The organism is Cyanobium sp. T1B-Tous (genome assembly GCF_024345475.1).
Classification (GTDB): Bacteria; Cyanobacteriota; Cyanobacteriia; order PCC-6307; family Cyanobiaceae; genus Cyanobium_A.
On record NZ_JAGQBE010000005.1, the window covers coordinates 1 to 55,235 of the forward strand.

General features: G+C 65.7%; 53 protein-coding genes (1 of these 53 running past the window's edge). 28 read left to right on the forward strand and 25 right to left on the reverse strand.

Translation table 11 applies throughout. From position 1 onward, the window contains the following. Positions 1-142: 142 nt before the first annotated feature. The gene (locus KBY71_RS02020) at positions 143-1,507 is read right to left on the reverse strand and encodes a TrkH family potassium uptake protein (protein ID WP_254927326.1); all 1,365 of its coding nucleotides are present in this window, start codon (positions 1,505-1,507) and stop codon (positions 143-145) included. A gap of 88 nt (positions 1,508-1,595) precedes the next feature. Here KBY71_RS02020 and KBY71_RS02025 point away from each other — a divergent pair, with 88 nt between their 5' ends. The 6 genes from KBY71_RS02025 (at position 1,596) to KBY71_RS02050 (ending at position 9,100) form a co-directional block, all read left to right on the forward strand. Next, on the forward strand, positions 1,596-2,264 hold the full coding sequence (locus KBY71_RS02025; protein ID WP_254927327.1) for a DedA family protein: 669 nt from the start codon (positions 1,596-1,598) through the stop codon (positions 2,262-2,264). Positions 2,265-2,759: 495 nt separating this feature from the next. Further along, positions 2,760-4,667: an NAD(P)H-quinone oxidoreductase subunit F gene (locus KBY71_RS02030; protein ID WP_254927328.1), complete on the forward strand. Its 1,908-nt coding sequence runs from the start codon at positions 2,760-2,762 to the stop codon at positions 4,665-4,667. Positions 4,668-4,677: 10 nt separating this feature from the next. Then, a complete protein-coding gene (locus KBY71_RS02035; protein ID WP_254927329.1) occupies positions 4,678-6,198 on the forward strand; it encodes an NADH-quinone oxidoreductase subunit M in 1,521 nt (506 codons plus the stop codon). After that, positions 6,195-7,499, forward strand: coding sequence for a CO2 hydration protein (locus KBY71_RS02040; RefSeq protein WP_254927330.1), 1,305 nt, complete (start codon positions 6,195-6,197; stop codon positions 7,497-7,499). The genes KBY71_RS02035 and KBY71_RS02040 overlap by 4 nt, the downstream gene beginning before the upstream one ends. Continuing rightward, positions 7,499-7,900 carry a fasciclin domain-containing protein gene (locus KBY71_RS02045; protein WP_254927331.1) on the forward strand — a complete coding sequence of 134 codons (402 nt, stop codon included), beginning with the start codon at positions 7,499-7,501 and terminating at the stop codon, positions 7,898-7,900. Before KBY71_RS02040 ends, KBY71_RS02045 begins: the two co-directional genes overlap by 1 nt. Positions 7,901-7,921: 21 nt before the next feature. Next, the gene (locus KBY71_RS02050; protein ID WP_254927332.1) at positions 7,922-9,100 is read left to right on the forward strand and encodes a cation:proton antiporter; all 1,179 of its coding nucleotides are present in this window, start codon (positions 7,922-7,924) and stop codon (positions 9,098-9,100) included. 4 nt (positions 9,101-9,104) lie between these two features. On the opposite strand, the gene bioA is transcribed toward KBY71_RS02050, so the two are convergent. The 5 genes from bioA to KBY71_RS02075 all read right to left on the reverse strand — a co-directional run bounded on the left by bioA (position 9,105) and on the right by KBY71_RS02075 (position 15,363). Then, positions 9,105-10,379, reverse strand: coding sequence for an adenosylmethionine--8-amino-7-oxononanoate transaminase (gene bioA, locus KBY71_RS02055; protein ID WP_254927333.1), 1,275 nt, complete (start codon positions 10,377-10,379; stop codon positions 9,105-9,107). Between the two features lie 4 nt (positions 10,380-10,383). Then, positions 10,384-11,355 (reverse strand): sigma-70 family RNA polymerase sigma factor, encoded by a 972-nt coding sequence (locus KBY71_RS02060; RefSeq protein ID WP_254927334.1) that lies wholly within the window; start codon positions 11,353-11,355, stop codon positions 10,384-10,386. Positions 11,356-11,518: 163 nt separating this feature from the next. Next, positions 11,519-11,959 (reverse strand): phosphate-starvation-inducible PsiE family protein, encoded by a 441-nt coding sequence (locus tag KBY71_RS02065; protein ID WP_254927335.1) that lies wholly within the window; start codon positions 11,957-11,959, stop codon positions 11,519-11,521. Between the two features lie 70 nt (positions 11,960-12,029). Continuing rightward, positions 12,030-13,721: a SulP family inorganic anion transporter gene (locus KBY71_RS02070; protein ID WP_254927336.1), complete on the reverse strand. Its 1,692-nt coding sequence runs from the start codon at positions 13,719-13,721 to the stop codon at positions 12,030-12,032. Positions 13,722-13,812: 91 nt separating this feature from the next. Further along, the gene (locus KBY71_RS02075; protein WP_254927337.1) at positions 13,813-15,363 is read right to left on the reverse strand and encodes a SulP family inorganic anion transporter; all 1,551 of its coding nucleotides are present in this window, start codon (positions 15,361-15,363) and stop codon (positions 13,813-13,815) included. A 123-nt stretch (positions 15,364-15,486) separates the two neighbouring features. Here KBY71_RS02075 and KBY71_RS02080 point away from each other — a divergent pair, with 123 nt between their 5' ends. The 7 genes from KBY71_RS02080 to KBY71_RS02110 all read left to right on the forward strand — a co-directional run bounded on the left by KBY71_RS02080 (position 15,487) and on the right by KBY71_RS02110 (position 24,236). Continuing rightward, entirely contained in the window at positions 15,487-16,587 is a 1,101-nt protein-coding gene (locus KBY71_RS02080; RefSeq protein WP_254927338.1) for a calcium/sodium antiporter, read from the forward strand. Between the two features lie 90 nt (positions 16,588-16,677). Beyond that, positions 16,678-18,033 carry a cation:proton antiporter gene (locus KBY71_RS02085; RefSeq protein WP_254927339.1) on the forward strand — a complete coding sequence of 452 codons (1,356 nt, stop codon included), beginning with the start codon at positions 16,678-16,680 and terminating at the stop codon, positions 18,031-18,033. Between the two features lie 4 nt (positions 18,034-18,037). After that, the gene (locus KBY71_RS02090) at positions 18,038-18,892 is read left to right on the forward strand and encodes a DUF6671 family protein (RefSeq protein ID WP_254927340.1); all 855 of its coding nucleotides are present in this window, start codon (positions 18,038-18,040) and stop codon (positions 18,890-18,892) included. 202 nt (positions 18,893-19,094) lie between these two features. Then, the gene (locus KBY71_RS02095; protein ID WP_254927341.1) at positions 19,095-19,508 is read left to right on the forward strand and encodes a hypothetical protein; all 414 of its coding nucleotides are present in this window, start codon (positions 19,095-19,097) and stop codon (positions 19,506-19,508) included. Between the two features lie 90 nt (positions 19,509-19,598). After that, on the forward strand, positions 19,599-21,044 hold the full coding sequence (locus KBY71_RS02100; RefSeq protein WP_254927342.1) for a DUF3365 domain-containing protein: 1,446 nt from the start codon (positions 19,599-19,601) through the stop codon (positions 21,042-21,044). Between the two features lie 13 nt (positions 21,045-21,057). Further along, positions 21,058-22,263: a diguanylate cyclase gene (locus KBY71_RS02105; RefSeq protein WP_254927343.1), complete on the forward strand. Its 1,206-nt coding sequence runs from the start codon at positions 21,058-21,060 to the stop codon at positions 22,261-22,263. A gap of 5 nt (positions 22,264-22,268) precedes the next feature. Next, positions 22,269-24,236, forward strand: a complete 1,968-nt coding sequence (locus KBY71_RS02110) for a sensor domain-containing phosphodiesterase (protein WP_254927344.1) — start codon at positions 22,269-22,271, stop codon at positions 24,234-24,236. 83 nt (positions 24,237-24,319) lie between these two features. Here the strand turns inward: KBY71_RS02110 and KBY71_RS02115 are convergent, their stop codons facing one another. From KBY71_RS02115 to KBY71_RS02125, 3 genes are all read right to left on the reverse strand, one after another. Next, positions 24,320-24,478 (reverse strand): hypothetical protein, encoded by a 159-nt coding sequence (locus KBY71_RS02115; protein WP_254927345.1) that lies wholly within the window; start codon positions 24,476-24,478, stop codon positions 24,320-24,322. Positions 24,479-24,550: 72 nt separating this feature from the next. Beyond that, positions 24,551-24,919 (reverse strand): hypothetical protein, encoded by a 369-nt coding sequence (locus tag KBY71_RS02120; RefSeq protein ID WP_254927346.1) that lies wholly within the window; start codon positions 24,917-24,919, stop codon positions 24,551-24,553. Positions 24,920-24,942: 23 nt separating this feature from the next. Continuing rightward, positions 24,943-25,362 (reverse strand): DCC1-like thiol-disulfide oxidoreductase family protein, encoded by a 420-nt coding sequence (locus KBY71_RS02125; protein WP_254927347.1) that lies wholly within the window; start codon positions 25,360-25,362, stop codon positions 24,943-24,945. Positions 25,363-25,421: 59 nt separating this feature from the next. Here KBY71_RS02125 and KBY71_RS02130 point away from each other — a divergent pair, with 59 nt between their 5' ends. The 5 genes from KBY71_RS02130 (at position 25,422) to KBY71_RS02150 (ending at position 29,676) form a co-directional block, all read left to right on the forward strand. Beyond that, positions 25,422-26,624 carry an NAD(P)-binding protein gene (locus tag KBY71_RS02130; RefSeq protein WP_254927348.1) on the forward strand — a complete coding sequence of 401 codons (1,203 nt, stop codon included), beginning with the start codon at positions 25,422-25,424 and terminating at the stop codon, positions 26,622-26,624. A gap of 122 nt (positions 26,625-26,746) precedes the next feature. Further along, positions 26,747-27,271 (forward strand): hypothetical protein, encoded by a 525-nt coding sequence (locus KBY71_RS02135; protein ID WP_254927349.1) that lies wholly within the window; start codon positions 26,747-26,749, stop codon positions 27,269-27,271. A gap of 63 nt (positions 27,272-27,334) precedes the next feature. After that, positions 27,335-28,477, forward strand: a complete 1,143-nt coding sequence (locus KBY71_RS02140) for a glycosyltransferase (RefSeq protein WP_254927350.1) — start codon at positions 27,335-27,337, stop codon at positions 28,475-28,477. Positions 28,478-28,520: 43 nt separating this feature from the next. Next, positions 28,521-28,799 (forward strand): cell division protein SepF, encoded by a 279-nt coding sequence (locus tag KBY71_RS02145; protein ID WP_254927351.1) that lies wholly within the window; start codon positions 28,521-28,523, stop codon positions 28,797-28,799. A 19-nt stretch (positions 28,800-28,818) separates the two neighbouring features. Beyond that, a complete protein-coding gene (locus tag KBY71_RS02150; RefSeq protein ID WP_396095055.1) occupies positions 28,819-29,676 on the forward strand; it encodes an acyl-CoA desaturase in 858 nt (285 codons plus the stop codon). A gap of 33 nt (positions 29,677-29,709) precedes the next feature. Here the strand turns inward: KBY71_RS02150 and KBY71_RS02155 are convergent, their stop codons facing one another. The 4 genes from KBY71_RS02155 to KBY71_RS02170 all read right to left on the reverse strand — a co-directional run bounded on the left by KBY71_RS02155 (position 29,710) and on the right by KBY71_RS02170 (position 32,144). After that, entirely contained in the window at positions 29,710-29,925 is a 216-nt protein-coding gene (locus KBY71_RS02155; RefSeq protein WP_254927353.1) for a hypothetical protein, read from the reverse strand. 74 nt (positions 29,926-29,999) lie between these two features. Next, entirely contained in the window at positions 30,000-31,091 is a 1,092-nt protein-coding gene (locus KBY71_RS02160) for a glycosyltransferase family 2 protein (protein ID WP_254927354.1), read from the reverse strand. 19 nt (positions 31,092-31,110) lie between these two features. After that, positions 31,111-31,707, reverse strand: coding sequence for a triacylglycerol lipase (locus KBY71_RS02165; RefSeq protein WP_254927355.1), 597 nt, complete (start codon positions 31,705-31,707; stop codon positions 31,111-31,113). Between the two features lie 83 nt (positions 31,708-31,790). Then, positions 31,791-32,144: an RNA-binding protein gene (locus KBY71_RS02170; RefSeq protein WP_254927356.1), complete on the reverse strand. Its 354-nt coding sequence runs from the start codon at positions 32,142-32,144 to the stop codon at positions 31,791-31,793. Between the two features lie 159 nt (positions 32,145-32,303). Here KBY71_RS02170 and KBY71_RS02175 point away from each other — a divergent pair, with 159 nt between their 5' ends. Next, positions 32,304-32,468, forward strand: coding sequence for a Nif11-like leader peptide family natural product precursor (locus tag KBY71_RS02175; protein ID WP_254927357.1), 165 nt, complete (start codon positions 32,304-32,306; stop codon positions 32,466-32,468). 7 nt (positions 32,469-32,475) lie between these two features. On the opposite strand, the gene KBY71_RS02180 is transcribed toward KBY71_RS02175, so the two are convergent. Further along, entirely contained in the window at positions 32,476-32,877 is a 402-nt protein-coding gene (locus tag KBY71_RS02180) for a hypothetical protein (RefSeq protein ID WP_254927358.1), read from the reverse strand. Positions 32,878-33,079: 202 nt separating this feature from the next. Between KBY71_RS02180 and KBY71_RS02185 the strand changes: the two genes are divergently transcribed. Next, entirely contained in the window at positions 33,080-33,298 is a 219-nt protein-coding gene (locus KBY71_RS02185; RefSeq protein ID WP_254927359.1) for a CP12 domain-containing protein, read from the forward strand. A gap of 44 nt (positions 33,299-33,342) precedes the next feature. Here KBY71_RS02185 and KBY71_RS02190 read toward each other — a convergent pair whose 3' ends face one another. Beyond that, positions 33,343-34,476 carry a TrkA family potassium uptake protein gene (locus KBY71_RS02190; RefSeq protein WP_254927360.1) on the reverse strand — a complete coding sequence of 378 codons (1,134 nt, stop codon included), beginning with the start codon at positions 34,474-34,476 and terminating at the stop codon, positions 33,343-33,345. Between the two features lie 137 nt (positions 34,477-34,613). Here KBY71_RS02190 and KBY71_RS02195 point away from each other — a divergent pair, with 137 nt between their 5' ends. From KBY71_RS02195 to KBY71_RS02210, 4 genes are all read left to right on the forward strand, one after another. Beyond that, positions 34,614-35,879: a ferredoxin:protochlorophyllide reductase (ATP-dependent) subunit N gene (locus tag KBY71_RS02195; protein WP_254927361.1), complete on the forward strand. Its 1,266-nt coding sequence runs from the start codon at positions 34,614-34,616 to the stop codon at positions 35,877-35,879. A 57-nt stretch (positions 35,880-35,936) separates the two neighbouring features. Beyond that, positions 35,937-37,550 carry a ferredoxin:protochlorophyllide reductase (ATP-dependent) subunit B gene (locus KBY71_RS02200; protein ID WP_254927362.1) on the forward strand — a complete coding sequence of 538 codons (1,614 nt, stop codon included), beginning with the start codon at positions 35,937-35,939 and terminating at the stop codon, positions 37,548-37,550. Positions 37,551-37,773: 223 nt separating this feature from the next. Further along, entirely contained in the window at positions 37,774-38,673 is a 900-nt protein-coding gene (bchL, locus tag KBY71_RS02205; RefSeq protein ID WP_254927363.1) for a ferredoxin:protochlorophyllide reductase (ATP-dependent) iron-sulfur ATP-binding protein, read from the forward strand. An 18-nt stretch (positions 38,674-38,691) separates the two neighbouring features. Next, positions 38,692-39,381 carry a potassium channel family protein gene (locus KBY71_RS02210; protein ID WP_254927402.1) on the forward strand — a complete coding sequence of 230 codons (690 nt, stop codon included), beginning with the start codon at positions 38,692-38,694 and terminating at the stop codon, positions 39,379-39,381. Here the strand turns inward: KBY71_RS02210 and KBY71_RS02215 are convergent. From KBY71_RS02215 to KBY71_RS02250, 8 genes are all read right to left on the reverse strand, one after another. Then, the gene (locus tag KBY71_RS02215) at positions 39,353-42,487 is read right to left on the reverse strand and encodes an efflux RND transporter permease subunit (RefSeq protein WP_254927364.1); all 3,135 of its coding nucleotides are present in this window, start codon (positions 42,485-42,487) and stop codon (positions 39,353-39,355) included. The genes KBY71_RS02210 and KBY71_RS02215 overlap by 29 nt on opposite strands. A gap of 38 nt (positions 42,488-42,525) precedes the next feature. After that, positions 42,526-42,741, reverse strand: coding sequence for a DUF3136 domain-containing protein (locus tag KBY71_RS02220; RefSeq protein WP_094561403.1), 216 nt, complete (start codon positions 42,739-42,741; stop codon positions 42,526-42,528). Between the two features lie 57 nt (positions 42,742-42,798). Beyond that, positions 42,799-44,136 (reverse strand): cation:proton antiporter, encoded by a 1,338-nt coding sequence (locus KBY71_RS02225; protein WP_254927365.1) that lies wholly within the window; start codon positions 44,134-44,136, stop codon positions 42,799-42,801. Beyond that, on the reverse strand, positions 44,136-45,626 hold the full coding sequence (locus KBY71_RS02230) for a bifunctional orotidine-5'-phosphate decarboxylase/orotate phosphoribosyltransferase (RefSeq protein WP_254927366.1): 1,491 nt from the start codon (positions 45,624-45,626) through the stop codon (positions 44,136-44,138). The genes KBY71_RS02225 and KBY71_RS02230 overlap by 1 nt, the downstream gene beginning before the upstream one ends. A gap of 95 nt (positions 45,627-45,721) precedes the next feature. Further along, on the reverse strand, positions 45,722-47,839 hold the full coding sequence (locus KBY71_RS02235) for a PhoX family phosphatase (RefSeq protein WP_254927367.1): 2,118 nt from the start codon (positions 47,837-47,839) through the stop codon (positions 45,722-45,724). Further along, a complete protein-coding gene (locus tag KBY71_RS02240; protein WP_254927368.1) occupies positions 47,836-48,831 on the reverse strand; it encodes an esterase-like activity of phytase family protein in 996 nt (331 codons plus the stop codon). The genes KBY71_RS02235 and KBY71_RS02240 overlap by 4 nt, the downstream gene beginning before the upstream one ends. A gap of 12 nt (positions 48,832-48,843) precedes the next feature. Continuing rightward, positions 48,844-49,020: a hypothetical protein gene (locus tag KBY71_RS02245; RefSeq protein WP_254927369.1), complete on the reverse strand. Its 177-nt coding sequence runs from the start codon at positions 49,018-49,020 to the stop codon at positions 48,844-48,846. 17 nt (positions 49,021-49,037) lie between these two features. Continuing rightward, on the reverse strand, positions 49,038-49,433 hold the full coding sequence (locus tag KBY71_RS02250; RefSeq protein WP_254927370.1) for a Crp/Fnr family transcriptional regulator: 396 nt from the start codon (positions 49,431-49,433) through the stop codon (positions 49,038-49,040). Positions 49,434-49,593: 160 nt separating this feature from the next. On the opposite strand from KBY71_RS02250, the gene speD reads away from it, so the two are divergent. Beyond that, positions 49,594-50,070 carry an adenosylmethionine decarboxylase gene (speD, locus tag KBY71_RS02255; protein WP_254927371.1) on the forward strand — a complete coding sequence of 159 codons (477 nt, stop codon included), beginning with the start codon at positions 49,594-49,596 and terminating at the stop codon, positions 50,068-50,070. Between the two features lie 24 nt (positions 50,071-50,094). After that, on the forward strand, positions 50,095-51,699 hold the full coding sequence (locus KBY71_RS02260; protein ID WP_254927372.1) for a Na/Pi cotransporter family protein: 1,605 nt from the start codon (positions 50,095-50,097) through the stop codon (positions 51,697-51,699). Positions 51,700-51,750: 51 nt separating this feature from the next. On the opposite strand, the gene pyrC is transcribed toward KBY71_RS02260, so the two are convergent. Then, the gene (gene pyrC, locus KBY71_RS02265; RefSeq protein WP_254927373.1) at positions 51,751-52,803 is read right to left on the reverse strand and encodes a dihydroorotase; all 1,053 of its coding nucleotides are present in this window, start codon (positions 52,801-52,803) and stop codon (positions 51,751-51,753) included. A gap of 129 nt (positions 52,804-52,932) precedes the next feature. Here pyrC and KBY71_RS02270 point away from each other — a divergent pair, with 129 nt between their 5' ends. Both KBY71_RS02270 and KBY71_RS02275 read left to right on the forward strand, forming a co-directional pair. After that, on the forward strand, positions 52,933-53,157 hold the full coding sequence (locus KBY71_RS02270; RefSeq protein WP_254927374.1) for a DUF3136 domain-containing protein: 225 nt from the start codon (positions 52,933-52,935) through the stop codon (positions 53,155-53,157). Between the two features lie 107 nt (positions 53,158-53,264). Further along, positions 53,265-54,497, forward strand: coding sequence for an FAD/NAD(P)-binding oxidoreductase (locus KBY71_RS02275; RefSeq protein ID WP_254927375.1), 1,233 nt, complete (start codon positions 53,265-53,267; stop codon positions 54,495-54,497). On the opposite strand, the gene KBY71_RS02280 is transcribed toward KBY71_RS02275, so the two are convergent. Next, a protein-coding gene (locus tag KBY71_RS02280; RefSeq protein WP_254927376.1) for an acetate/propionate family kinase crosses the window boundary here: on the reverse strand, positions 54,494-55,235 show its 3' portion. It continues 335 nt past the right edge of the window; the window shows 742 of its 1,077 coding nt (coding positions 336-1,077); the start codon falls outside the window, past its right edge; its stop codon occupies positions 54,494-54,496. The genes KBY71_RS02275 and KBY71_RS02280 overlap by 4 nt on opposite strands.

The following is a 55,235-nucleotide window of genomic DNA, read 5'->3' on the forward strand; positions in this document are numbered from 1 at the left end:
TTCAGCCCCGGCCTTGATCAATTCGCTACACACGGCGGAGCCAAATCGCCCCACTCCGATTACAGCGAAGCCACCTTTGATGGCGCCTTCAGACGGATTCCAATGCCACCAGTTCGTCATGGAGTGAGCCTGTTTAGGGAATTCAGATGTAGATCTCTTCGCGGGGGTAGCCCACGCGGGGTTGGGGCCGGTTGCCGTAGATCGCTGAGAGCAGTAGCAGGATGCCCAGTCTGCCGACAAACATTCCCACCATGAGCACAAGCTGGCCCCAGCGGTTGAGTTGGGCGGTCACGCCCAGATCCAGGCCCACGGTGCCGAAGGCAGACATGCAGGTGAACAGCTTTTCGAGGAAGTTGAAGCTGGTGCGGGTCGGCTCCCCGGAGGTGGTGGGGCCAATCCCCAGCAGCAAGGCCATCAGAATCACGAAGATTGCTGATGCCAGGGCCACCCCCACGGCTCGCAGCACAACAGTGTCGGGAATCTGACGCCGGTGAATCACCACCTCTTCCCTCCCCTGCAGGGTGGAGCGAGTAGCTCCCATCAAGGTGGCGAAGGTGGTGGTTTTGATGCCGCCGCCGGTGCCGCCTGGGCTGGCACCAATGAACATCAGCACGACCAGCAGCAGCAGGCCCGCATCCGAGAAGGTCTGAATCGAGAGCGGCACGGTGTTGAACCCGGCCGTGCGCGCCGAGATTGACTGGAACAGAGTGACTTGAATATCCTGCCACCACTGCAGATTATCGATTACGCCACCGGCGGCGAATTGTTCGGTGAAAAGCAGGCCCAGGGCTCCGAACACGATTAACAAGGCCGTGCTGCGCAGCACCAGCCGGGTATGCAGGCTGAGCCGGCGTAGCCGTTGCAGTCGGGAGCGGTTGCTCCACAGGTCGTTGATCACCCGCCAGCCGATGCCGCCCACCACGATCATCGAGGCGATCACGCCATTCACCACCGGGGTATCCCGGTAGCGCACCAGGTTGTCGCTCCAGAGGCCGAAGCCGGCGTTGTTGTATGCGCTAATGCAGTGAAACAGCGAGGCCCAGAAGCGCTCAAGCGGGTTGGCGATGTCGGTGAAGCCGAAGCCGTAAAGCACCACCGTGCCGATTCCCATCACACAGAAGCCCGTGATCAGGATGCTGTTGAAGGTGGGGCCGATGCCGCCTACCCCGAATTCATCCAGGGCGCGGCCCCTATCAAGCCTGTGGCGCAGACCCGAATGTCCCTGCACGAAGCCCTGCAAAAAGGTGGTGATCGCCATCAGCCCCAGGCCGCCGGTGACGATCAGCCCAGCCAACGTCACCTGGCCGAAGGCAGTCAGATCGCGGCTCACATCGATGATCGAAAGGCCAGTCACCGTGATTGCCGAGGTCACGGTGAACAGGGCTTGCCATAGCCCCACGTCATCGGTGGAGCAAAGCGGGCTGGCCAGCACCAATGTGCCGATGGCGATCACCAGGGCGCCGGTGACCAGCGTGAATTGGGGCACCGTGAGGCGCTGGCGCCACAACTTAAGAGCGGTCCAGGGTGGGCTGGTCAGGCTGATGTTGCGTTTGTGATGCCTACCCTAATCACAGTTCTGTGCCTGGATTTTCCCTTTGATTCAGCAGTTGATCGACGGGCTGCCAGACCTGATCAGCGCCGCTGTGGAGACCAACCCCCTGCTCGGTTATGGAGCGGTTGCTTTTGTGATGCTGCTTGAAAATCTCATCCCGCCCATTCCCTCAGAAGTTTTGATGCCTTACGCGGGCTATCTGGTGCATGCGGGCCGGCTGCAATTTCTCCCCACGGTGGTTGCCGGACTGGTGGGCACCGTGCTGGGGGCCTGGTTTTGGTATGGCATCGGCCGCTGGATAAATGAGGAGCGGATCGCTGGCTGGCTGGCTAGCCGGGGCCGCTGGCTGGGCATCCAGCCAGATGACCTAGCCAATAGCCGCCGCTGGTTCAACCGCCATGGCTCGGCGGTGGTGTTCTGGGGACGACTGATCCCAGGGGTGCGGACCCTGGTGTCCGTGCCGGCTGGCATTGAATTGATGCCCCAGGCGAAGTTTCTTGCCTGGACCACTGCGGGCAGCCTGATCTGGACCGCTTTGCTCACCCTGGCGGGGAGGGAGATGGGCCAGGCCTACGGCCAGTTCGAGGCTCTGCTGGCCCCCTGGGCCGAAGGGATCAAGCTGGTTTTGGAGATTGCCCTCATCTGCGGAGTGCTTGCGCTGCTGAGGCTGTGGCAGCTACGCAGCCGGGCCGCTGGCAGTGATGGCCAATAACCCGGTTGACCCGGCTAGTTGATCTTTTCTATTTGAGATTTCCTATCTAATGGTGTGGACATGGAGCTGACTATGTCTGAAACCAGGGTGTGAAACACAGCCCCTCTAGCCACCATCAACACAAACATCAATGTGGATAGCTGGCTCCACTGGAAGGCCAGTTGATCAAAGGAAAGGTCGCGTGGGTGGCTGCAACCGCTGCAGATCAGCATCTGCTTAGAGCGCCCCCCTTGGTGAGTAGGCGGCAGCTGCATTTTGGGCAGGCCATGGTTTTTACACATTCGAGAAGTTTTTACAGAGTGGAGAAGTATGGAGCTGAGAGGGAATCCAATCGGTCTCGACGCTTGATAAGCACTTCTACTGACGCCGATTGGCTTTGCCCTACTTTTGCCGCCCCAAGCCGTTTCAGCTGTTTCTATCGTCACCAACCCGAAGGCATTTCCACGGTTTTTCCAATGTATGAAATGTTGAGATTTTTGTTGCCTGGTTGACACAATGACCGTCTTTCTGCTTCAGGCGGCCTGGCTGATTCCTGCCTACCCCCTGCTGGCGGCCGTGGCCTCGCTGGCCTGGTCCCCGGGGTTGATCTCCCGCACCGGCCCTCGGCCCTGCGGTTACCTGAATCTCTTGATGGTGGCTGTGGCCTTCGGCCACAGCCTGGTGGCGCTTACCGCTCTGCACACCAACGCCCGTGCCGGAGCCGAGGCCCTCTATCGGCCGATCAGCTTCGGCTGGACCTGGCTTGACACCGCCGGCCTGCGGGTGGGTTTTGACGGGTTGGTGACCGAGCCGGCCCTGATCGCCATGGCGGTGATCACGGGCCTGCACCTGCTGGTGCAGATCTATGCGATCGGCTACCTGGAAATGGACTGGGGCTGGCCCCGCTTCTTCGGCTCCCTGAGCTTCTTCGAGGCTGGCCTCTGCGCCCTGGTACTCACCGATTCGGTGTTCTTCAGCTACGTGATCCTTGAGTTACTCACCCTGGGCACCTACCTGATTGTGGGCACCTGGTACAACCAGCCCCTGGTGGTGAAGGGGGCCCGCGATGCCTTTCTCACTAAGCGGATTGGCGACCTGATCCTCCTGGCCGGGGTGATCGCCCTGTTGCCGATGACCGGCACCTGGAATTTCCATGGTCTGCAGGGTTGGGCCGCCGACCTCACCAACAACGGCACGCCCTTGCCCATGGGCTTCCAGCTGATCCTGCTGGCCCTGATTGCTGGCCCCATGGGCAAGTGCGCCCAGATCCCCCTGCATCTCTGGCTCGATGAGGCGATGGAGAGCCCCCTGCCTTCCACCGTGCTGCGCAATTCGGTGGTGGTGGTGGGCGGCGCTTGGGTGCTGCTGCGGTTGGAGCCCCTGCTGGAGCTCAGTCCCTTTGTGCAGGCGGTGCTCGTGGTGGTGGGTGGCTCCACCGCCGTGGTGGCCTCGCTGATCGCCCTGGCCCAGGTGGATGTGAAGCGGGCCCTTTCCTTTCTGGTGAGCAGCTGGCTGGGGCTGCTGATCGTGGCCGTGGGCCTGGGCGGCACCGCCGTGGCCGACCACCTGCTGCTGGTGTATCCGCTGCCGATGGCCCTGCTGCTGATGGCGATCGGCACGATCGTGATCAGCAATGTGACCCAGGACCTCACCCAATTGGGGGGGCTCTGGAGCAAGCGGCCCCTGATCGGCATCGCCTTCCTCGCCGGCGCGGCCGGCCTGATGGGCTTGCCGCCATTCGCCAGCTTTGCGGCCCTGCGCGAATTGCTGGCCCTCACGGCGGCGAGTGGCCATCCCCTGCTGCTGGGGGGCGTGGTGCTGGTCACCAACGCCCTGATCAGCGCCGGCCTGATCCGGGTGTTCGGCCAGATCTGGGGAGGCCGACCCACCCCCTTCACCACCCGTTCTCCGGAGGTGCTCTGGCTGATGGTGCTGCCCACCATGGTGCTGGCGGGCCTGGTGCTGCATCTCCCCATGCTCCTGGTGGCCAATGGGGTCTATTCCCTCACCCCCCTTGCCGGTTGGGGACCTCTGGCCTGGCCCCTGATCGCCTCCACCCTGGTGGGCGGAAGCCTCTCGGCCGCCTTTTACCTGCGTCCCCACGGCCTGGCCCAGCTGCCGGCCTTCCTCGGAGGCCTGCAGGATTGGCTCGCCCACGACATGCAGACCGAGCGCTTCTACCACCGCACCGTGGTGGCCCTGGTGCTGGCCCTGGCCCGCTTCGGAGCCTGGAGTGACAGTCGCCTGGTGGATGGCTTCAGCGGCGGCACCGGTGCCGTGGCCCTGGAGGGAGCCCGGCGCCTCAGCCTCACGACCTCCGGTCGGTCCCAGGCCTACGCCCTCACCCTGGTGCTCGGGGTGTTGCTGATGGCGGCCTGGCTGATTGCCGTGGATCTACCGCCCGTGTCCATCGCTCTGCCCTGAGGCCGCCGCCATGACCCTGCTGCTGTTGCTCCTGCTTCCCCTGCTGGTGGGCCTGCTGCTCCCCCTGCTGCCGCCTGGCCGCCCCGGGCTGGTGCGCGGGCTGGCCGCCGCCGCCGCCCTGGCCCAGCTGGTGGTGGGCCTGCTGGCCTGGCGCCAGCCGCCCGCTCCTTTGACCCTCGAATGGCTGCCCCGCCTGGGTTTGGGCCTGGATCTGGGCCTCGATGGGCTGTCGCTGCCGCTGGTGCTGCTCACGGGCCTGATCACCGCCATGGCGGTGCTGGCCTCCCCCGCAGACCAGGGCCGCCCTCGCCTCTATTTCGCCCTGATGCTGGCCACCAACCTGGGGGTGGTGGGGGCGTTCCTGGCCCGCAACGCCCTGCTGTTCGTGCTCGCCTTTGAGCTGGTGCTGATCCCCACCACCCTGCTGGTGGCGATCTGGGGTGGCGAGCGCCGGGCCGGGGCCGCCGTGCGCTTCCTGCTCTATGGGGCGGTGTCTGGACTGAGCCTGCTGGGTGGTGTGCTGGCCTTCGGCTGGTTTGGCCAGGGCGCTGCTGGCGCCGATACCGCCGTGAGCTTCAGCTTCGAGGCCCTGGCTGCCACGCCCCTGCCCGCCTCGGCCCAGCGCTGGGTGCTGGCCCTGCTGGTGCTCGGTTTCGGCATCAAGCTGCCGGTGGTGCCCCTGCATGGCTGGCAGCCGATCAGCTACGCCGAAGCGCCGCCGCCGGTGGTGATGCTGCTGGGGGGTGTGGTGTCGAAGCTGGGGGCCTACGGCCTGCTGCGCTTCGGGGTGGGCCTGCTGCCCGATGCCTGGAGTGCCTTTTCGCCCTGGATTGCCGCCGCCGGTGCCGTGAGCGCGGTGTACGGCGCCCTCAATGCCGTGGCCGCCACCGACATCCGCCGCCTGATGGCCTACAGCTCCCTGGGCCACATGGGCCTGCTGGTGCTGGCCCTGGCGGCCGCCACACCGATGAGCCTGCAGGGCGCCATGGCCCAGGTGCTGGCCCACGGCCTGATCGTGGCCCTGCTGTTCGACTGCGTGGGGCTGATCCAGCGCAAGACCGGCACCACCGTGATCGCCGAGCTCTCTGGCTTGATGAATCCGATCCGGGGCCTGCCCTTCACCATGGGCCTGATGCTGCTCGCCCTGATGGCCGCCGCCGGCATTCCCGGCCTGGCTGGCTTCCCGGCCGAACTGCTGGTGTTCGAGGGCAGCTGGACCGTGTTCCCCCGGGCCACCCTGATCTGCCTGGTGGCCTCGGGCTTCACCGCCGTCTACGCGGTGCGGCTGTTCAACCGGGTGGGCTTCGGCCGGCTCGATAACAGCCGCGCCGACTGGCAGAGCACCCGACTGGCCGAACGGCTGCCGGCCGTGGTGCTCACCACCCTGGTGGTGCTCGCCGGCATCTGGCCAGTGGGGCTCACCGCCTGGAGCGAGGCCAGCACGGCCGCTATCGCCCTGCGACACAGCGACCCGGTGGTGCAAACCCTGGCCCTGGCGCCCCGTTCCCCGTCGTCGACCCTGCCCGCATGACCTCATCCACTGCTGCAGCGGGCACCAAAACGCCCCTGATCCCCCCTTCCACCCACCGCTACGCCGAGGTGATCCATCGGCTCGAGGCGGGGGGCTCGATGCTGCCCGATACGCCGGAGAACCTCCAGCAGATCATCGGTATCTACAAGGCCTACGCCGTGCCGATGGATTTCTATTGGCGTGACCTGCTCTACATCGCTGAGCAGGTGTTTCTCAATCCGTTGCCGGCCTTCAAATACTTCATCTCCCAGGAGTATCTGGACCGGCCCAACAGCTACGCCGGCGACCATTCCCAGCTGCGCATCTGGCGTGGCACCGAGAAGGTCCACCCGGAGCTGCTGGAGTTCATGGAGCGGGGTGAAACCCGCCGCATGCCCAAGCTCCTGCATCACCTCTGGCATGACCGGGTGAACATGGAGTTCGCCGAGGCCTGCATGCAGGCCATGTATTGGCACCAGGGCATGGGTGGTCGCTTCAACGACTACCTCGACAGCGATGCCTACAGGGCCAACGCCGACCGCGCCATCAAGGCCTACTTCCGCGGCAATCCGCTGATGCTGGGCCTCTACAAGTTGTTCCCGGACATGGTCCTGGAGCAGGTGAAGCAGCTCAGTTATTACAGCAACCTGGGCCTGTTCTGGGAGGTGATGGCGCCGGTGTTCTTCGAGATGAGCGACCTCTACGACGAGGGCAAGCTCACTTCGGTGCCCCAGGCGATGGACTTCCTGGTGAACGGCATCTTCGCGGTGGCGGGCCGGCCGATTTATCACCACGTGTTCATCCGCGGTGAATGCTTCGAGATCATCCCCAAGAGCGAGGGTTTCACCTGGCTCTACGAGGCAGCCCTGCCCTATGTGGAGGCGGTGTTCTACCGCACCTCCCCCTTCCGTGGCACCAAGAGCTACAACGCCCAGGCCGGACAGGTGCCAGCCAACCAGGCGGATTTCCACTACGGCATCCTCTACGCCGATGTGTTTCCGGTGGGATCCGCCGGCATTCCGCCCACCCTGCTGATGCAGGACATGCTCCATTTCCTGCCGCCCTATCTGCAGGAGATGTACAAGACCCACAGGCGCGGCGAGGAGGACCAACTGATTCAGCTGGGCATCACCTTCCAGCGCTCGATGTACAACGTGACCTCGGCGGTGATCCAGGCCCTGCGCTGCGCCCTGCTCTATCCCCTCGATGACACCGATCCGGAGCATCTGGAGGCCAACCGCCGCTTCTTCGAGGCCCAGATGGACCGCTTCCTACGGCCGGAGGCCCGCCTGCCCGACATCCAGACCCAGGACTACCGCTAATGGCCACGATTCTGGAAACCGCCCTCGCCGCCGGCTGCTTCAACACCCTGTTGGCTGCCGTGGATGCCGCCGGCCTGCGCGGCGCCCTGGAGGGGCCCGGCCCCTTCACCGTCTTCGCGCCGGTGGATGACGCCTTTGCCGCCCTGCCCCCCGGCACGGTGCAGACCCTGGTGGACAACCCACCGCAGCTGGCTCGGATCCTCAAGTACCACGTGCTCGCTGGTGCCCATGGCCGCAGCGCGCTGGTGGGTCAGCCGGAGTGGTCGAGCCTGGAGGGGGCTCCGATCCCGATTCGCCGCAGCGAGCCGTTCGAGGTGAAAAACGCCACAGTGGTGACTGCAGACATCGCCTGCGACAACGGCATTGTGCACGTGATTGATCGCGTGATCCTGCCGGGCTGATTCACCTTCGCCACCACCCGCTTGGGTTCCTCCCTGCTCACCACCCTGCTGCTGTTGTTGGTGGGGGCCCTGCTGGCTCGGTTGACGGCCACCCGGCTGGCCCGCTGGGCGGTGCCGGCCATCGTGCTGGAGCTGGGGGTGGGTTTTGTCCTGGGCAACACGGTGCTGCCCTTTGAGCAGATCCGCTCCCTCTCCGGCCTGCTGGAGCTGGGGGTGCTCACCCTGTTTTTCCAGGTGGGTCTGGAGGTGCGCGGCGGCTTGTTGGGGTCCCGTCCGGCGGCCGTGCTGCGCACGGTGTTGCTGTCGGCGCTGACGCCGCTGCTGGCCTGGTGGCCCCTGCAGCAGGCCTTTGGCCTCTCCACGGCCACCACGCTGTTGTGTGTGGCCGTGCTCAGCGCCACCGGCACCGGGGTAACCCTGCGGGCCCTGGGTCAGCTCGGCGCCTTGAACACCCCCTCCGGCCGCCTGCTGGTGGGGGTGTCGGTGCTGGACGATCTGCCCGCCATCGCCCTGCTCACCGGCTCCCTGCTGTTGGCGGGCACCCGCCTCGGCGGTGGCGCGGCGTCGGCCGGTTCGGGTTGGCTGGTGCTGGTCGGGCCGGCCCTGGCCCTGCTGAGTGTGCCGTTGTCGCGCTGGTGGCTGCAACGCCGTGGGCCCTGGCAGCCGGGGCCCCTGGGGGTGTTGCTGCTGTTGATCGGCTGCAGCTGGATCGGGGAGGTCACCGGGGTGACCAGCCTGCTGGGGGCGCTCTGGGGTGGGGTGCTGTTCAATCGCCTGGCACCGATGGGGGAAGGCAGCAGCGAGGCCCGGGAGTTGCGGGGCCATCTGGCCCTGCTGTCGGAGGTGTTTTTGCCCCTCTATTTCCTTGGGGTGGGGATGCGCATCCAGGCGGCCACCCTGGTGCAGCCGTCGGCCTGGTGGCTGGCCCTGGTGCTGTTGCTGCTGGCGATCGGCTGCAAGCTGATCTGCGGGCTGGGGATCAGTGCCCGGGATCAGGAGGCCGGCGTGGATCGCTGGGTGGTGGTGTTCGGCCTGATCCCCCGGGGCCTGCCGGGGCTGGTGTTTGCCTCCACGGCCCTGGCCAGTGGGGTGATCAGCGCCGCCCAGTTCTCGGCCCTGGTGCTGATGGTGAGTGGCACCACCGTGCTGGGCCTGCTGTTGCTGGGCCGGCGGCTGGCGACCGTCCAGAACGGCGAGTGAGGGCTCAGCCCGGCACCAGCGTGTCCAGGGCCAGCCGCACTGCCGCGTAGCAGCGCTGCAGTTGGTCTTCGCTGATGCCCAGGGGCGGCAAGAGATACACCACGTGGCCCAGGGGGCGCAGATACACGCCCTGCTGCAGGCAGTGGCGCTGGATCTGTTTGCCCACGGGATTGAGATAGCTGGCTTGGCCAGCCTCCACATCAAAGGCCGCCATCGTGCCGACGCAGCGGGGGCGCCGCACGAGCGGGTGGGCGGCCAGCTCCTCCAGCAGGGGCGTGTGGCGCCCCTCAAACTGCTGGAAGCGCTCGGGGTTGGCCTGGAGCAGATCCAGGCTGGCCAGGGCTGCGGCACAGCCCAGGGGATTGGCGGTGAAGCTGTGGCCGTGGAAGAAGGTGGCCTCGGGCCGCTCGCTGATGAACCCCTGGTAGAGGCGTTCGCTCGCCATCGTCACCCCCATCGGTAGGAAGCCTCCGGTGAGCCCTTTGGAGAGGGCCATCAGGTCGGGCTGGATGCCGGCGCGGCGGCAGGCGAACAGGTCGCCCGTGCGGCCAAAGCCCGTGAACACCTCATCGGCGATCAACAGGGCCCCTGCGGCCCGCACCCGCTCGGCCACGGCCCGCAGGAAGCCCGGCCGCACCACCCGCATGCCGCTGGCCCCCTGAATCAGGGGTTCGAGGATCACGGCCGCGGTGGGCGTCTCCAGGGCCTGGTCGAGCTGGCGGAGCGCGTGTTGTTCCCGTTGTTCTACGGCCTCATCGCCCCAGTGGCTGTGGGGCCAGGCCACCCGGGCCACCTCAAACAGCAAGGGCTCGTAGGGGTCGGTGAACAGGGATCGCTCCCCCAGTGCCATCGCCCCAAAGGTGTCGCCGTGGTACGCCCCCTCGAAGGCGATCACCTGGTGCCGTTCGCTGCCCTGGTTGCGCCACCACTGCCAGGCGATTTTCAGGGCCACTTCCACGGCGGTCGAGCCGTTGTCCGAAAAGAACAGCCGCTGCAGGCCCGTGAGCGCACTGAGGCGGGTGGCGAGCTGCTCGGCGGGTTCGTGGCTGAAGTTGGCGAATATCACCTGCTCCAGCTGCTGGGCCTGGCGGGCGATCGCCGCTGCGATGGCAGGCTCGGCGTGGCCGTGGAGGGTGACCCACCAGCTGCTGATCGCGTCAATCAGCCGCCGGCCATCGCTGAGTTCCACTTCACTGCCGCGGGCGGAACGCACCTGCAGCGGCTCGGGGCTGGTGGCCACCTGGGTGGTGGGGTGCCAGAGGTGGGGGTGCCAGGGCATCGGCTCAGGCTTCGAGATGGTCCAGGTAACGCGTCGACAGTCGCCGGATCGAGGCATTGGCCCGCCGTTCCAGGCCCCGGGCCGTGTCCCGGGTGATGCCCATCTGCCGGGCCGTGGCGCTCAGGCTCAACGCTTCCCCCGCGGCGATTCCGTAGCGCAAGCGCAGTAGCTCAGCTTCCTGGGCGGGGAGTTCATCGAGCAGCTGATGGATGTCTTCCTGCATCAGGGTGGCATCCACCTGCTCCTGGGGCTTGCTGGCCTCGCAGGCCAGGCTGTCAAGCAGGCTCGACTCGGATTGGGAGGCCTGGTATCCATCCAGCCTCAGGGGTTCCTGGGCCCGGAAGAGCGCCTCGCGGATGTCCAGGGGCTTGAGCCCTGTGGCAGCGGCCAACTCCTCCAGGCTGGGGTCGCGGCCTAGCTGGTGGCTGAGGCTCTGCTGGGCCTGGCGCAGCCTGTACAGCTGATCCACCATCGAGGCGGGCAAGCGGATGGTGCGGCCCTTGGCCACCAGGGCACTGGTGATCCCGTCGCGGATCCACCAGGTGGCGTAGGTGGAAAACCGGTAGCCGCGGCTGGGGTCAAACCGTTCCACGGCTCGAATCAGGCCGATGGTGCCCTCCTGGATCAGGTCCTCCAGCTCCCCAGGGGTGTGCTGGTAGCGGCGAGCCATGCTCACCACCAGGCGGATGTTGGCAAGCACCATGCGGCTGCGGGCCTGGTTGGCCTCCCGCAGGCAGCGCTGCAGTTGGCGCACCTCCATGCCGGCTTCCTGGGCCCAGGCGGCCAGGCTGGGGGCCACGCCGCCGGCTCGCAAGGTCATCTCCTGGGCCACGTCGGTGGCTCGGCAGCCGCTTTGCACCAGCCTGGCCAGGCTGATTTCTTCCTCAGGGCTCAGCAGCGCAATGCGGCCGATGGCGCGCATGTGCTGGCTGAGTGCGTCGCAGCCGCCCTGGGGGCGTTTCTGTGGCGCAGGCATCGGACTGTCGTCTGCAGTGGGGTCGGCAAACGGTACTGACTGTTTTTTTGAGTTGGGTTATTTCTGGGCTACTGATCAACCAGGAGCTGCAATCTCTGCGATCAGAAACGCTGATCAATGCCTCAAGATGCGTTGGGTATTTCACGGTTCTGTTGACCCTGGATCAGGCTGATTGCTGGTCATGTCTGGCCCGTTTGACGAGCCAATAGGCCGCGGCAAGGCCTACCACAATCACGCCAAAACCGGCCATGAGTTGGGGTTTGCTTTCGGTGCCTGGTGGAAGCACAATCACTTTCCTGGCCACGGCAGTCATGGCCGTGAGCAGCACCAACTCGATCTGCACCACCTGGTCGCGCAGATAGGCGGTCACGTTTTGGAGCACTTCCAACGCGATGAAAATCAGCAGCAACCGGTCGAGCAGTTTGATCAGGCCTCCTTCAAACCAGTCGGCCTGAAACCTTGCAATGTTGATGCTGGATTCAACGACAAGCTCGATGACGGCAAAGCCAATCACGATGGCCAGGAGTAGGCCTAGAAGTTTGGCGAGCTGCCGTTCATAGCTGTGGATGATCGAGAGGAAGCGCTGGTCGCTGGACAGACTCATGGGAGATCACACAAGACAATGAAAAAGGGCCCGGGGTGGCCGAGCCCTCTGCTGGGTTGGGTTGGTCGGTTCAGGCCAGGCTTCCCACGGCCTGCTGCAGCGCCTCGCGGCGGCTCAGGCGGGTGCGTTCAGCCGGAAGTTTGTTGAACAGGCCAAGGGTCTCGAGCCGGCGCTGGGTGGTGCCGCTGGCTCCCACCACAAACACCTCGCGCCCTTTCTCAATGGCTTCCTCCACGGCGTTCTCCACGGCCAGCGCAGCAGTCACACCCAGGTGCGATACCTCGGTGAGATCGAAGACCACGGCATTCACGTCGCCGATGGCGTTGTGTTCCCGTCCAATGGCCTTGGCCACGCCAAAAATCATGGCGCCGTTGAGCTGGAAGAGCAGCACCTTGCCCTTCCCTTGATCGAGCAGGGCCTTCTCGTCGTCGGGCAGCATCAGGTCACCGTCGCCGGTGCTGATCGACTTGACGCTCTTGCTCTGCAGGGAGCTCATCTTGTCGATGGTGAGGATGTTGGCGATGAACACGCCGATGCCCACGGCCGCGATGAGATCGACCAGCACGGTGAGGGCGATCACCAGGTACATGATCAGAGCTCCGCTGATCGAGATGCGGTGGGCTCGCTTAAGGAAGCCCCAGTCGACGATGTCGACACCCACCTTGAGGGCGATACCGGCCAGCACGGCCTGGGGGATCTGGGCAGCGACGCCAGTGAAGGCCAGGATCACCACCATCAGGATCACGGCCCGGCTGATGCCTGAGAGGGCACTGCGGCCGCCGGCCTGGATGTTCACAACCGTGCCCATGGTGGCGCCGGCACCGGCGATGCCACCGAACAGGCCAGAAGCGATGTTGCCTAAACCCTGGCCGATCAGTTCCTTGTTGGAATCGTGCTCGGTGCGGGTGATGCTGTCGGCCACCACGGCTGTCAGTAGGGCATCAATGCAGCCGAGCATGCCCAGCACGGCGGCATCAATCAGCATTTTGCTCGCCTGCCCCAGCTCGAAATAGGGCATGCGCAGCTGGGGGAAGCCAGAGGCGATTTCGCCGATGCGGCGAATGTCCTCGCCACCAGCACCACCGCTGAGCAGGGTGAGAGAGAGCACCGTGCCGGCGATCAGGGCAATCAGCTGGGGTGGGGCAATTTTCTTGATCGCCGCCGGGGTGAACCAGAGGATGGCCAGGGTGATCACCGCCAAAACCACTTCCGGCTGGCGGGCGTTCTGAATCAGCTGTGGCAGGGCGCTGAGGGTGCCCATCACGCCGCCCTTGGGGATGGCCTGGCCGAGGAAGGGGCCCAGCTGCAGGATGATCAAGATGAGCCCGATGCCGCTCATGAACCCTGAGATCACCGTGTAGGGCATCTGGGTGACGTAACGCCCCAGCTTCAGGAAGCCGAAGACGATCTGGAACACGCCGGCGAGCATCACCACGGTGAAGGCCATGGCCAGGCCGTTTTCCGGATCAGCAGCGGTCAAGCTGGCGATCACGGCGGTCATCACCACCGTCATCGGCCCGGTGGGCTCGGAAATCAAGGAAGGGGTGCCGCCGAACAGGGCGGCAAACAGGCCCACCAGCACGGCCCCCCAGAGGCCGGCAGCTGCACCTGCACCGGAGGCCACACCAAAGGCAAGGGCCATCGGCAGGGCGATCACAGCTGCGGTCACACCGCCGAAGAGATCGCCTTTGATGTTGTTGGTGCTGATGTGATTCAGCAGCCGCAGACCCGGGCGCCCGGGGGGCGCCGATGCGGTTGTCATCGCTACAGATGATGGTTGGCGCGGAACACTAGGCAGGATCCCGGGGCGTTGGGTCTGGCTCCGGCAACTCCCCAAAAGCTGGCCGCGTTGATCATCCCGCTGGCACAGGGGGCCCGTCGCCACCGCGTCCGCCGGCTTCTTTTGCCACGCCAATGCGGGCGAAGAGATTGGTGCTGGCGGGGTTGAGATTCAGGACCTCCACGCTGCTGCCGCCGAGCTTGAGGCGGCGGATCACCTGATCCAGGGCCGTCACACCGCTTTGGTCCCAGATGTGGGCGCCGGCCATGTCGATCGTGATTTGTTCGGGGTGGGGCTGCTCGTGCAGCTCAAACCCTTGGCGGAAATAAATGCTGCTCACAAAAAACAGCTGGCCCTCCACCCTGTAGAGCCGGTGGCTGGGGCTGATCAGCTCGCTGCTCACTTCAATCACCTGGGCCACCTTGCGGCTGAACAGAATCGCCGCCAGGGCTACCCCCGAGACCAGGCCCACCGCCAGGTTGTGGCTGAGCACGGTGACCACCACCGTGAGCAGCATCACGGCCGTGTCGCTCTTGGGGATGCGGCGGATGCCGCGGATGGAGCTCCAGTTGGCGGTGTTGATGGCGATCATTCCCATCACGCCCACCAGGGTGGCCATGGGGATCTGGTTCACCCAGCGGCCGGCAAGCAGGATCATCGCCAGCAAGGCCACCCCGGAGCTGAGGGTAGAAAGGCGGGTGCGTCCTCCATACCCCACGTTCATCACCGACTGGCCTACGAGGGCACAGCCAGCCATCCCCCCGAATAGCGAGCTGACGATGTTGCCGATGCCCTGGCCGCGGGCTTCGGCGTTCTTGCAGCTGGAGCTGTCGGTGAGGTCGTCGAGGATGTCCTGGGTGAGAAAGGTTTCCATCAGCCCCACCAGCGAGATCGCCAGGGCCGTGGGCAGGATCAGGCCCAGGGTGTTGAGGTTGAACGACACCTGGGGCAGGGCGAACTGGGGCAGGCCGCTCGGAAGGGTGCCCAGGCTGGCCACGGTGGGCACATCCAGCCCCAGGCGGATCGAGAGGCCGGTGGAGATCAGGATTGCCACCAGCGCCGAGGGCACTGCCGTGGTCAGCCGCGGCATCACGTAGATGATCAGCAGGGTGAGGGCCATCAGGCCCCACACCGCCGGCAGCTGGGAGGACGTGACAGCCACCTTCTCGGGCTGGAACCAATCAAGGCCGAGCTGGGGCAACTGGGCCAGCACGATCAGGATGGCCAGGGCGTTGACGAACCCGGCCATCACCGGCTGCGGCACAAAGCGCATCTGCTGGGCCAGTCGCAGGTAGCCCCAGGCGATCTGAAGCAAGCCCGTGAGGATCCCCGCCGCCAGCAGATACTCCAGGCCCCGACCCTCGCCCAGGGCATTGCCCTGCTGCACCAAGCCCGTCATCAGCAGGGCGGTGGAGCCGGTGGCGGAGGTGATCATCGCGGTGCGGCCGCCCACGATCGCCAGCGTCACCGAGAGCAGGAAGGCCCCGAACAGGCCCACGCGGGGATCCACGCCCGCGATGCCAGAGAAGGCGATCGCCTCCGGGATCATCGCGAAGGCCACGACCAGTCCCGAGAGGAGGTCGCGATGGGGACGGCCCCACCACTCCATGGGGGAGAAAGGCATGAGTCGGTACAGATCAGTCGGTAAGGGTCCGTCGGGGCGCCTGCCCCAAGCACGATGCCGTGAGACGACCCATGTCATGCAGGGTTGGTTGGGCCAGGGTGGGAGCAGCGTTTTCACTCTGCCGTGCTGTTTCCCCAGGCGCTGTTGACGTCGCTTGCGGGATTGCTGCTGCTCTTCTGCGGGGGAGAGGCCTTTGTTTCAGGTGCCAGTCAGATGGCTCGCCGGCTTGGCATCCCGGCGGTGGTGATCGGCCTCACCGTGGTCTCCCTGGGCACCAGTGCCCCGGAATTGGCTGTGGCCCTGATGGGAATCGAGCGGCAAGACACAGCGCTGGTCTTGGGAAACGTCGTGGGCAGCAACCTCTTCAACCTGCTGGTGGTGTTGGGCTCCTGTGCCCTTGTGGTCCCCTTGCGGGTGAGTCGGCGGTTGGTGCGCCGGGATCTGCCGGTGCTGTTGATCGCCACCCTGGCGGTATGGGGTATGGCGGCAGCGGGTCGCTTGCTCTGGCCCGCTGGTTTGGCGTTGCTGGTGGGCTTGACCATCAACCTGGTTTGGGAGCTGGTGAGTGCCATCGAGCAACGCCAGCTGGAGCCGCGCAGTGACAGCGATTCGGATCCGAAACCCGGTGGAGGCCTTGGGCCGGCCTTGGCGTTGCAGGGCCTTGGGATTGGGCTGCTGGTGCTGGGCTCAGACCTCTTGCTCAGAGGGGCGCTCAGTGCCGCTCGCCTGTTGGAGGTGGATCAGGCTGTGATCGGACTGACCCTGGTGGCGGCCGGCACCTCGCTGCCGGAACTGGTGACCTCGTTGGTGGCGGCCTATCGGGGGCGGGCGGATCTGGCGATTGGCAATGCGGTGGGCAGCAGCCTGTTCAATCTGCTGCTGATCCTGGGCATGGGAATTCTGTTCAGCGGCAGCTCCGGCATCGCGGTGCCAGCCGTGCTTCTGCAGCGCGATTTGCCCGTGCTGGTGGTGGTGACCCTGATCTGCCTGCCGCTGCTCTGGAGCTACGCCACGATCACGGCAACGGATGGGGCGTTGCTGTTGCTGATCTATGGGTTCTATCTGGTGGAGCTGGTGGTGCTGGCCAAGCTGCCCACGGCGATCGGGACGTTCCGTTTGGCCATGCTGGTTGCGACTGGGCCTGTGCTGGCTTTTTTGGGTTGGAGTGTGGTGAGCTGGTGGCGGGTTCGAGGAAGCGGGGATCCCCCACCACCAGCTCTCTGACCCGTTTGAACGCCTGCTGGCCAACGGCACTGCCATGCCCCAGCCAGGTGGCCCGGCTGCCTATACACCTGCCACCCGTTCTGAGGCTGCATGCTTCTTCCCGCTCCGGTGTTCCTGGAGATCAGCCCACACCAACTCGAAGTGGCCGAAACCCTGATTCAGGTGGGCCGTTTTGTGGTGATCTTCTTCGCCGCCCGGGCCATCGCCGAAGTGATGGTGCGCCTGCAGCTGCCCACGATCCTGGGAGAGCTGGTGGCCGGTGTGCTGATTGGCGTTTCAGGCCTGCACCTGATCGTGCCTCCTGCCGTGCAGGCCCAGCTCAGCGCCGGGGTGACGGGGCTGGTGGGTTCCCTGGCCCAGATCAGTCCCGATGCGGTGCAGGAGGTTTACAACGAAACCTTCCCCAGCCTGCAGTCCGTGTCCCAGCTCGGCCTGTTTGCCCTGCTGTTTCTCACCGGTCTGGAGAGCGAGCTCGATGAGCTGGTGGCCGTGGGGGTGCAGGCGAGCACGGTGGCGGTGGCTGGTGTGGTGCTGCCCTTTGCCCTGGGCACCGCCGGCCTCTATTTCCTGTTCCATGTCCCGCTGATTCCAGCCGTGTTTGCCGGCGCGGCGATGACGGCCACATCGATCGGCATCACCGCCAGCGTGTTTGGCGAGCTCAAGTGGCTCAAGCGCAAGGAGGGCCAGATCGTGATTGGTGCCGCCGTGCTCGACGACATCATCGGCATCGTGATCCTGGCCGTGGTGGTGGCCATCGTGGGTGGCGGCGCCTTCAGCCTCGGCCCCGTGCTGAAGCTGTGTTTGGCGGCGGTGGCCTTTGTGGCCGTGGCCCTGGTGCTGAGCCGCACGGCGGCCCCCGCCTTCGATTGGGTGGTGGACCGGCTCAAGGCCCCCGGGGATGTGGCCGTGGCCAGTTTTCTGGTGCTCACCGTGAGCTGTTTCGCCGCCCAGGCCATTGGCCTGGAGGCGGCCCTGGGCGCCTTCGCCGCGGGGCTGATCCTCAGTGCTTCGAAGCACACCCATGACATCGATGCGGCGGTGAAGCCCCTGGTGGCCCTGTTTGCCACCGTGTTTTTCGTGTTGATCGGCACGGGCCTGGATCTCTCCGTGCTCAACCCGCTCGATCCGGCCAACCGGGAGGGATTGGTGGTGGCCGCTTTCCTGCTGGCGGTGGCGATCGCTGGCAAGGTGGCCGCCGGCTGGAGTTACCTCAGCCAGGAACCCACCAACCGCCTGGTGGTGGGGCTGGGAATGATGCCGCGCGGCGAGGTGGGTCTGATCTTCCTGGGGCTGGGCAGCCAGGCCGGCATCCTCACGCCCGCCCTCGAGGCCGCCATCCTGCTGATGGTGATTGGCACCACCTTCCTGGCCCCGATCCTGCTGCGGCTGGTGATTCCGCGCGAACCCGGCGAGGGCCCAACGCTGGCCTCCGAACAGCCCGCCTGATTCGGTGCCGTTGGCTTCGCCCTATGCGGGGCAGCGGCTCTGCCTCGCCACCCACCACGGCAAGCAGCGGGCCCTGGCCCGCCCGTTTGCCCTGGGTTTGGGGGCCACGCTTGAAGTGTGCGACTGCGACACCGACAGCCTGGGCACCTTCAGTGGTGAGGTGCAGCGCCTCGACGATGCCCTCAGCACCTGCCGCAGCAAGGCGCGGATGGGCCTCGAGCGCAGCGGCCTGCGGTTCGGTTTGGCGAGCGAGGCCAGCTTTGGCCCCCATCCCGCGGTGCCGCTGCTGGCCGTGGGGCAGGAACTGCTGGTGTTCGTCGATCTCGATCGCCCGCTCACCCTGCTGGAGCAACGCCTCGATTGGCGCACCAACTACTCCCAGACGCGGCTCGGGCCGGAGCAAGACCCGTCAGCCTGGCTGAAGCAGGTGGGCTTTCCCTCCCATGGCGTGATCGCCCGTCCGTTGAATCAGCCCGAAGGGCCGTATTTCAAAGATCTCACCCACCCTGGGGCTCTTCAGGACGCCCTGGATGCCTGCCGCGGGCTCGATTCCCGCAGGGAGGTGTGGCTGGAGACCGACATGCGTGCCCACTGCAATCCCACCCGGATGCGCTCGATTCGCCGCTTGGGTGTGGCGCTCGTGCGGCGCCTGGGGTCCCCCTGCCCCGGCTGCGGGGCCCCGGGGTGGGGGGTGGTCGATCGGCAAGCCGGGCTCCCCTGCCGTTGCTGCGGGACCGCCACCGATCTCCTGGCGGTGGAGGTGTGGGGCTGCCCTTGTTGCCACCTCCAGCTCCCGCGTGCCCGCCGGGATGGCGTGGAGGCCGCCGATCCGCAGCACTGTCCGTGGTGCAACCCCTGATGCAGGGGTGATTGGCACCGGGATTGGTGGTGGGGCTGGGGATGATGCTTCGCGGTAAGGAGGGCGTCGCACGGTTTCCGGATAACAGGTAACCTCATAAAAGAATTGGTCCGTTGAAACGATCCGGTTTATCTCCATCTGCCGGAAGCACGAGGCCTTGCTGCCACTCAACAGTCGCCTGATCTTCGGAGTTCTAGGGGCGATGGCTGCTGCCCCCTTCTTGGCTGCCTGCTCAGCCAACATCCCTGCCGAGGATTCAGGATCATTGATGATTGATTGTGTTTTTGAAACCAACCGTCATGTTCACATGCATGTCTCCGAAAAGCGTGGTGCTGTGACCCTCGTCTCAAGATATACCCCAGGTTCCACTAAAAGCCACTCTGAAGACTTGCGTAGGGGACTTGAGAGCGAAGGTCGCATTATCTCTTCTCGTGATCATCGCCTCAAATCAGAATTGTTCTTGCTCAATGATCATTTTGGCGAAAAGCCAGGCGAGGTGGTTTTTGTTGAGGTCAGGGATGACGGTATCTCCCGGATGGAAGCCAAGGCGGTGAGTGGAGCCATCCGCCAGATTGATTCCGGCACCTGCTCGTTGCGACACGCTGCCCAGCGCTGAGAATCGCCTGAGAGTTTCGTCAACCATCCTCGATGGTGGACCCCGAAGCGCTACGTTGACTGCAGCAGGGTTGATGCCGCCCGGTGGTTCATGAAACGTGCCCTCTCCTTTCAGCGTGTTTCCTTGGCCTCGTTGGGCAGAAGGCTCGCAGGGTTAAGGCGTTGGATCTGGCGACCCGATACGGTCCTCTTGGTTTTGCTGGCCAGTCTGCTCCTTTTGCCTCTAGTCACCGTCGTGGCGACCTCCAGGGCCACGGTGGCCCAAATGAAGCTTCAGGCGGATGAAATTTCCACCTTGGCTACTGGAATGCGTGCCTATTACGCCGATAACGTCATCGCTCGGCTCCAGGCTGCTGATGGCAAGGCGGTTTTCTCTGAGAATTATCGAGATGTTCATGGAGGCATTCCCATACCGGCCACCCTTTCGATTGAGCTGGGTGCGCTGTTTGATAATGCTCACAGTGATGGGCGAATCACCTATGAATTCCTTTCAGACTATCCCTTTGCCAAGCGTACGACCCAGCCACTTGACCTCTTTGAAAAAGAAGCCATCTCAGCGTTTCGTTCCAACCCAGACCTAACAGTTTTTGATCGTCTCGATGGTTTTGGCTTGGGGCGATCCACCTACCGTCTTGCCACTCCTGTGCGGATGCGTGCAGCCTGTGTGACCTGCCACAATGCCCACCCTGACTCACCAAAGCGGGATTGGAAATTGAATGATGTTCGTGGAATTCAAGAGGTAAGTGTCCGCGGACTTCAAGCTGAAGGATTTGGAAATATCTCTTGGGTTTTTGGTTACGCGGGTGTTGTTGGTGTCATTTCAGTCGTCACAACGAGTGTTTTCAAAAAGCAGAGCAGCGCCTTTTCAAAGCTCAATCGTCAATTGGTTGATTCCACCCAGCGTGAAATCGATCTGGCTGGCCGCCTTGCCGATCAGTTGCAAGAGTTGTCCATTTTTGGGAGTGTCGTTGATGACTCAATTGTAGGCATCTCCATTGCTGACATGAATAAGCCGGATGAACAGCTAATTTATGTGAATAATGCTTTTGTGGAGATTACAGGCTATCCGAAGGAATTGGCCATTGGTTACAACTGTCGATTTTTGCAAGGTCCGGATACGGACCCACAGGAGCTGGCGCGCTTACGCCAGTGCATTCGTGACGGTCAGTCTTTCGCCGGTGAGCTGATCAACTATCGAATGGATGGCACCCGCTTCCTCAATCGGTTAACGCTCTATCCGATTCGAATCGGAGATAATAAAAAACCTGACTATTACGTTGCCAATCAGGTTAATGTCCCATTTGAAAAATTGCCACCCCTGGATCTGCCTCAAGATTTTAATTCTCTAGAGCAACAGCTCATTCAAGCTCGATCTGCCATGCTTGAAATCGAGCGCTTGATTGGCGGCTTGAATGAGAAGCCATCTGACGACGGCAACCTGTCGCCGGACTTAAATGCGTCTTTGGAATCCTCTCGCCAAGCGCAGAATCAAATACAAGCTGCCTTGGATTTTTTCGAAAATCTGTTGAAGCGTTAGGAGTGCCCTATTAATGACTAGCCTTACTAAATCTGTTGTCAAGTCGGCAGGGCGCTTAAGGGGGCTGGTTCTTGCCTATTGGTTTTTTTCATCATTTATACTGGCTGCTTTTCTGGGCTTAGTTGATATTGTTGAGCGTCAGCGTGAAGTGCTTAATGATGCTGAGCACTCTCGCGATTTTGTGGAGGCAACCTTTGCCGCTCCCATAGGGCTGGCGAGCAGGCAGGCCTTGATTTCCGCCTATGCACGCAGTCCCAGGGTCGACGAGATTGACGGTTTGAATATGCTGCTTATTGTAGATAATGTTGGTAAAATTATCTATTCTTCGCTCCCTGCCGCTCGTGGGTTGGCCATAACGGATCCACAGCTTGAGAGAACAGAAACAAATGACCCAGATTTCAAAGCGGTTGTTCGTTGTTTTCAGCAGAACGGCAAAAATTGTGTTGATATTAATTCTGCCAATCTGTTTCTGAATGCAGGTAGTTTTACGGTTACGCGTCCTTTGGAGCTTCCATCTCGGGACATAGGCCTTGCCTCCGATCGGCTTCTGGTCATGTTTAACTATGACCCTGGAGTAGTATTTGTTGACTACATCCAGGATTTGGTTGTTATATCAATGTTGAGCTTGTTGTCTTCAGGCCTTCTGTCCCTTGCACTTTGGACTGTCCTCTCCAGGCGGCTGCTGCCTCAGCTTTGTGAAGATGTCAACACGGATGGACTTACCCAGCTCTATAATCGTACATTGTTTATGGAAAAAGCTCAGGACCTGTTAGCCGAAGCGGAAGAAATGAGTCGAGATTTTGTTTTTGCTGTTATTGATGTCGACCACTTTAAGCGTATTAACGATACCTACGGGCATGCCTCTGGGGACGAAGCCTTGTCCCATGTCGCGGATGTCTTCCGGGCCGTCATTAGACCCGAAGATTTGGTGTGCCGATTTGGGGGCGAGGAGTTTGCTTTGTTGCTGGGCACGAATCGCGAGAATGGTGGACGGGCGTTGGAGCGGTTGCGGCTTCAGTTGGAGATGACGAGGCTTAAAATAGGTGGGCAAAAGCTAAAAATTACAGCCAGCATCGGCGCTGCATACACCGGTGAGTGTGGCTACAACATCGATTATCTCTATAACGTTGCTGACAAGGCGCTCTACGTTGCCAAGCAGGCTGGTCGCAACCGCTTGGAGTGGACCGATGGACGAGTTGCCTCTAGGTTGGCTCGTTAGGGATCATGCAGTTTCCTGAAATCCCTGAATCGGATCCAGCTCGCGTAATGGAGCTGCATAGTTTCGATGTTCTCGACACACCTGCAGATCCCCGCTTCGACGACATCAGTGAGTTGGCCCGCCGGGTTGCTGGTACGGATATTGCCATCATCAGCCTCGTTGATGAAGATCGTCAGTGGTTTAAAAGTTGTGTGGGGGCGCCATTGGGTCAGCAGGATACGCCCCGTACGATTTCGTTTTGTGGTCACACTATCCTGTGTCGTGATCCGTTTATCGTCCCGGACACGCTTGAGGATGACCGTTTTGCAGATAATCCTTTGGTCATAGGAGAGTTAGGCGTGCGCTTTTATGCGGGCTTCCCCCTGATCAGTCCGAATGGTTTTGCGCTGGGGAGCCTCTGTGCCATCAGTCGGCAGCCCCATCAGCTCATGGAGCATCAGATCGACAGTCTGCAGCGGCTGGCTTCCATCACGGTTCAGCTGCTGGATGGCCTTAGGCAGGCTTCGGTTCTCAGCCGCACGGAGGAAGGCCTGAAGGCTGAACGCTTGCGGCAACGATTGCCCAGCGATGAACTCAGTTCTTTGCAGCTACTCGCCAGTCGTGATCAATTGCTCCAGATGTTGGAGTTGAATTTATCGATGAACGGAGGGCTCCCATTTGCGCTGCTCCGCTGTCGTTTTCGTGATTACGACCGTGTCAACGCGACCCTCGGGGGCGTTGTTGCTGAGGAATTCATGAATGAGGGGGCGCGTCGGGCCTTGGCAGCCGTTCCTAAGGGGTCCTCTATCGCTCGCTTCACAGATGCTGAGCTCTTGGTTTTGCTCCCGTTTGCCGTCCAGCACTCGGATGTGCAGCGAATCGCTGAACGACTGATTGGTTTCTGCAATCAGATCTACCGCAGTGGTTCCCAAACCCTACCCTTGGGAATGTCGATCGGAATTGCAATTCACAGCGGTAATTACGCCAGCGTCGAGGCACTTTTGGCGGATACCAGCATGGCTCTGCGTATGGCGTTGCGCTCGTCGAGTAATACCTTTCGGTTCATTGATGCCGAGGCGCGCTCTGTTGCGCGTGAGAGCTATCGCCTTGAATCTGATCTGAGGGAGGCTCTTAACTCGCGTGCACTGGAAACCTATCTCCAGCCGATTGTTGATCTTGCCGATGGGAGTCCTATTGGCTTCGAAGCACTAGCCCGTTGGCCCCGTGGGTCGCAAATTGTGTCGCCCGGTACCTTCATGCCGATGCTGAATGACAGCGGCATCACCGGCGAGCTGGATCTGCTGATTATCGAGCAGGCTTTGGCTGCAGTGCCACTGTTGGCCCAGCCCATTCCTCAACGCCAGATGACGATGAGTGTGAATCTCTCCGGCATTCTGCTGGAAGACGATGAGCTGCGCTCCAGGCTCCTTCAATTGATTGACAGCAATGTCTTGCCTTCTGGTTGGACCCTGCAGGTGGAGCTGCTCGAGGATGCTTTTCAGGATTCTACGGATGCCTTCGAGCATTTTTTGATGGATCTGGTTGAGCGAGGCGTTGCTATCGCGATTGATGACTTTGGTACTGGCTATTCCTCTCTGGCGCGTCTGATTTCTTTGCCTCTCCAGGGTGTGAAGGTTGACCGCGCCTTTGTGATGCGTCTTGAGGAGCAGGACGACTCCCCGCGTACCCTGTTGCGCACGATGTTGACAATGTTGAATGATCTTGGTCTGGCAATCACCGCTGAAGGTGTCGAAACAGAAGCCCAAAAGCAGTGGCTGGCAGCCAATGGTGTGCGTCGGGCACAGGGCTATTTATTTCACCGCCCAATTCAGGTCAGTGAAGCAATCCATCTGCTCCAGGAGCTCGATTATCGTCCCTCCGCTATTCCGGTAAGTTCCAGGCGCCTGAGTGCTGTTCGCCGCAGGCAGAGGCGTTTTCTCTGGCCCTGGCCCCTGGGCGATCGCCGCCGCTCCAAAGGCCGACCAGACCAATGACTCGTGCGTACTGGTGCTTTGAGCGGTGCAGCGCAGAGCAACGCGTGTTGGGCTGCCGCCCATCGCCCCGGTTGGGTTGGTGCTCAGTTGGAGGAGGTGTGCTCGGGCGCCCATTGGTTGATCAGCTGTTCAAGTCGAACCAGCTGGTAACGGGTCTGCTCGTTGGGCTGTTGGGAGTAGGCGCTGCGCAGACTGCACAGCTCCGCATCAAGGGACAGCAACACGGGATGGTTTTCGTTCAAGGCAACCCCTGGACCAGATCCCGCAATCTTAAGCCTTTCTAAAGTTGTTGGGCTTGATTGGGGTGGGGTTGGTCAGCTCGTGGCTGCTGGCAGCGGGCCATCCCGGTCGGAGCGGAAGCTCAGAACCATGGTGTGCACATGCATTTCGATCAGCTCCAGCAGCTGCTCAAAGGTCCGGCGGGTATGGGGTGCGGTGGATCCCATCGCCTCGCGGCTGAGCACCACCAGCTCCAGCACCCGGCCACTGGACTTCGACTGCACATCGGCAAACAGCTGCATCCGCTGGCTCTCGCCGCCGCCGCGAATCATGGCGCTGAGGTGGGCCGGGGTGCGGTGCTCGATTTCGGCGTTCAGGCCCTGCAACACCGGCTGAAGGGCCTCGAGCATGGCCCCCGCCTCCATGGGCCCACTGGGTCTGAGCACCACCAGAAAACGGGCCATGGTTGCGTCCTTTGCAGGCAACGCTACCTGTTGCGGAATGCGCCTCTTGGCTGGTCGGGGTCCAGCGGTAACCCCCGCAGGCCCAGGGCCAGGCGCCGTGCCAGCAACAGCAGGGGGTAGGTGCGCCGCGCCCGTTCCCGCGTGGCCAGCAGGGGCCCCAGCAGCTGGAGCAGGGGGGCACTGGGGGCCATCCGGCTGCAGATCCACTGGATGGCATCGGCCCCATGCAGCACCTGGTCACCCGTCAGCACCACGGCCCCCTCGCTCAGGTTCCAACCCTGGGCGCGCAACTGCCGCCGCAGCCCATGGTCGCTGCGGCCATCGCGAATGGTCAGGCCCGGAATGCCGCTGCGCAGTTCCGCCAGCTCGGCGAAGTGCCGGCAGAACGGGCAGCCGCCGTCAAACACCAGCACCGGTGCCTCAGATGCCGGGCGCCCAACCATCGGCTGCAACCTGGAAGATCGCTGTCATCCTGAAGGCAACACCGGCTCCGTTGTTGGCGATGCCCCTGTCGGGCCCTGGATCCATTGCCGTCATCGGTGCCGGGGTCTCGGGCTGCGCCTTGGTGGCCCAGCTGCGGCGCCTGGGCTTTGGGGGCGCGATCAGTCTTTGGGAAACGGGCCGGGGCCCGGGCGGACGGGCCAGCACCCGCCGCTCCCGCCACGATGCTGAGCTGCGCATCGACCACGGTGCGCCCCTGCTCAACATCACCGGCGAAACGGCGCCGCGGCTGCTCCAGCCGCTGCTGGAGGGGGGCTGGATCGAGCCCTGGCAGGGGGCCATTGCCCAGCTGCAGGGGGAGTCAACCCTGCGGCCCGGCCAGGCGGATGCGCTGGGGCTGGGCCAGCTCTACCGGGGCCAGGGGGGGATGGATCACCTCTGCCGGGGTCTGTTGAGCCTGGCCGGGAATGGCTGCGACACCCACTACGGCACCCTGGTGCGCCACCTCGACCGGGAGGGCGGCCCCTGGTGCTTGCTGGGGCGCAACCGGGAGCTGCTGGGGCAGGCCGACTGGCTGGTGCTGAGCAGCACCCTGCTGGCCCATCCCCGCAGCCGGGCCATCTTTGGCTGGGAGGACGTGCCCCTGCAGGTGGCGGCCGCTCCCCTGGGGGACCTCCAGCTCGAGCACGCCCTCACCGTGATCGCCGGGATCCGCAGCGAGGCCCGCAGCAATCTGCTGGTGGTGCTGGATCCCACGGCCGCCGGGCCCTGGCGGAACCTGCCCTTCAGCCTGCTTCATTTCGATGCGGCAGCCCAGCAGCGCTGGGGGCTGCAGCGGATCACGATCCAGCCCCAGCTGGACGGTCGCTGTGCCGTGGTGGCCCATTCCACCCAGGCCTTCGCCGCCGACCACCTCGATGTGTATGGCACCCATTCCGCCGTGGCCCGGATGCTCCAGCTGCCCCCGGATGAGGGCCGGGAGGACACGGTGATCGCGGCCCTCACCACGGCGCTCGAACAGGTGATGGCCACCTGGCTGCCCGGGCTGGATCTCGGCACGGCCGACCGCCAGCTGATGCGCTGGGGCGCAGCCTTCCCCCTGGCCCCCGGCTTGCCTTCCGAGTTGATGTTCTGTCCCCGCAGTCGGGTGGGCTTTTGCGGCGACTTCATTGCCGGGGTGGGCTTTGGCCGTATCGAAGGGGCCCTGCGCAGCGGCGAGCAGCTGGCCCTCGAGCTCTGTGCCGCGGCGGATCGTTGCGTTTGATGCAGCGTTGCAACAGATCGCCCGGTCGGTAGCGAATGCGATTGCATCGCCCGGCCCGCAGGGTTATTTCTTGGTTGAGAAGGCGTTCCTCACGTCCGCCGTCCCGCCTGTCTGGGAGTGCGATGCGTCTTGTTCCCCCACCCCTGCCCCCACCACTGGATGCGGCGCTGGATGCCGGCCTCGATGCGGCGCCGATCAGGGGCGGTACGGATCGGCATGGCCCGCCCAGGCGGCGCCGGCGGATGGCGGCGGCCCGCCCCATCCTTCCGGTTGCTCCCACCCAGCAGCTGGAGGTGGTGAACCGGGCCGGCCGCTACTTCGCCCGCCACTTCGCCGAGGACATCCAACTCGAGGTGCTGGCCACCTCCATTGGGGTGAGCGCGGAATGGCTCGACCTCTGTTTTGACCATTGTCGCGGCAAGACGCCCTTTCAGGCCCTGCAGCACTTTCGCCTCAGCCGTTTGTTCGAGGGCATCGCCGAGCAACCCCAAACCACCCTGCAACAGCAGGTGCACCGCTGTGGTCTGGCCTCGGTGATGGCGGCCAATCGCCTTTTTGAGGAGCTGTTTGGCATCGGGCTGGCTCCGTTCCGCCGGGTCTGCCGCCAGGCGGCGGCCGATCGCCTGCTGCACCGTCACCGGCGCTGATTCCTGGACCTCCCCGTCCCCGGGCTGATTGCCCTGGCCAGTGGCCTGGGGGGGATCTCCGGCGTGGGTCTGGCGGTGATGCTGGCCCTGTTGGAACGCACCTTCGCGGCGGCGCCATCCCTGCAGGCCCCGCCAGCGGGTGTCTGCCAGGCGGACACCTCCTGCACCGTGGTGGTGCCCGCGTACAACGAAGCCGACAACATCGCCGACTGCGTGCGCGCCCTGCTCGCCAGTGAGTCCCCCTGCCAGCGCTGGACCCTGGTGGTGGTCGATGACGACTCCGGCGATGCCACGGCCGACTTGGCCCAGGCCGCGGCGGCGGGGGACCCTCACTTTGTCCTGCTCCAGGCCGGGCCCCGTCCGCCCGGTGAGCGCTGGGTGGGCAAGAACTGGGCCTGTCACCGGGCCTGCCAGGGGCTGGACAGCGATTGGGTGGCCTTCATCGATGCGGACGTGCGGGTGGAGCCCGGGGCTTTGCGGGCTGCCCTGGCCGATGCGATCGCCGAGGGCTCGGATCTGCTCACCCTGGCGCCCCGGTTGCGGAGCGGCTGCCTGGCGGAGTGGCTGGTGCAGCCGATCATCGCCAGCTTGCTGGGCCTGGGTTTCCCGATCCAGCGGGCCAATGACCCGGCCGACCCCCTGGCCTTCGCGGCGGGTCCGTTTCTGCTGTTCCGCAGCCAGGCCTACCGGGCCATCGGCGGCCATGCTGCCGTTGCCGGTGAGGTGGTGGAAGACCTCGCCCTGGCCCGGGCGATCAAGGGACAGGGGTTGCGGCTGCGCTATCTGCTCGGCCTCGACTGGCTGACCCTGCGGATGTATCGGGATTTCGCCGCCCTCTGGGAGGGCTGGACCAAGAACTGGCTGCTGGGTCTCGACCGCAACGTGCCCAAGGCCCTGGCCGCCGGTGCCCTGGTGCTCCAGCTCTACGCCGTGCCCTGGCTGCTGCTGCCGCTGGCCCTGGGGCTGGCCGTGCTGGACCCGGCTCCCCTGGCGTACCTGCCGCTGCTGTTGGCGCTGCTGGCGATCGGCTTGCAGTTGGCCATTCGGTTTTGGAGCCGCCGTCGCTTTGGCACCCCGCTCCACTGGTGGTGGCTGGCGGGGATCGGGGGGCTGGTGATCGGTGCGATCGCACCGGTGTCGGTGTGGAAGACCCTCAGTGGCCGCGGCTGGACCTGGCGGGGGCGCTCCTTGCAGAGCCCGGGCTAGCGCCATACGTTGAGGGCGCCACGCCATCCGGGTTGCCCCAGGCATGCAGAGCCCATTCGGCGATTGGTTGCCCGAGGTGGTGGTGTTCCATCCCACCCGCTTTGAGGAGGCCGAGTGGATCGTGCACCACGTGCGCGAGCGCAAGACCGTGGTGGTGCATGCCGGGGCGATGGAGCCCGGTGAGGCCCAGCGCCTGATCGATTTTGTGGCTGGCGGTGTCAGCGCCATCGACGGCCAGGCGGAATGCCTCGATCCGCTCACCTTTGTCTTCGTGCCGGAGATCGTGGCCCTGCGGCGCGATCCAGGGGGCCCCCCCTCCTAGGCTTCGCGATCCCCTGGGAGTGGGCTTGGTTCCCCGTCTGCGTCGCGTCCTGTACTCCTTCGGGCCCGTTCTGATCGTTGCCAGTCACCTCGGCTGCCTGCTGCTCTTCTGGACCGGGCTGGGGATCGGGGCCGCCCTGTGGGCCCTGGCCCTCTATCTGGTGCGGATGCTGGCCACCACGGCCATCTACCACCGCCTGATCACCCACACCAGCTATCGGGCGCCCCGCCCCGTGGCCTGGATTGGGGCCGCCGTGGCCGCCTCGGCCGGCCAGATGGGCCCCAGCTGGTGGAAGGCCCATCACCTGGCCCACCACCGCCATGTCGACACCGCCGCCGATCCCCACACCCCCCTGGCTCCCTCGGCGGGCTGGCGTGGGCTGTGGCGTTCCCAGGCGGGCTGGTTGCTCAGTTCCAATTTCTTTCCTGCCACCCTGCCGGCCGATGTGGAGGCCGATCCGGTGCTGCGCCTGATCGACCGGCTGCACTTCGTTCCGATGCTGGGGCTGGCCGGCCTGTCCTGGCAGCTGGGCGGTCTGCCGTGGTTGGCGGCCTTTTGCCTGAGCAGCACCCTGTTGTTCCACGGTGTGGCCAGCGTCAATTCCCTGGCCCACTTGCTGGGGGATCAGCCCTTCGCCACCGGGGACGCCAGCCGTAACAACCTGTTTGTGGCGCTGATCACGCTTGGGGAGGGCTGGCACAACCTCCACCACGCCTTCCAGGCCTCCGTGCGCCAGGGCATCACCCTTGACGACGGCCGCCCGCGGCTGCTGCTCGATCCCACCTACCGATTCATTCGACTGCTCGAACGCTTGGGCTGGGCCTGGGATTTGCGGATTCCCAGCGATCGCGCCCTGCAGGCCCGGGCCGCCGATTGAGCGGGGCTGGCCCGCCCAGGGAGGGGTTGGAACCTAGATCGCCCCAGCCACCAGGCTGAGCTGCAGCCAGCATCCCCCCGGCGCCAGTTTTTCCACGACCACGGCTTGGAGCCGGTCGTGGGCCACCAGATGGGCAAAGGTTTCGGCGTCATCCCGGGTGCTGAACCGGGCCGCTTGCACCTGCAAGGGCACGCTCTGCTCCCGTTCGACGGCAGCGCGGACCCGATAACGACCAGAGGGATCAGCCATGGCTGAATTCTGCAGCCAATTTCCGCGAATCGCGACGGGCTTCAGGGTTTCAGAGAATTTGTTGGGGGGCGGCTTCAGCGGGTGGGCACCTGCCGCCCCTTCCAGGTGATGGACCCCCGTTCCAGGTTGAGGATGGCCAGCACAAACACCCCCAGGAAAAACAGCACCGGCACTGGAAAGATCAGATTGATCCAGCCGAAGCTGCCCACCCGGCGCGTGATCACGAGCAGTTGCAGGGCATAGCCCCCATACAACACCAGGTTGGGCACAAGGGCGGGGCTGCCCACCATGGGCCAGTGCAGCAAGGCGGCAGGCAGGCACCAGGCCGCCCAGAACAGGCCAGAGAGCCACAGCAACACCCCGAGCATTCGGGGCCAGCGCACCTCTCCGGCGGCGGTGGCGAAGTTCTTGTCGAAACCCACCACCATGTCGCCCAGGCCCCCTGGGTACATCCGGTAGGCCAGGCTGCCGTCGCCGATGAAGGCACTCACCGGCAAGCCGGCAGCCTCATAGCGGTGGGCCAGAAACCAGTCCTCCACCACCTTGTCGGCCACGGAGGCGTGGCCGCCGATCCGCTCGTAATCGCGGCGGCTGGTCGCCATCGCCGGACCGAAGGCCACCCCCACTCCGGCCCCCAGGGGCACCGCCATCAGTCCCACCAGGTTGAACAGCACCGAGAGCTGCTCGTAGGGCTGTTCGGTGCGGTGGAAGGGCTGCACCGACACCAGGCCCCCATGGCGCTGCTGGTTGGCCACCAGCTGGGCCAGGAACGGGGGCCCGGGTTCCGTATCGGCATCGAGGAAAACCAGCACGTCGCCCTGGCTGTGGTCGACTCCCTGCTGCAGCGCCCAGGTTTTGCCGCACCAGCCCACCGGCAGCGGGGCCGCGGGCAGCACGGTGACGCCGGCGGCCTGGGCCAGGGTGGCGGTGGCATCGCTGGAGTGGTCGTCGATCACGATCACCTCCAGGGGGTGGAGGCTCTGGTGGGCCAGGGCCTCCAGCAGCTGGGGCAGGGTGAGGGCCTCATTGCGGGCGGGGATGAGCACGGACACCCGCGGTTGCCCCTGGGGCGTGAGCTCGGGGAGGGCCGGCATGCGCAGGCACAGCAACCAGCCCAGCAGCCAGCGCACCAGCAGGGAAACGGCCAGGAGATCGAGGGGGGGCATGGCGCTCAGGCTGGCTGGCTCACGGGCGCAGCAGCTCGCCCACGAGGACCTCGAGGGCGGCCGGATCGCGCATCAGTTGCTGGTGGGTGAGCACGGGCACGGACTGGCAGGGGCCCACGGGCAGCACGGCACGCCAGCCCGGCCACACCATCAGGTCGGCGGTGCAGAAGAAGCTGGAGCAGTCCACACCCCGCAGGGCGTCGAGGTTTCCATTGAGCTGGCGCAGCAGGGGGCTGCCCAGTTTCATGTCGGCGATACCGGCCAGCAGCCAGCGGGGCCAGGGTTGGGCGGTGAGGGTGCCCTGCTGGGGACTGCCCACGCTGATGAACCGGCGGGTGCGGCGATGCCCCCCCGCCAGTTGGATCCAGGTGCGCCCGATCAGTCCCCCCATCGAGAAGCCCAGCAGGTCGATGGGGGTGTCGGGGCCGAAGGCCGCCTCAATCTCTTGGCCGAGCTGGTCGGCCAGAGCCCTGATGGAGGTGGTACCCAGGCCGTGGGGCAGGTGGGGGATCAGCAGCGGAGCGCGGCGCTCGCCCAGGTTTTGCTGGAGGCGACGAAACAATCGCGGCGTATCCCACAGCCCGTGCACCAGCACCAGAGGAGGAGGGCTTGCCATGGCTCCAGGCTAGGCAGCCCAGCGGTATCCATGAAAAAACCGCCCCCGAGGGGGCGGTTGGGGAAGGCCAAGGGGCCTAGGCCTCAGTAGCGGTTGCCGCCGCCGCCGCCGTAGCCGCCGCCACCACCGCCACCGCCGTAGCCGCCGCCGCCACCGCCGAAATCGCGACGGCCACCGCCACCACCGCCGCCGCTGCCGCGGGGCTCAGCTTTGTTGACGCGGATGGCACGACCCATCCACTCGACGTCCTGAAGGTCTTCGATGGCCTTGGCCTCTTCGGCCTCGCTGGCCATCTCGACAAAGGCGAAACCGCGCTTGCGTCCGGTGTCGCGGTCGAGGGGGAGGCTGCACTTGCTCACCTGCCCGTATTGGCTGAACAGGTGCTGGACATCTTCCGCTTCTGCATCGAAGGAAAGATTGCCGACGTAAATGGTCATGAACTCAGAAACTATGAATTGATCCTTCGACGGCCCAAGAGAAAGTGGTCAGCTCGCTAGAGAGAAATCTTTGAATCACCCATCACCCTACAGGTTGGTCGGCGCGGCCTGATCGGCAAACCCTGGCTAGGCATGGGGTGTTCCACGCACCACCACGCCATGTCGAAATCTCAGCTCAACGCCTTCATGGTCAAAGTGGATGGCGATGCCGCCCTCAAGGCCCGGGTGGATGCGGCAACCAGTGTGGACGCGGTCGTGGCCATTGCCCTGGAGCAGGGCCATGTCTTCTCCCCAGCGTCCTGGACCCGCTCCCAGAGGGTCTGAGGCCCGATCAGCTCCAGGCGCTGAAGGTCACCGGCTCGTATTTGGCGATGCTGATGCGCCAACCCCGCAGGGCCAGCTGCCGCAGTTCGGCCTGCAGGCTGGCCGTTTCCGCCCCGCCGATCCAGTTGGCCTTGAGCAGCGGTAGCCGCTCGCTGATCAGCTCCAGAGGCATCTCCAGCAGCAACAGGCTGTCGTCGCCGGCGGCCCGCTGGATGGGCCCCTCATCGCTGCGTTGCCACAGCCGCAGCAGCAGCTCCAGGGCCAGGGCCCGGCCCTCCTCACCCGGGTCAGGGGATGGGTCGGCATCGGTGGTTTCAAGGGGCTTGCGGGACTTGCCATTGAGGGGCAAAAGCCGCTTGCCGTTGAGGTCAACCAGTGCGAGGGCCACCAGATAGGGAGCATCGGCCATTGGAACCTCGGCGAATTTCAACACCCTGGCGAAAGGTGCGACTCCGGTGTGGGAATTGACACGGAACGATTGCAGCGTTCGGATTCATCACGGCTGCTTATCTTTTTTGGTCTTGGCTTGGCCCGCCAGCCCCCATGGTTTCGACTTTCGGAGCTAGGTTCCCCGTTGTTCGCGGTCCACTCCTTTAGGGAGTTCCATTGCCATGTCGAGTATCGCTGCCCAGTTGGAGACCTACCGCTCGGCCTTGGCGGAAGCCACGGCACGCGGCGACCAGGCCGTGTCCCGGAAGATCGAGCAGCAGATCAAGGATCTGGAGGAGTTTCAGGTTCGTCACCCCGAAGAAACCGAGGCTCCATCACCCTTTGAGGTGTTCTGCGACCTCAATCCCTCCGATGTCAATTGCCTCGTGTATGACGACTGATTGAGGCCAATTGTCCCCATTCGGGGGTAGACGAGGGGGCGGCCTTAATTGGCCATGACATCCACGCTTTTGATGGCAGGTCCCAGCAAGTCGGTGAATGTTTCCAGCTGCTGTTGGCTTCCCATCACCACCAGCATCTGGCCAGGGGCCAGTCGGGTGTCGCCCCCTGGATTGGCGATCAGCGTGGGGCCTGCAGGATTGGAGCGGGTCCCGCGATAAAGCCGCGGCTCGCCACCATCGCTGGACGTCGGCGGCACAATCGCCAGCACCAGGGCTCCGGAGCGGGCGCCGAGCTGGAGTTCCGCCAGGGAGGCCCCATTGAGGGATCCGAGGTCGGCGGGCTCGCTGCTGAGCAGAAATTCCTCCACCTCGCAGTCCGAGCCCACCAGCAGATCCATGAAGGTCACGGCCAACGGGCGCAGGGCGGTGGCGGCCATGGCCCGGCCCCCGCTCACATAGGGGCTCACCACCTGGTCGGCCCCCGCCAGACGGAGCTTGCGCTCGGCCTCTTCGCTGTCGGAGCGGGCGATCAGGCGGCAGTTGGGGGCCATCCCCCGGGCGCTCAGCACCACGTAGAGGTTGGAGGCATTGTTGGGCAGGGCCGCCACCAGCGCCCGGCAGCGATGGATGCCGGCTTCCACGAGGGTTTCATCGAGGGTGGCATCGGCCATCAGCACCGCGAGTCCCCGCTCCTCGGCGGCTTCCCGCCGCTCCACATCCATCTCCACCACGAGCAAGGGCACGTTCTCTCGGGTGAGTTGTTCGGCGATTTCACGGCCGATGCGGCCGTAGCCGCAGAGGATCACATGGTTGTGCATGGTGAAGAGCCAGCGGCGGAAGCGGCGCTCGCGCAGGCGCCGGAAGTATCCGGATTCGGAGAGACCCAGCACCCCCTGGATGCTGATCTGCACCACCACCAGGCCGCCCAGGATCAACAGGGTGGTGACCAGGCGTCCACCGGCGCTCAGGGTCTGGGTGTCCCCATCACTGAACCCCAGGGTGCTGAGGGTGATCATCACCATCCAGTAGCAATCGCCCCAGTCCCAGCCTTCGCTGAGCCGGTAGCCGATCGCGCTCGCATTCACCAGGAGGGCGAGGGACAGGGGAGCCCGCCAGGGCTTGCGGTTGCGCGTGGAGGGGGGTCGTCGGGGCCTGAAGCCCCAGGAACGCTTGGCCATGGATCTGGATCCGGTGCTCCAGATCACTGGGTTCAGGTTACGGGCTGTGGGTTGATCCCGAACATTTGTGGGCGTTGTCAGCCGATCGCTAGATGGTTCCGTTAACCCTGAAAGGTTGTTTCCGCAGGGTCGCCTCGATGGGCGCGACTTCGGTTGTTGATGATCGGCATCCCGAGCTGCTCAAGGAGAGCGGCCAACGGGAGGTGTTCTGCGGGCTCACCTCGATCGTGTGGCTGCATCGCCGCATGCCCGATGCCTTTTTCCTGGTGGTGGGCTCCCGCACCTGTGCCCACCTGGTGCAGAGCGCTGCCGGCGTGATGATTTTCGCCGAGCCCCGCTTCGGCACCGCAATCCTGGGCGAGCGGGACCTGGCCGGCCTGGCCGATGCCAATGAGGAGCTCGACCGGCTGGTGAAGGATCTGCTGGAGCGGCGCCCCGAGATCCGCACCCTGTTTCTGGTGGGCTCCTGCCCCAGCGAGGTGATCAAGCTGGATCTGGCCAAGGCCGCCGATCGGCTCAACACCCAGCTGCGCGGCCGGGTGATGGTGCTCAACTACAGCGGCAGCGGCATCGAAACCACCTTCACCCAGGGCGAAGACCAGGCTCTGCTGGCGATGGTGCCCCTGATGCCCGCCAGCGACGTCGACCAGCTGCTGATCGTGGGCACCCTGGCCGATGCGGTGGAGGATCGCCTCGTGCAGCTGTTCGGCCGCCTGGGGATTCCGGTGGTGACCAGCCTGCCGCCGCGGCGCTCCACCGAGCTCCCGCCGATTGGGCCCGGCACCCGGGTGCTGCTGGCCCAGCCGTTCCTCTCGGCCACGGCCCGGGCCCTGGTGAGTCGGGGAGGTCGCCTGATCTCAGCCCCCTATCCCTTCGGGGTAGAGGGCAGCCGGGCCTGGATGGCGGCGGGGGCGGAGGCCTTCGGCGTGGCCCCGGCCCAGGTGGCCGAGGTGCTCGATCCCCTGGTAGAGCGCGGCCGGCGTGCCATCGCTCCCCATCGGGAGCTGTTGGCGGGCAAACGCCTCTTCCTGTTGCCCGATTCCCAGCTGGAGCTCTCCCTGGGGCGCTTCCTGCACCGCGAATGCGGCATGGAGCTGGTGGAGGTGGGCACCCCCTATCTCGATCGCCAGCTGCTGGATGCGGAGCTGGCCCTGCTGCCGGAGGGCACCCGCATCAGTGAGGGCCAGGACGTGGAGCGCCAGCTGGAGCGGGTGCGCGCCGCGCGGCCTGACCTGGTGGTGTGCGGCCTCGGCCTGGCCAATCCGCTCGAGGCCGAGGGCATCGCCACCAAGTGGTCGATCGAGCTGGTGTTCAGCCCCATCCACGGCTGCGACCAGGCCGGCGATCTGGCCGAGCTGTTTGCCCGTTCCCTGCGCCGCCGCGCCGCCCTCTCGTTTGCCTGAACCGCGTTGCGCCTGAGCGCTTCGCTTCTCACCCGATACCCCGCTGGCTCTGCCCCGATGGAACTCACCCTCTGGACCTACGAAGGCCCGCCCCACGTGGGCGCCATGCGCATCGCCACGTCGATGGAGGGGGTGCACTACGTGCTGCATGCCCCCCAGGGCGACACCTACGCCGATCTGCTGTTCACGATGATCGAGCGGCGTGACCGGCGCCCGCCCGTCACCTACACCACCTTTCAGGCCCGCGACCTGGGCGGCGACACCGCCGAGCTGGTGAAGCGCTCGATCAGCGAAGCGGTGGCCCGCTTCCAGCCGGAGGCCCTGCTGGTGGGCGAGAGCTGCACCGCCGAACTGATCCAAGACCAACCAGGCGCCCTGGCCGGAGGCATGGACCTGGGTGGCATTCCGGTGGTGAGCCTGGAGCTGCCGGCCTACTCCAAGAAGGAAAACTGGGGTGCGGCCGAAACCCTCTACCAACTGGTGCGGGGCCTGCTCAAGGCCCAACTGCCCTCGCCCGGTTTTGAGAAGCCCTCGCCCCAGCGCTGGCAGCAGGAGGGCCGGCGGCCCCGGGTGAATCTGTTGGGGCCCAGCCTGCTGGGCTTCCGCTGCCGCGACGATGTGCGCGAGGTCACCCGCCTGCTGGATGAGCACGGCATCGATGTGGCCGTGGTGGCACCCCTGGGAGCCAGGCCGGCCGACCTGATGCGCATCCCCAGCGCGGATGCCAACGTCTGTCTCTATCCGGAGGTGGCTGGGCCGCTGTGCAGCTGGCTGGAGCGCAGCTTCGGCATGGCCACCGTGCGCACGGTGCCGATTGGCATCGGTGCCACCACCGCCTTCCTGGAGGAGATCTGCGGCCTTCTGGGCCTTGAGCCCCCGGCCGCCGGCGAGGCCGACCGCCGCTCGCGCCTGCCCTGGTATTCCCGCTCGGTGGACTCCACTTACCTCACCGGCAAGCGGGTGTTCATCTTTGGCGATGCCACCCACGCCATCGCCGCCGCCCGGATCGCCAGCCAGGAGCTGGGCTTCCAGGTGGTGGGCCTGGGCACCTACAGCCGTGAGCTGGCCCGGGAGGTGCGGGCCGTGGCCCAGGAGCTGGGCCTGGAAGCCCTGATCAGCGACGACTACCTCGCCGTCGAAGCGGCCATGGCGGAGGCGGCACCGGAGCTGGTGCTCGGCACCCAGATGGAGCGCCACAGCGCCAAGCGCCTCGGCATTCCCTGTGCCGTGATCAGCACGCCCCTGCACGTGCAGGATGTGCCGGCCCGCACCTCGCCCCAGATGGGTTGGGAGGGAGCCAACGTGATCTTCGACACCTGGGTGCACCCCTTGATGATGGGGTTGGAGGAACACCTGATTGGCATGTTCCGGCACGATTTCGAATTCGTTGACGGTCACCTCAGCCACCTGGAGGGGGCCAGTGCCCCCTCCAGGCCCGCGGAGGCTGAACAACAGCCCGGTGGCCAACCGGCAGCGGCGCCGATGGCCACCGCGCTCCCCGGCAATGGCGCCCTGGTGTGGAGCCCGGATGGGGAGGCCGAACTCGCCAAGATTCCCTTCTTTGTGCGGGGCAAGGTGCGCAAGAACACCGAGGCCTATGCCCGGGAGCGGGGGCTGGCCCTGATCGATAGCGAAGCCCTGTACGAGGCGAAGGCCCACTTCAGTTCCTAAATCATTTCCAATCGCCGCAATCTCAGCCGTGATCTCTGCCTGGGGAGCGGCTTTGGCTTGTCTCGGTTTAGGTACTTTCACTCATGCCTATGTGTGTGGATCCGCATGAATGTGGTGGGGATGTTTCGCTTTACGCGCCTGGCCCTCTCTGGGCATCCCGACAGCGTTTGGATGGCAGAAGCCTGTTCCTTGCGTTGGGGTTGACCTGGCGCTTCCCTCCAGCATGACGACCACCCTGACGCCTCCCCAGCTCTCGCGCCCCGACGGTGAGGGCAGTGTGCAGGTGCATCAAGACGCCGCGATGGCGATCGAAGAGGGAGCCCTGGTCCTGGCCGTGTATGGCAAGGGCGGCATCGGCAAATCGACCACGTCGTCCAACCTGTCGGCAGCCTTCTCGAAGCTGGGCAAGCGGGTGCTGCAGATCGGCTGCGATCCCAAACACGACAGCACCTTCACGCTCACCAAGAAGATGGTGCCCACCGTGATCGATATCCTCGAAACCGTTGATTTCCATACTGAAGAATTGCGGCCCGAAGACTTCGTGTTTGAGGGCTACAACGGGGTGATGTGTGTGGAGTCTGGCGGCCCGCCGGCGGGCACCGGCTGTGGTGGCTATGTCACGGGCCAGACCGTGAAACTGCTCAAGGAGCACCACCTGCTCGAAGACACCGACGTGGTGATCTTTGATGTGTTGGGCGATGTGGTGTGCGGCGGCTTTGCCGCACCGCTGCAGCACGCCCACTACTGCCTGATCGTGACGGCCAACGATTTCGACTCCATCTTCGCGATGAACCGGATCATGCAGGCCATCAATGCCAAGGCCAAGAATTACAAGGTGCGGCTGGGCGGTGTGATCGCCAACCGCTCCGAGGAGACCGACGAAATCGACAAATTCAATGCCCGCACAGGTCTGCGCACCATGGCCCACTTCAAGACTGTGGATGCGATTCGCAAATCCCGGCTGAAGAAGTGCACCATCTTTGAGATGGAGCCCACTCCCGAAGTGGTGGCGGTGCAGCAGGAGTATCTGAACCTGGCCCAGCGGATGCTCGACGACGTCGAGCCCCTGGAGGCCGAATCCCTCAAGGATCGCGAGATCTTCGACCTGCTCGGCTTCGACTGACCGACCTCGGAGGTGGCGATGCGATACAGCTATACCCAGCTGCTGAGCGTCTGCCTGCTGTTGCTGGTCAGCTTCACCCTGCCCCAACCCTGGAACCGTCTCTCCTCGCTGGGCTATCTGCTGATGGCCTTGGTGATGATTCGGGGGCTGGGCAATCCCACCGGCAGCCTGCAGTTCGGCACGGTGCCGCGCCGGCTGTTCAAGGGGCTCGGGGTGGCCGCCATTGGGGTGGGGGTGCTCTGGTACCTCACCCCGCTGGATCTGCGCAGCACCGGCATCCCCGTGATTGCCCTCTGGGCCCTGTTCAGCGGCTGGAGCGCCATTCGCCTGATCCGCAGCCTGGCCCAGGAGCGGCGGGTGTCGGATGCGGTGTTGCAGGGTGCCCTGGCGGGTTACCTGATGCTCGGGCTGGCATCCGGCTTGCTCTGTTGTGCCCTGGAGACGATCGATCCGAACAGCTTCAGCAACGTGAGCCTGATGGCGAAGGATCTGGGCCAGAGCAGCCCGGTGTGGGGCCTCAATTTCGTGCGGCTGAATTACTTCGCCTTCGTGAGCCTCACCACCATGGGCTACGGCGACGTGACCCCCCAGACCCCCCAGGCCCAGATGGTGAGCGTGGCGATCGCCACCGCTGGCACCTTTTACGTGGCTGCGGTGATGGGCGTGTTGATCAGCCGCCTCACGGTGCAGGAATCGCAGCAGCCCTAGGCCGTCGCCCTTCCCAGCCCTTCACCAACCGGTAGATCACCGGCACCACGAACAGGCTCAGCACCGTGGCCACCAGCAGCCCGGAGAACACCACGGTGCCGATGCTCACCCGACTGCCGGAGCCGAATCCCCTGGCGAGCAGCAGGGGCAGGAAACCCGCCAGGGAGGAGATGGCCGTGAGCAGGATCGGCCGCAGGCGGGCGATCGCCGCGCCCCGGATGGCCGTGTCCAGCTCGAGGCCCTCGGCCATGCGCTGGTTGGCGAATTCCACGATCAGGATGCCGTTCTTGGCCGCCAGGCTCACCAGCACCAGCAGGCCCATCTGGCCGTAGACGTCCAGGGGCAAACCGCGCAGCATCAGCCCGCCGATGGCCCCCAGCATGGCCAGGGGCACGGTGACCAGAATGATGAAGGGGTCGGCGAAGTTGCCGTAGAGGGCCGCCAGCACGAGCACCATCACCAGGATGGCCAGCGCGAACACGCGCAGGTTGTTCCCCCCGGCCCTGGCTTCCTCCCGGGCCAGTCCGGCCCATTCGAGGTCTGTGCTGCCACCGCGTTCCCGTTGCACCTGCTCCAGGATCGCCATGGCCTGCCCGCTGCTCACCCCGGGGCGCGGAATCGCCCGAATGCTGATCGAGCGCACCAGGCGGGTGTGGTTGATCGAGGTGGGGCCGCTGCCCTGGTCGATCCGCACCACCTGGGCCAGGGGGATCAGCTGCCCCTCGCGATTCTTGACCTGCAGGGCCAGCACGTCGTCGGCGTTGCGCCGTCCCGGCCCATCGAGCTGCACGATCACCTTGCGCACCTGATCGCTTTCGAAGCTGTCGTTGACGTAGTCGCTGCCGAAGCTGGCGCCGAGGGTGTCCACCACCGTGCTGAGATCCACGCCGAGGGAGGCCATCTGCAGGCGATCCGGCACCAGTTGCACCAGGGGGGCTCCGGCGCTGAAGCGGGTGGACACCCGCTCGAAGCGGTCCGTGGCCCGGGCGGCGCGGATGAAGGCCTGGGCCTGCTGCTCGAAGTCGGAGAGGCTGAGTTGGCCGTTGCTGCTGTCGAGCAGTTCGAGCTCGAGCCCCCCTTCGGCGCTGAAGCCCCGCACGGAGGGAGCCTCGCTCAGTTGCACCACGGCGCCGCTGATGCGCCGTCGCAGCTGGGCGTCCAGGCGCTGGCCCACGGCCCGGGTGGAGGCTTCGGTGCCCTGGCGCTGCTCGATGGGGGTGAGGCGCAGGTAGAAGATGCCCTTGTTCGGGCTGCTGTCGCCGAAGGAACGCCCCGCGTAGAAGTTGGCCCGCGCGATCAGGGGTTCGGCGGCCACCACCTGCCGCACCTGCTCGAGCACGTCCTGGGTCTGCTGCAGCCCCAGACCGTCGGCCAGGATCACCACCCCCCGCAGCTGGCCGTTGTCTTCCTGGGGAATGAAGGCCTTGGGCAGGCTCTGCAGGGCACTGCCGGTGACCAGCAGGCCGGCCAGCAGCAGACCCACCACCAGGCGCCGCCGCGCCATCGCCCAGTCCAGCCACCAGCCGTAGGGCTTGTCCAGTCCTTCCAGCCAGCGCCGTGGTGGGTCGATCCAGCGCAGCAGCCAGGCCGGTTCACGCTGTTGGGGACCCAGCAGCCGGCTGCCGGCCACCGGGGTGAAGCTCAGGGCGTTGAGGGTGGAGAAGGCGATGGCGCCGCTGATCGTGATGGCGATCGGGGCATAGAGGCGGCCCAGGCTGCCGCCCAGGCCGAGCACCGGGATGAACACCACCACCAGGGCCAGCGAGGTGGCCACTACGGCTCCCCCCAGTTCGGCCATGGCCTCCCGGGCCGCCTGCAGGGGCGGCTTGCCGGCCTCCAGGCGTCGGCCGATGTCCTCGCTCACCACAATCGCGTCGTCCACCACCAGGCCGCTGGCCAGCACCAGGCCGAACAGGGTGAGGGTGTTGAGCGATTGGCCCGCCAGTTTCAGCACGCTCAGCGAGCCGATCAGGGCCACGGGCACGGCCGCGGCGGTGATCAGGGCCAGCCGGCTGTTGCCCAGACCCAGCAGCAGCACCACGAACACCAGCAGCACCGCATCGCGCAGGCTGTCGAGGGTGCCCTGGATGCTGCCGCGCACGAAGTCGGCCTCATCCACGATCAGCTGTTGCTCGATCCCGGGGGGAAACTGGGGAGCGAGCTCCGCGAGGGCGCCATTCACCGCCTCGCTCACGGCGATGGCATTGCTGCCGTCGCGTTGGTAGATCACCACGGCCACCGCGGGCCGCCCCTGGAGGTTGGTGGCGATGGTGTCGTAGGTCTCGCTGCCCAGGGCCACCCGGCCCACATCCCGCAGCAGGGTGACGCCGCCATTGGCGCTGCGGGCCACCACCAGCTGTTCGAATTCCGCCGGCGTGCGCAGGCGCCCTTCCATCCGCAGGGGCAGGGTGATCTCCTGGCCGGCGGGGCTGGGGGCCTCCCCGGTCTGGCCCAGGGCAGCCAGCACGTTTTGCTGCTGCAGGGCCGAACGCACGTCGCTGATCGTCAGCCCCCGCTCCTCCAGGCGCACCGGATCGAGCCAGAGGCGAAAGGCCAGGCTGCTGCCCCCGGAGAGGGTGACGTTGCCCACCCCAGGCACGCGCTGCAGGCGCTCCTTCACCACCTGATCGAGCCAGCCGCTCAGGAAGGTGTCGCTGTAGAGGCTGGGGTCGGCATTGAAGCTCAGCACCATCAGCAGGTCGTCGGAGCTGCGCCGCACCTGCACCCCGAAGCGCGCCACCGGGGCAGGCAGTTGCCGGGTCACCACCGCCGCCTCGTTCTGGGTGTTGATCTGGTTGAGTTCCGGGTCGCCGCCCTCGAAGCCCAGGGTGATCGCGCTGCCGTTGGCCGAGCTGGTAGAGCGGATGCTGTCGAGCCGTTCGAGGCCGTTGAATTGCTGCTCCAGCAGGGCGGTGACCCCCTGTTCCACCACCTCGGGGCCCGCGCCCGGGTAGGTCGCCCGCACCGTCACCCGTCCCGGGGCGATCGGCGGCAGATTCTCCACCTGCAGCACCGGCAGACTCACCAGCCCGGCCAGCAGCACCAGCAGGCTCACCACCAAGGTGAGCACGGGCCGGCGCAGAAAGGGATCCGAGATCGATTTCATCAGCGCCGCTCAGTCGGGCTTCGGCGGGGTTGGAGGTTTCAGCCCAGGTCCCGCTTCAGCACCACGCAGAGGTAGTCGGGGGCTTTGTAGCGACTGGGCAGGCAGATGTGCAGCTGCTCCAGTCGGCTCCAGCACACCGTGCGCTGGATGGCGGCCACGGTCTTGCCTTCCTTGAGCAGAAGGCGCAGCGCTTTGCAGTACAGCGAATAGTTGGCTTCGAGTTCCCCGATGGTGAGTCCCTGGCTGCTGCTCATCGCGCGGAGTGGCGTCCAGGAGTTGCGAAGACGCTGTTCAACCATACGGCGCGGTGTTCAGTCCCCTGCCGGGGCCACCAGTCCAAGCCGCACGCACAGCCGGGGCAGGGTGAGGCCCTGCACCAGCAGGTTCACCAGCACCACGATGAACACGATGCTCTGGGCGTTCTGGGCCAGGGCACCCACCGCATCCGCGGAAACCCCGCGCAGGTGGCTGATCTGATTGACGGCGTTGTACGAGAGAGCCAGGGGCACCGCCCCCCGCAGCCCGCACCAGGACACGAACAGGCTCTCCTTGCGGTTGAACGGAGAGAGTGGCTGGAAGACCAGCACGCTGAAGGGCCGTACCACCAGCATCAGCACCGCTGCCGTGGCGAGTCCCACCGGCAGGGCGGGCACCAGGCTGGCGGGGGTAACCAGCAGACCAAAGATCAGGAACAGGCAGATCTCGGCCATGGTGTTGAAGGGGAGCAGGGCTTCCTGGATGGATTCGTGGTTGAGCTCGGTCTGCCGGTAGCGCATGTTCGCCATCAACAGGCCGGTGGTGTACACCGCGATCAGCCCGGCACCGCCCAGCAGCTGGCAGCTGCCGTAGTCGACAAAGGCAATCGACATGGCCACGATCAAGAGCTGGGATCGGTCCTGGGCCAGCTGATCGATCACGAACCGGGCCACGTAGCCAAACAGGGCACCGATCACCAGCCCACTGCCCACCTGCTGCACAAAGCTGCGGAGCGCATCCACGACCACCCCGGCCGCACCCATGGCGGCCCCATCGGCCTGGCCCGTGGTGAACAGGCCCGCCACCAGGCCGAACAGCAGCAGGGCGGTGGGATCGTTGACGGAGGATTCGAATTCCAGCAGGTGTTGCAGCCGCTCCGGCACGAGCTGCCGCACTGAGGCCAGCACGCTGATGGTGGCCCCGGCATCGGTGGAACCCAGGCAGGCCGCGATCAGCAGGGCCGCTCCCAGGGGCATCGCATCCAGGCTCCCCGGGGCGATGGCATCCCCCCCTGCCGAGGACAGCAGCCAGATCAGACCGCCGAGCAGCAGGGTGGCCAGCGCCACGCCCCCCACGGCCAGGGCCAGGCCGTAGTGGAGAAAGCCCCGGATGGCCTGGATGTCTGTTTTCAGGCCGGCATAGAAAAGCAGCAGGGCAAGGGCGAAGACATGCAGGTTCTCCGCCTGCTGGTGGGTGATGTCGAGGTAGTTGATGTTGATCGCCAGCCCCAGCACCAGCACCCCGAGGATCGCCGGCACCCCCACCTGGATCGAGAAACGGCTGATCGCCAGGGTGCCCAGAAACAGCAGCCCGATGAACAGCACCTGCCCTTCCACCGGAATGGTGCCGATGTCGACGCCCTCGGTGGTTTGGGCCAGAAGGGCGGGGCCCATCACGCTGGGTCCGAACCGTCAGCGGCCCCCAGGGTGGCGGCTTGGGCATCGCTCAGCCGGCCCGCGCCGTGGAGCACCCGGGTGATCCGCGCGATGTCGAGCACCGCATGGCAGCGATACCCGGCTGCCGCCAGTCGCTCCCGGGCCCGGCGGTCATGGTCGCCGCCGTGGTCGATGAACACCACCACGTCCTGCACCACCAGCCCCGAGCTCTCGAGCTTGGCAATGCCCTCGAGCACGCTGCCCCCGGTGATCAGGATGTCGTCCACCACCACCACCCGGTCGCCCTCGTCGAAATCCCCCTCGATCAGGCGCCGGGCCCCGTGGGCCTTCACCTCCTTGCGCGGGTAGATCAGCGGCTTGTGCAGCTGCAGCGAGAGGCCCGTGGCCGTGGGCAGGGAGCCATAGGGGATGCCGGCGATGCGGTCGAAGTCGAGCCCCTCCAGCTGGTCCGCGTAGGCGTGCAGCACCCGGTGGAAGAGGTTGGGGTCGGAGATGATCTGGCGCAGGTCGACGTAGTAGTTGAAAACGGCTCCAGAGGCCTGCACGTAGTCGCCGAAGAGCAGGCAGCCGATGTCGAACAGGTCGACGATCAGGCTTTCCAGGGGGTCGGCGGCCCGTTCGCTGCCCGGCAGCCACAGCACACAGGCGTTGGCATCGCGCTGCTCAGCGTTGGCCAGCCACTGCTCCCGCTTGTGGGTGATCGCGTGCTTGAGGGCCTCGGCCCGGGTGGCCATGTCGTCTTCCACCAGCAGGTTCTGGGGCAGGGGCAGCAACAGCCCGTCGGCGGCCGCACTCAGGCCCGCCTGCAGCATCGCCTCCAGCTTCTCCTCTTCCCCCCAGAGGCTGCGCAGGATCAAGAAGCGCTCCGGCGCCTCCGCCCGCACCCGGGCCAGCACCTCCGGATCGCTGGTGCCCACCTCCAGCAGCAGCTGGTCGGGTGTGGCCCACAGCTGGGTTTCGCGCACGATCCGCACATAGAGCGGGTCGCTCTCATCGGGGTGGTGCTGAATCACCCGGGCCGCCTGGTTGGAGCTGTGGCAGGTCATCACCACCGCCTTGCCCGGGTAGAGCAGGAAGGGGGCGGCGATGTCCTGGCCGGCCAGGGGCGAGAGGGTCACCGCATCGGCCCCCAGCTCCTTGAACAGGTAGTGGGCCAGGGCCGAGGAGGAGTTGAGGTCGCCGTGCTTGGCGTCGACGATCAGGGGCAGGTCGGGGGGCACCAGGTCGCGCACCTCCAGCAGCAGCTCCAGGCCCACCGGGCCCAGGGCCTGGTAGAACCCCAGGCTGGGTTTGTAGGCGCACACGTGGGGGGCGGTGGCTTCGATCACCGCCTTGATCCAGTGGCGGGCCTGGCTGAGGAAGGAGCGCCCGGCCAGGCCGCGGCGGGCCGCCCAGTTCTGCAGCATCTCCGGGTTGGGGTCGAGCCCGGTCACCAGCAGCGACTGCCGGTCGGCAATGGCATCGGTGAGTTGAACGAAGAAGCCCATGGCCTGCTTCAGGCTTGGAGATGGTGTTAATCGAGCCCCGCGGATGGGCGCGGCCCAGCGAAAGATGTCTTAGTCATCAACGTCAGGATGGCTCGTCAGGTCAAGGCACCCCCATCCAGGCGCCGGATGGCCACAACCCCTGGTCGGGGTGGGCGGCCCGGCACTCCGGAGGGCCAGTTTGAGCCGAGCGACACCTGCCGCTGCTGCTCAAAGGGTTGGCCCTCCCTGTCCATCAGCTGATGGGTTTGCCATGCACTGGCATGGCCCTGGCGGGGTCCCTGGGTTTCGCCCGGATGCTGCACCGCCAGAAAGAGGGTCTGGCCCGCTGCATCGAAGCAGGGGCCGCAGAGTTCACAGTCCATCGGGCCGATGGCAAAGCAAAGTGCCGCCCCGGCCTGGGCCCCTGATCGGGGGAGCAGCCAACAGCTGTTGTTGCCAAACACCTCGAGATCGCCGCTGCTGGAGCGATCGGTGACCATCCAGAGATTCCCAGCAGGATCGAAGGCCAGGTTGTCGGGGTTGCTGAAGCCCAGGCCACCTTGCCAGGGGGTGCCACCGGTGCCCACCATCCGCCAGTGAAACCTGGAGCCTCGAGTCCAACCGCCGTCGCTGATCCGCATCAGCCAGCCATGGGGCCAGTGCACTTCGCCGGCCGGGCCCCGGAAGATCGCCGGATCGCTGCTGCCGCTGCTGTTGCGGCCAGCGGCTGTGAAGGCGATCAGGAGGTCGCCATTGCGCGGATCGATGTCAGTGTCTTCGGGGCGGGCGGCCGGCGTGGCCCCGGCGGCATTGGCGGCGAGGTGGGCGTCGATCAGGATCGCTCCCTGGCTCGTGTAGAGATCGCCGAGGCTGGCGAAGCGCTCGCGGTAGGCCGCTACGGCTGCGTCGTTGGTCAGGGCCTCGGCGCCGCTGCGCTGGCGATCGCTGTGGGGCACCAGCGTGGATTGTTCAAAGCCGAAGCTGCTGAAGTGGCTGGGCGTCAGGGGGGCAACGGGCGTGCCGGGATCCAGGGGGATCCAGTGGCCGGTGCCATCGGCGTCGAAGTGGGCCGCCTCCAGGCGGCCTTGCTCCAGCAGGCGGGAGTTGGCGCGATCGCGGGGATCTGCCACCACGTCGTTGCTCACAAAGCGGTAGAGGTGACCGCCATGGCGGTCGCAGCCGGAGTACACCACCAGTGGCTCACCCGGGCGGGCCCGTACGGCCACCGCCTCATGCCGGAAGCGGCCTAGCCAGCTGTGCTTCACCGCCGGTTGATCAGGGTGGCGGGGATCAAATTCCACCATCCAGCCGTATTTGTGGCCGGCCAGGCCGAAGGGATTCCCCAGACCCTCCACCCGCTTGCCATCCCAGCGGAAGGGGCGCTCACTCGGGGATGCCGGTGAGCCGTCGGCAAACACCGCTTCACTCACTTGGTCCTGAAAGTTTTCCTCGGCGCTGAGCACCGTGCCCCAGGGGGTGGTGCCGCCGGCGCAGTTGGCGAACGTGCCCACGATCCGATCTCCCAGGCCATCGCTATAGCCCTGGGGGGTTGGCTGGCGGAACACCCCGGCCGCTGGTCCACTGCAGCGCAGGGCCTGGGCCGGCTGCCGCCAGCCGCTGAGGCCGGTGATGCGCCGCTCAAAGCGGCTGCCCTGGTGGCGGCGCCAGCCGTTGCCGGTGCGTTCCAGTTCCAGCACGCCGATGCCCAGATCCGCCATGGCCGCCTCGGCGACCTCCAACACCAGGGGGCGCAGGGGATCGCCGCTGGCCAGTTCGGCCAGGTTCACCTGGCCGCCGCGTGCAGCCAGGCCCTCGCGGAGTTGGGCCAGGGGCAGGGATCGGTTGCTGATTTCTTGGAAGCCGGCGGCCCAGGGGATCGGGCTGATGTACTCGAAATTGACGCTCAGCAGGGCCCGATTGCCCAGCTCCAGCAGGGCCAGATAGTCGTTATTGAAGCCGAAGCGACCATCGGCCAGCGGATCGCCCCACACGGCCAGCAGCTCGGCTCGGTAGCCCTCCGGCACCACCAGTCGATCCTCCACCACGGCACGGGCGTAGTGCTGGCGCTGTTTCGTGGCGCTGAGCTTGTCGTCCGGCAGCGGCAATGGTGGCTGCAGGGGGACGAAACCCCGCTGCGCGGCGGACTGGCCTGCCAGGGCGGACCCACCGGCTGCCACAGCCCCGATGCCGAGCAGTTCCAGGAGCTGGCGGCGGCGCAGACGCTGAACACTCATGGTGGGTGGGGGCTTGCGGGGTGGATCTGCTGGCAGGCGGCCGTGCGCCGAGGGGCCAGGCGGGCCAAGTGGTTCGCCTGCAGGGGATTGAAATTGTCGTCGCTTCCCAGGACCAGGGTTGGCCGACCATCGCTGAGCGGCGGCCCTTCCAGCAGGACTTCCCAGTTGTCGTCCGGTAGCCCCAGCTGACCCAAGTCCCACTGTTGCCGCGGGGGCAGGGGGTTGGCCTGGGAGCGCTCAGCGGGCCAGGGATAGAACACCAGGCGCGCCTGCCAGGTGCCTGGGGGCTCAAAGCGGCGCCAGATCCCCAGTAGGGCCTGGCCCTGCTGGGTTGACCTGACCCCCAGCAGGTCGGTGAGCCCCCAGCTGCCCGGCGGGATGGCCAGGGGCTGCAGCTCCCGCGGCGCCAAGTTGCCGTGCCAGGGCTCCTGCCACTGGAGCAGCCTCACCCGATCGGGTGGATCCTGTTGTAGGGGCCTTTCAGCGGCCATCAGCAGAGGGCCCCCGGGCTTCACGGCAGTGAGCGATTCGGGGCCGGCGTTGCTGCCCAGCCCATGACCCGCACCAACCCGCCAATTCAGAGGCAGGGGCACTTCCTGGCGCAAGACCCCCGTCTTCAGGTCGAACCGCAGCAGTGCCGCTGGGCGCCCCTTGGCGTCTGGCCCGTCCAGGCGTCCTTCGCTGGCGATCCAGAGGGTGGGCTCCAGCGCCGAATCCCCCATCACCAGGCCCTCGCCATCAAGGGCGGTGGGGCTCGAGAGGGGCAAGGGGGGTAGGAGGGTGAGCCCGGACAGACCGCCATCTTTCAGACCTCGCCAGCGGCTGATGCTCCCGGATGGACTATCGCTCAACAACCAAAGCTCGTCGGGACCGCTGCGGTAGACCCCCGCCGAGAATCCACCACCCGCCGCGGGTGGCAGCCGCACCTGCTCCACCACGTCCCACCCCGCGCTCAGGGGACAGGGCAGCAGCTCGGCAGGGGGCAGGATCACGGAACGCGGGGATCAGGGAGCGTCGCCCAGGCCATCGCGGTACAGCACGTCGCACACCTTCAGAATCTGGCTGGACCGGCCATAGGGCTCCATCTCTCGATAGGTGCTGCGGGTCAGCAGCTGGTTGCAGCCCACGGCGGCCAGGGGAATGGCGGCAATGGCCTCAGGGATCGTCAGGGTGGACGTCATGGACGGCAGGGCGGGGCTCACTGGGCCTGCGCTTGACGCAGATCCTTGAGGCGTCGCTCCAGCGAGGCGATCAGCTCCAGGCTGAACATCGGGAGGGCTTCCATCGCAAACAGGAAGGCCTCGCGGTTCATCACCAGCAGCCGGGTGGGCTGAAGGGCGGTGGCGGTGCCGTGACGGGTGTGGCCGCTCTGCACCAGCGCGCCCTCCCCGAAGCAGCGGCCCGCGCCCAGCAGCTCTTGACCCTTTCCCGACCAGTTGAGGCTCACCTGGCCCTCCAGCACCCCAAACAGGCACTCGCCGTGCTCGCCCGCCTGGAAGATCACCTCTCCCGGTTCCACCATGCGAATGGGGGCTTCGGGTTCGAGCAGCTGCATGCTGCGCAGGATCTGTTCGTCGACAGAGGGCGTGGCCATGGCGAACCGCGGAAGCGTCTTCTCAGCCTGATCCAATCAGCGCGTGTTCTCGTTAAGGACAGGTCAAGCTTGGGCTCCCAGGCATGGGCCCAGCCGGTGCAGCTGGCTTTCACCCCAGCGAGATAGCCCTACATTGAAATCGTTGTTGCCTGAACCCTTGATGGTCCAGACCCTCTCCTCGCTCCACCCCAACCCTGGATGGGATGCATCGTCCGACTCTCTTGCTTCCCCGATTCAGCCGACCCTCGGCAAACACTGCATTCTTGAGCTCTACGGCTGCAGCAGCGTCAAGCTCAACGACGAACCCTTTCTCAGGGCCACCATCACCGCCGCAGCCAAGCGGGCGGGTGCCACCCTGCTCAACCTGATCACCCATCGGTTTGATCCCCAGGGGGTCACAGGATTGGCCTTGTTGGCCGAATCCCATATCTCCATTCACACCTGGCCGGAGTTTGGCTATGCGGCTGTGGATGTGTTCACCTGTGGGGATCACACCATGCCCGAGCGGGCCTGCGCCGTGCTGGCCCAGCAGTTGGAGGCCGCCCAGCAGACACTCACCAGCCTGGAACGCCAAACCCCGCTACCCAGCGCGCCGGGCGAGCGCATGCCCAGTCCGCCCTTTCGCGCACCGTTCTGAGTCCAGTTCGGAAGAGGCGCTCCGATGACGGGTTCTATGGGTGGCCTACTCAGCGCCACCGGTGGCCTCGGCCTGTTCCTATTGGGAATGGGCCTGATGACCGAGGCCCTGCGCAGCCTGGGGGGCCATCAACTCCGCCAGGCGCTGCTGGGCTTCACCCGCTCCCCCTGGAGCGGGGCGGCGGCGGGGGCGATTGGCACAGCCTTGGCGCAGTCGTCCACCGCCACGACCGTGGCCACGGTGGGTTTCGTGAGTGCTGGGCTGCTGAGTTTCCAGGCCTCCCTTGGCATCATTTTGGGCGCCAATGTGGGCAGCACCGGCCTTGGCTGGCTGGTGGCACTGCTGGGCATCAAGCTCGACCTGGCCCGGCTGATGCTGCCTCTGGTGCTGGTGGGTGCTGCCCTGCGGCTGCTGGGGCGCGGTCGCCAGGCGCTGGTGGGGCAGGCCCTGGCCGGTTTTGCCTTGCTGTTTGTGGGCATCGGTGCTCTCCAGCAGGCGATGGCGGGCCATGGAGTGCTGCTCGATTCAGGCCGCTTCGATGCGGCCAGCGGCGGCGGGCGGCTGCAGCTCTTGCTGCTGGGCCTGCTCAGCACCGTGATCACCCACTCGTCGGGGGCGGGGGTGGCCACCACGTTGGCGGCCATGGCCGCCGGGGCCATTGGCCTGCCCCAGGCCTGCGCCCTGGTGATTGGCATGGACCTCGGCACCACGGTGACCGCCCTGATGGCCTCCCTTGGCGCCAGCCTCAGTGCCCGACGCACCGCGGCGGCCCATGTGATCTTCAACCTGTTCACGGCGGTGGTGGCCTTCCTGCTGCTACCGGCCTACCTGGCCCTCCTGCAGGGTCTGTGGCCAGCACTGGCGGTGCGGGATCCGGAATTCGCCCTGACTGCCTTCCACACCGGTTTCAACCTGCTGGGGGTGCTGGTGGTGCTGCCGATCACGGGCCCCTTTGCAGCCCTGATCCGGGCCCTGGTGCGGCCGGATCGGGGCCGCCTCATCGACGAGTTGGCCGACACGCCGCCGGCCGATCCCCTCGCGGCACTGGGCCAGGCCCGGGCTGCCCTAGTGACCTGGCTGCAGGAGTTGCTCCAGGTGCTGCGCGATGGATTGGCCAATGGTCATGGCGGCAGCCCCCGACGCAGCGAGCGGCAGCTGGCGCTGCTGCAGGCCGACCTCGACCGGCTGGAGCTCTTTCTGGATCAGATCCATCTCACGCCAAGCCAACTGCCGGCCCATGGGGCCCTTTTGCATCTTCTCCATGGTCTCGACCATCTTCAGCGGCTCCACGAGCGCTGCGAAGAGGAGCAGGATCGGCTGCGCACCGCCGCCACCAGCACCAGCCTGGCCCATGAGCGCCAGCAGCTGAGCGCCACCCTGGAGGAGTTGCCAGGGCTGGTGCAGCAAGGCCAATGGCTCCAGGCCTGTTCTCTGGTCAGTGCCTGCGCCCAGGCGATGCATCGCCGGGTGGGCACCTACCGCCAGGAGGTGTTGGCGGCGGTGGCCCGTGGCGAGTTGGATGTGGATGGGGGCACGGTGCGGCTCGAGGCGATCCGCTGGCTGCGGCGGGTGAGCCTGCATCTGGAGCGCGCCTGTCACCATCTCGGGGCGATTGCGGCTCAAGATTGAGCACCTGGCAAGCCCCACCCATCAGCGAGCTGACGACACAGCTCGTTGTCATCAGGCCAGCCGCCAGGGCAGGGTTTCCCCGGCGTGGAAGGGCACCAGCTCCACGGCGGTGCCGGCCGCATCGTTGAGGTGCAGCCGGTCGGGTACCTCCAGCGGCTGCCGCTCCAGGGTGATGGTGCCTGCGTTGAGCGGCAGGCCGTAGAAGCGGGGGCCGAATTTCGAGGCGAAGGCTTCCAGCTTGTCGAGGGCGTTCTCCCGGTCAAACACCGCCGCGTAGCTCTCGATGGCAAAGGGGGCGTTGAAGATGCCGGCGCAACCACAGGCGGCCTCCTTGGCGCTGCGGGCGTGGGGCGCGGAATCGGTGCCCAGGAAAAATTTCGGGTTGCCGGAGGTGGCGGCCCCCCGCAGGGCGATGCGGTGCAGTTCCCGCTTCGCCACCGGCAGGCAGTAGAAGTCGGGCCGCAGGCCGCCGGCAAACATCGCGTTGCGGTTGATGTGCAGGTGGTGGGGCGTGATCGTGGCGGCCAGGGTGGCCGGGCCGCTGCGCACGAAATCGGCCGCATCACTGGTGGTGATGTGCTCGAGCACCACCTTCAGCCCCGGGTGGCGCGCCAGCAGGGGGGCCAGGTGCCGCTCGATGAACACCGCCTCGCGATCGAAGATGTCGATGTCGGCGCTGGTGACCTCGCCGTGGATGAGCAACGGCATGCCGATGCGCTCCAGGGTGGTGATCACGGGGGTGATCGCCTCAATGGACGTCACCCCGGCGGCGGAATTGGTGGTGGCATGGGCGGGATAGAGCTTGCAGGCCACCCAGGCCCCCTGGCGGAAGCCCCGTTCGATCTCAGCGGGGTCGATGGCGTCGGTGAGATAGGCCGTGAGCAGGGGCTCGAAACGGCTGCCATCGGGCAGCGCTTCCCGGATGCGCTGGCGGTACTGCAGGGCCGTCTCCACGGTGGTGATCGGCGGGCTGAGGTTGGGCATCACGATCGCCCGGGCGAATTGCCGTGCCGTGGCCCCCGCCACGGCCTGCAGCATGGCCCCATCGCGCAGGTGCACATGCCAGTCGTCGGGCTGGCGCAGGGTGAGCTGCTGGGTTGGCATGGGGGTTGGCTCGGGGCTGGGGGAACGGGTAAGGATTCGTGTCGAGATGGCTGTGTCGCCGCGGGCACAGAGCCCCTCTTTTAGCGTCGCCTGGCAGCTGATCCCAGCCGCCCCCCTCGTGTTCCCACCATGCCCGTTGCCCCCAAGCCCACGATCGGCGAACTGGAAGCTGGCTATTCCGGCTGCTGCAAGGCGCTGCGTCTGCTGATTCGGGAGGGCCGCAGCATCGAGGCGATTCAGCGCACGGTGGCCTGGGAGCGCCTCACCTTGCTCCACAAGTGCCTGCCCACCCGCTACAAGGCCCCCGACTACCTCTACGCCCTGCTCAAACGGGAAGCGTCCCAGGCGGCCTGAGGCTTTCCCTGGGTGGAAGTTTCCCTGCAAACCGCTGGCCTCGGCCCTCCGGCGGGGCTAGAGCGGTGGGATGGCATCCAGCCGCTGCCTGACCGGCGGCCTTTTTCATGGCCCATCACCAGATCTTGATCGTTGGCGGCGGGGCCGCCGGCATCACCGCTGCCGCCCAGCTGAGGCGGGCCCGTCCCTCCCTGGATGTGGCGATCCTCGAGCCCTCCGGGGAGCACTACTACCAACCGGGGTGGACCCTGGTGGGTGGCGGCGTGTTCAGCCTCGAGGAAACCCGGCGGGCGGAGGGCGATCTGATTCCTTCGGGTGTCACCTGGATCCGGGAGGCGGTGGCGGGCTTTGATCCGGAGCACAACACCGTCACCACCGCCAGCGGCCAGGCCTTCACCTACGACGTGCTGATCGTGGCCACCGGCCTGAAGCTCTGCTGGGACCGCATCGAAGGCCTGGCGGAGGCCCTGGGCCAAGGGGGCGTGTGCAGCAACTACAGCAAGGATTTCGCCCCCTACACCTGGGAGGCGATTCAGGCCTTCAAGGGTGGGAATGCGGTGTTTACCTGCGCGCCGATGCCGATCAAGTGCCCAGGAGCACCCCAGAAGATCGCCTATCTGGCCGACGACGTGTTCAAGAAGAAGCGCTTGAACGCCAAGGTGATCTATGCCACCGCCACCCCCGGCATCTTCGGCATCCCCACCTATGCGGCGCCCCTGCGGGAGGTGGCGCAACGCAAGGGCATTGATGCCCGCTACAACCACGTGCTCACCGCCGTGCGGGCCGCCCAAAAGGAAGCGGTGTTCCAGGTGACCGAAGGGGAGGCCAGCCGGGAGGAGGTGATCCCCTACGACCTTCTGCACGTGACGCCGCCGATGGCGGCTCCGGATGCGGTGGCCACCAGCCCGCTGGCCAATGGGGCCGGCTTTGTGGAGGTGGATCAGTTTTCGCTCCAGCACGTGCGCTACCCGAACGTGTTCTCCCTGGGGGATGTGAGCGGCATGCCCAATTCCAAAACCGCCGCCGCCGTGCGTGGTCAGGCCCCCGTGTTGGTGACCAACCTGCTGGCCCATCTCGATGGCCAGGTTGGGGCGGCGGCCTACGACGGCTACAGCTGCTGCCCGCTGATCACCGGCTACGGCAAGGCGATCATGGCCGAGTTCAACTACAAGGCTGAGCCCGTTCCCTCCTTCCCGCTCGACCCCACCAAGGAGCGCTGGAGCATGTGGTGGATCAAGCGCAAGGTGCTCCCGTCCCTCTACTGGAACCGCATGCTCACCGGCGGCCAGCATGAACGGCGTTTCATCCCTGGGGTGAAGGGGCCTGGGGTGAAGGCTTAACGGCCCGATTCGGCCGCCAGACACTCCCGGGCCATCTGGCCCTCCTCGTCGGCGGCCACCTGCACCAGCTCGAACGGGGGCAGCCAGGCCAGCGCCTGGCGCAGCTCCTCCAGCAGGGCCCCGTCGTGTTCGCCGATGCCGCCGCTGAGGGCGATGGCATCCACCCCCCCCAGGCTGGCGGCCATGGCCCCGATGCCCTGCAGCAGCTGGTGGCGGAACACGGTAATTGCCAGCTCGGCGCCCGGATGGCCCGCCGCCGCCGCCTCCCGCAGCTGGCGCATGTCGCCGCTGAGGCCGGAGAGGCCCAGCAGGCCGCTCTGGTGGTTGAGGGCCTGGTCGAGTTGGTCGGCGCTGAGGCCGGCCCGCAACTGGTGCAGGAGCAGCCCGGGGTCGAGGGAGCCACTGCGGGTGGCCATCACCAGGCCCTCCAGGGGCGTAAAGCCCATGGTGGTGGCGATGCTGCGGCCGTCGCGAATGGCGCAGAGGGAGCAGCCCGCGCCCAGGTGGCAGCTGATCAGCCGCGCCACCGGCACCATGCCGGCCACGTGCTGGTGGTTGAGGCCGTGGAAGCCGAAGCGCTGCAGACCCGCCTCGCGCCAGGCCAGGGGGATGGCGTAGGTGCGCGCCTCCGCCGGCAGGGTGTGGTGGAAGGCCGTGTCGAAGCAGGCCCACTGGGGCGCTCGTGCTGGGGCCCCATCGAGCCAGGCCTGCATCCAGGCGATCAGCTGCAGGGCCGCT

What these genes read in the sequence shown, in the direction of transcription:
- KBY71_RS02030 (WP_254927328.1), top strand. Translation starts at nt 2,760, where the DNA reads ATGACCGTCTTTCTGCTTCAGGCGGCCTGGCTGATTCCTGCCTACCCC.
- KBY71_RS02035 (WP_254927329.1), top strand. Translation starts at nt 4,678, where the DNA reads ATGACCCTGCTGCTGTTGCTCCTGCTTCCCCTGCTGGTGGGCCTGCTG.
- KBY71_RS02040 (WP_254927330.1), top strand. Translation starts at nt 6,195, where the DNA reads ATGACCTCATCCACTGCTGCAGCGGGCACCAAAACGCCCCTGATCCCC.
- KBY71_RS02045 (WP_254927331.1), top strand. Translation starts at nt 7,499, where the DNA reads ATGGCCACGATTCTGGAAACCGCCCTCGCCGCCGGCTGCTTCAACACC.
- bioA (WP_254927333.1), bottom strand. Translation starts at nt 10,379, where the DNA reads ATGCCCTGGCACCCCCACCTCTGGCACCCCACCACCCAGGTGGCCACC.
- KBY71_RS02060 (WP_254927334.1), bottom strand. Translation starts at nt 11,355, where the DNA reads ATGCCTGCGCCACAGAAACGCCCCCAGGGCGGCTGCGACGCACTCAGC.
- KBY71_RS02065 (WP_254927335.1), bottom strand. Translation starts at nt 11,959, where the DNA reads ATGAGTCTGTCCAGCGACCAGCGCTTCCTCTCGATCATCCACAGCTAT.
- KBY71_RS02070 (WP_254927336.1), bottom strand. Translation starts at nt 13,721, where the DNA reads ATGACAACCGCATCGGCGCCCCCCGGGCGCCCGGGTCTGCGGCTGCTG.
- KBY71_RS02075 (WP_254927337.1), bottom strand. Translation starts at nt 15,363, where the DNA reads ATGCCTTTCTCCCCCATGGAGTGGTGGGGCCGTCCCCATCGCGACCTC.
- KBY71_RS02085 (WP_254927339.1), top strand. Translation starts at nt 16,678, where the DNA reads ATGCTTCTTCCCGCTCCGGTGTTCCTGGAGATCAGCCCACACCAACTC.
- KBY71_RS02095 (WP_254927341.1), top strand. Translation starts at nt 19,095, where the DNA reads ATGGCTGCTGCCCCCTTCTTGGCTGCCTGCTCAGCCAACATCCCTGCC.
- KBY71_RS02100 (WP_254927342.1), top strand. Translation starts at nt 19,599, where the DNA reads ATGAAACGTGCCCTCTCCTTTCAGCGTGTTTCCTTGGCCTCGTTGGGC.
- KBY71_RS02105 (WP_254927343.1), top strand. Translation starts at nt 21,058, where the DNA reads ATGACTAGCCTTACTAAATCTGTTGTCAAGTCGGCAGGGCGCTTAAGG.
- KBY71_RS02110 (WP_254927344.1), top strand. Translation starts at nt 22,269, where the DNA reads ATGCAGTTTCCTGAAATCCCTGAATCGGATCCAGCTCGCGTAATGGAG.
- KBY71_RS02120 (WP_254927346.1), bottom strand. Translation starts at nt 24,919, where the DNA reads ATGGCCCGTTTTCTGGTGGTGCTCAGACCCAGTGGGCCCATGGAGGCG.
- KBY71_RS02125 (WP_254927347.1), bottom strand. Translation starts at nt 25,362, where the DNA reads ATGGTTGGGCGCCCGGCATCTGAGGCACCGGTGCTGGTGTTTGACGGC.
- KBY71_RS02130 (WP_254927348.1), top strand. Translation starts at nt 25,422, where the DNA reads ATGCCCCTGTCGGGCCCTGGATCCATTGCCGTCATCGGTGCCGGGGTC.
- KBY71_RS02135 (WP_254927349.1), top strand. Translation starts at nt 26,747, where the DNA reads ATGCGTCTTGTTCCCCCACCCCTGCCCCCACCACTGGATGCGGCGCTG.
- KBY71_RS02145 (WP_254927351.1), top strand. Translation starts at nt 28,521, where the DNA reads ATGCAGAGCCCATTCGGCGATTGGTTGCCCGAGGTGGTGGTGTTCCAT.
- KBY71_RS02155 (WP_254927353.1), bottom strand. Translation starts at nt 29,925, where the DNA reads ATGGCTGATCCCTCTGGTCGTTATCGGGTCCGCGCTGCCGTCGAACGG.
- KBY71_RS02160 (WP_254927354.1), bottom strand. Translation starts at nt 31,091, where the DNA reads ATGCCCCCCCTCGATCTCCTGGCCGTTTCCCTGCTGGTGCGCTGGCTG.
- KBY71_RS02165 (WP_254927355.1), bottom strand. Translation starts at nt 31,707, where the DNA reads ATGGCAAGCCCTCCTCCTCTGGTGCTGGTGCACGGGCTGTGGGATACG.
- KBY71_RS02170 (WP_254927356.1), bottom strand. Translation starts at nt 32,144, where the DNA reads ATGACCATTTACGTCGGCAATCTTTCCTTCGATGCAGAAGCGGAAGAT.
- KBY71_RS02175 (WP_254927357.1), top strand. Translation starts at nt 32,304, where the DNA reads ATGTCGAAATCTCAGCTCAACGCCTTCATGGTCAAAGTGGATGGCGAT.
- KBY71_RS02180 (WP_254927358.1), bottom strand. Translation starts at nt 32,877, where the DNA reads ATGGCCGATGCTCCCTATCTGGTGGCCCTCGCACTGGTTGACCTCAAC.
- KBY71_RS02185 (WP_254927359.1), top strand. Translation starts at nt 33,080, where the DNA reads ATGTCGAGTATCGCTGCCCAGTTGGAGACCTACCGCTCGGCCTTGGCG.
- KBY71_RS02190 (WP_254927360.1), bottom strand. Translation starts at nt 34,476, where the DNA reads ATGGCCAAGCGTTCCTGGGGCTTCAGGCCCCGACGACCCCCCTCCACG.
- KBY71_RS02195 (WP_254927361.1), top strand. Translation starts at nt 34,614, where the DNA reads ATGGGCGCGACTTCGGTTGTTGATGATCGGCATCCCGAGCTGCTCAAG.
- KBY71_RS02200 (WP_254927362.1), top strand. Translation starts at nt 35,937, where the DNA reads ATGGAACTCACCCTCTGGACCTACGAAGGCCCGCCCCACGTGGGCGCC.
- bchL (WP_254927363.1), top strand. Translation starts at nt 37,774, where the DNA reads ATGACGACCACCCTGACGCCTCCCCAGCTCTCGCGCCCCGACGGTGAG.
- KBY71_RS02210 (WP_254927402.1), top strand. Translation starts at nt 38,692, where the DNA reads ATGCGATACAGCTATACCCAGCTGCTGAGCGTCTGCCTGCTGTTGCTG.
- KBY71_RS02215 (WP_254927364.1), bottom strand. Translation starts at nt 42,487, where the DNA reads ATGAAATCGATCTCGGATCCCTTTCTGCGCCGGCCCGTGCTCACCTTG.
- KBY71_RS02220 (WP_094561403.1), bottom strand. Translation starts at nt 42,741, where the DNA reads ATGAGCAGCAGCCAGGGACTCACCATCGGGGAACTCGAAGCCAACTAT.
- KBY71_RS02225 (WP_254927365.1), bottom strand. Translation starts at nt 44,136, where the DNA reads ATGGGCCCCGCCCTTCTGGCCCAAACCACCGAGGGCGTCGACATCGGC.
- KBY71_RS02230 (WP_254927366.1), bottom strand. Translation starts at nt 45,626, where the DNA reads ATGGGCTTCTTCGTTCAACTCACCGATGCCATTGCCGACCGGCAGTCG.
- KBY71_RS02235 (WP_254927367.1), bottom strand. Translation starts at nt 47,839, where the DNA reads ATGAGTGTTCAGCGTCTGCGCCGCCGCCAGCTCCTGGAACTGCTCGGC.
- KBY71_RS02245 (WP_254927369.1), bottom strand. Translation starts at nt 49,020, where the DNA reads ATGACGTCCACCCTGACGATCCCTGAGGCCATTGCCGCCATTCCCCTG.
- KBY71_RS02250 (WP_254927370.1), bottom strand. Translation starts at nt 49,433, where the DNA reads ATGGCCACGCCCTCTGTCGACGAACAGATCCTGCGCAGCATGCAGCTG.
- speD (WP_254927371.1), top strand. Translation starts at nt 49,594, where the DNA reads ATGGTCCAGACCCTCTCCTCGCTCCACCCCAACCCTGGATGGGATGCA.
- KBY71_RS02260 (WP_254927372.1), top strand. Translation starts at nt 50,095, where the DNA reads ATGACGGGTTCTATGGGTGGCCTACTCAGCGCCACCGGTGGCCTCGGC.
- pyrC (WP_254927373.1), bottom strand. Translation starts at nt 52,803, where the DNA reads ATGCCAACCCAGCAGCTCACCCTGCGCCAGCCCGACGACTGGCATGTG.
- KBY71_RS02270 (WP_254927374.1), top strand. Translation starts at nt 52,933, where the DNA reads ATGCCCGTTGCCCCCAAGCCCACGATCGGCGAACTGGAAGCTGGCTAT.
- KBY71_RS02275 (WP_254927375.1), top strand. Translation starts at nt 53,265, where the DNA reads ATGGCCCATCACCAGATCTTGATCGTTGGCGGCGGGGCCGCCGGCATC.